The sequence below is a fragment of the Collinsella aerofaciens genome (assembly GCF_040926405.1).
Classification (GTDB): Bacteria; Actinomycetota; Coriobacteriia; order Coriobacteriales; family Coriobacteriaceae; genus Collinsella.
This window is the reverse complement of the sequence record NZ_JBCOIG010000012.1, coordinates 1-57,448: the sequence shown is the minus strand read 5'-3', so window position 1 is coordinate 57,448 and position 57,448 is coordinate 1. Positions and strand designations below refer to the sequence as shown.

The following is a 57,448-nucleotide window of genomic DNA, read 5'->3' as shown; positions in this document are numbered from 1 at the left end:
TATTATACCGTGCGGCGCGGACGCAAATCGCCGCAGCACGCCGCGGTTTCGGTAAACGATGCCGGTAATAGCCTCGAAATAATCGAGCGTTTCAGCCGCACGGACGCATACGAGCGTCTAGCATATCCATACAAACGAGTTCGCGGATAAAGGGAGTCACGGGACATATGAAGCAATGGACTGGACTGGGAAAGTTCCTCGCGGGGCATATGCAGGCCATCGTTCCGATTTGCGTGGCGCTCGGCGTGCTCTTTCCCCAGCAGATTGGCGTGCTCAAGCCCATTGTTCCCGCCCTCTTCGCCTTTATGACGTTTCAGGGTGCGCTCAGCAACACCTTCCACCAGGTAGCCGAGGTGTTCCGCCGTCCCCTGCACCTGATTTTGGCACTGCTCGTCTCGGCGGCGCTTATTCCCATCGCGGCCTATGCCATGGGATCGTTATTCTTTGGCTCCAATCCCAACCTTGTCTGCGGCATCGTGCTCGAGTACAGCGTACCCGTGGCGGTCACTGCCTTTATGTGGATTAGCATGTTCGGCGGCAACGGCCCGCTCGCGCTCACCATCATCCTGACGTCCTCGGTTATCTCCCCTATGACGATTCCGCTCACGCTCAAGCTCCTGCTGGGCGCCACCGTCTCGATCGATGTGCCGAGCATGATGCAAGACATGGCCTTTATGATCGCCATCCCCGCCGTGCTCGGCATCGTGATCAACGAGCTCACGCGCGGATGGGGGCACGAAAAACTCTCCCCCGTGCTCTCGCCCGCCTGCAAATTCATGATGATGGGCGTTATCGCCTCCAACTCCACCGCCATGAGCGAGTACGTGCTGCACATGAACGCGGTGCGCTTGGAAGTCGCCCTCTTTATTTTGGTCTTCGCCATCAGTGGCTTTGTCGTCGGTTTTCTGGTCGCCCATACGCTGCATCTGCCATATAGCGAGACGACCACCATGTGCTTTACCTGCGGCATGCGTAACATCTCTTCGGGCGCCGTCATCGCCACGCAGTACTTTCCGGGCGAAGTCGTGTTTCCCGTCATGTGCGGAACGCTGTTTCAGCAGGTACTCGCCTCGCTTATCGGGCATCTCTTTGAGCGTCTGACCGGCGAGGAGCGCGCCGCCCAGCGCAAGCGCGTCGAAGCCGGCCGCAGCGTAATGGCGAAATAGCCAGCCACAGGCGCGAGGCCGAGCCCTTGGCTATGCAAGCGCCTCCAGGCGTGCGCGCAGGCGCTCAGCATCGATATCGAGCGTCGTCTCGGCATTGACCTGGGCCAAACGATAGCCCACAAAGTAGGGCGAAACCACCCAACGTGGAAGCGCCTTGGCAATGGTCCGACCGCCCAAGTGATAGAAAAACAAGTTGTACGACTCTGCGCGACCACCATGGTGCTCGTTCAGGATATAGCGCAGGGCCACCTGAATCGCATCGGCGAAGAGGTCCGTCTCGGCTTGGTCTCTCGTGTCATCGCTGGCGGCGATTCCCTGCGGAGCCGAGACGTTGACCTCGAAGAATCCCATGATTGGCTCGGTTGAGATGTTGACCGAGATTCTCCCCTGTTGCCAGACATTGATGCCTTCAAAGTTGGCTGAGGTCAACGCCGCATAGCCGTCCTCCTGTTCCAAGCCCACAATCTGCATGTGTGGATGGACGAGGCTGCCGCCCGAAAGCGGGCCTTTGTTCTTGTACATGAGCACACTGCGGTACTGTTGGGAATCGATCATCTGCTGCCAACAGCCCAGGGCAAACCGCATCACATGATGCAGCTCATCCGGTTCATAGGTCACCAGGTCGGCGTCGTGATTGGCCGACTCGATCAATACGGTCTGACGGGTGGCCCGCAAGGTCTTGAACTTATTCTCGAGCCAGATGCAGTCACCATCGCGCTGGATGATGTTGGCGAGCCCCTCCGTGTCGCAAAAGGGGCACGCGGTGCCAGGGCGACGGTTATCGTCGGGCTTGCCGTTCGCCTGCTGAACGTCAAATACCAGCGCCACGGACTACGCCTCCAGCGGCACGATCTTGGTTCCATGGAGCTCGGAGACGCCTAGCGCCGCCGCGACCGCGTCGCGATTTGCCGTGGTAATGCCGCCGCCTGGAAGGATGGTCAAACGATCGCCCGCGTACTCAATCAAGCGGGCCAGGTTTTCGAAGTTGTCCTCGATCGACGTACCGGCAGCACCACCGTGCGTCAGAATGCGCGTAACGCCGCAATCGGCAAGTGTATCAATCGCATCGAGCTGAGCCTCGGGCGAGAGCTGGTCAAATGCCATGTGGAAGGTGATGTCAAGGGGCTCGCGCTTGCACTCCTCGGTCGCGCAGCCCGTAGCCATAACGAAGGCGCCGAGGGTGAGCTCGTCGAGCGCCCAGCCGCCGGCACAGGGCTTGCAGCAGCCAAAGACCAGGCCGTCAACGCCGGCACTCACAGCAAGGCCCAGGTCCATCTCCATCATGCGCAGCTCATCCTGGTTGTAGTGAAAGTCGCCGCCACGCGGACGGATCATGCACATCACCCGTGCATCGTGTTCGTGGGCATAGTTGGTCGTAGCGCTGATAACGCCGGCCGAGGGCGTGGTACCACCGACGGCAAGGTTATCGCACAGCTCGATGCGCCCCGCACCGGCCTCGATAGCCGCCGGCACCCGCTCAAAGTTCTCGGCACAAAACTCGTACAGCATAGATAGGCCCCCAAAGACAGCAGATGTTTTCCGACGGGCATTGTCACACATCCCCATGAAGTTGCGGTGGAATAGGGACTGTTTTGGCGTCTAGCGCCCCCATTTAGTCCCTATTTCACCGCAACTTAAAAGGGGGCGCTGACCGGGTTGGTCAGCGCCCCCTTTGTTGAATGGATTAACCGCCCAGATAGGCCTTGCGGACGTTATCGTCGTGCAGCAGCTCTTGACCGGTGCCGGTCATGGTGATCTTGCCGGTCTCGAGTACATAGCCGCGTGTAGCGATGGAAAGTGCCATCTGCGCGTTCTGCTCGACCAGAAGCACCGTGGTGCCGGCCTTGTGCAGGTCCTCGACGATCTGGAAGATCTGCTCAATCAGAATCGGCGCCAGACCCATGGAGGGCTCATCGAGCATGAGCAGCTTAGGGTTGCTCATAAGGGCGCGGCCCATAACGAGCATCTGCTGCTCGCCGCCCGAAAGGGTGCCGGCGACCTGGCGACGGCGCTCCTTTAGGCGCGGGAACTGCTCGTAGACGCGCTCGAGGCCCGGAGCCACCGTGGACTTGGGCTGCGTATAGGCACCCATTTCCAGGTTCTCCTCGACCGTCATCTGCAAAAAGGCGCGACGGCCCTCGGGAACCTGAGCCAGGCCCTTGCCCACCAGCTTGTCGGCAGGCGTATGGGTAATGTCCTCGCCCATAAACTTGATGGAGCCGGTCTTGGAACGCAGCAGGCCCGAGACGGTCTTAAGCGTCGTGGACTTGCCGGCGCCGTTGGCACCAATCAAGGCCACGATCTCGCCCTCGTTGACGTTAAAGGAGATGTCCTTGATGGCGTGGATGGCGCCGTACCAGACGTTGATGTTGTAGACGGAAAGCATCGGCTCTGCCATTTAGTTCTCCCCCTTATCCTGCTTGCCCAGATATGCCTCGATAACGGCGTCGTTGTTCTGGATCTCCTCGGCCGTACCCTTGGCAATGACCTTGCCAAAGTTGAGCACGCAGATGCCCTCGCAGATGTTCATAACGAGCGACATATCATGCTCGATAAGCATGATGGCGATGCCGAAGGTGTCACGAATCTTGACGATGTTCTCCATAAGCTCCGCGGTCTCGGACGGGTTCATGCCGGCGGCAGGCTCATCGAGCAGCAGCAGCTTGGGGTTGGTGGCAAGCGCGCGGACGATCTCCAGACGACGCTGTGCGCCGTAAGGCAGCGATCCGGCCTGCTCGTTTGCCAGATGCTCCATATCAAAGATGGACAGCAGCTCCATGGCGCGCTCGTGAGCAGCCTTCTCGTGCTTCCAATACGTCGGCAGGCGCAGCACGCCCTCAAAGCCGGAGTAACGCTCCTGGTTATGCAGGCCGACCTTGACGTTATCCTCCACCGTCATGGTGTTGAATAGGCGAATGTTCTGGAAGGTACGGGCAATACCCATGCGGTTGACCTGGTAGACCGACTTGCCCGAGGTGTCCTCGCCGTCGAGCAGGATGGTGCCATGCGTGGGCTGGTACACCTTGGTGAGCAGGTTGAAGACCGTGGTCTTGCCGGCGCCGTTGGGACCGATCAGACCGGCGATCTCGGTCTTGCCGATAGTCAGGCTAAAGTCGTCGACTGCCTTAAGGCCACCGAACTCAATGCCCAGGTGGATGCACTCGAGTGCAGGGCGCTCGCCCAGGTCACGATCGGGAACGATGGCGCCAGAAGGATACGGGACCATCTTGCCCTTCTTGAACTCAAATTTACTGGGCATCGGCTGCCACCTCCTTCTTGGAAGCAAAGCGGTCCTTAATGCGTGCGAAGAACGCCTTGAGCTGTGGGTTGTTAGTAAAGACCATGACCAGAATCAACACGATGGCGTAGATGAGCATGCGGTAATCCGAGAACTGACGGAGCAGCTCGGGGAGCACCGTGAGCAGCGCCGCGGCGATAACGGAGCCGCGCATATTGCCCAGGCCGCCGAGGACCACGAACACCAGAATGAGGATGGACGTATTGAAGTCGAACTTAGTGGCGGAAAGCTGCGAGAAGTTACCGCCGAACAGGGCTCCGGCAGCGCCGGCGAGGGCAGCGGAAACCACGAAGGCGATCATGCGGTACTGGGTGACGGAGATGCCCACAGACTCGGCAGCGATCTTGTTGTCGCGCACGGCAATAATGGCACGACCGGTACGGCTGCGAACCAGGTTGAGCACAATCACGAGCGCGACCATAACCAGGATTGCGCCGGCAAGGAAGGTCGAATAGGTCGACACGCCCGATGCGCCCTGCGCGCCCTTGATGATGGCGGTGCCGTCCTCGAGCAGGTGCAGGTCGTCGATCGTGGAGTTACCCGTGATGTTAAAGATCACATGCAGGCCGCGGGAATCGACGCCCACAATGAGGCAGGTGACGACCTCTTTGATGATCTCGCCAAAAGCCAGGGTCACGATGGCCAGATAGTCGCCGCTCAGGCGCAGGACCGGGATGCCGATCAAGAAGCCCAAGATGCCAGCGGCGATAGCGCCGACCACAATGCTGATGATCAGACGCATCGGATCGGACGGAACGGTGCTCTCCAGCGCGACGGCAGTGACGATGCCCGTATAGGCACCGACGCTCATAAAGCCCGCGTGGCCCAGCGACAAGTCGCCCGCGATGCCGACGACGAGGTTAAGGGAGATGGCCATGACGATATAGGCCGTGATGGGAACCAGCTGACCGGCGATCATGCGCGGGATCATGTGGTTGGACTGCATAAAGAACACGATGGCGAACGCCACAACGCACATGGCGTACGTGACAAAGTCGTGACGCGTCTGCTTGTCTTTAAGAAACTTCATAACGCTCACCTACACCTTCTCGGGGACGTACTTGCCCAAGAGGCCGGCAGGCTTGACGAGCAGGACGATGATCAAAACACCAAAGACGATGGAGTTGGCAAGGCTCGTGGAAATGTAAGCCTGCGCCATCGCCTCGATGATGCCGATGAGAATACCGCCGACAAAGGCACCGGGGATGGAGCCGATGCCGCCGAAAACGGCAGCGTCGAAGGCCTTGATGCCAGGCATGGCGCCCGTGGTGGGCTGCAACACCGGCGAGTAGGAGCACAGGAGCACGCCGGCGATGGCGGCAAGGGCGGAGCCGATGGCGAACGTCATCGAGATGGTGCGGTTGACGTTGATGCCCATGAGCTGAGCGGCGGCCTTGTCCTCGGACACAGCGCGCATGGCCTTGCCCATCTTGGTCTTACCTGTAAAGAACATCAGGCCGGCCATGATAACCAGGCAGGCGACGATAGTGACGAGCGAGACGGCGCTTACGTTAAACTTGGCCAAGAACTCCGGCACCGGGAAGGTGACGAGCGAAGTGAAGTTCTTGGGCGTGGCGCCCCACAGAAGCTGCGCGGCGTTCTGCAGGAAGTAAGACACGCCGATGGCCGTGATCAGAACGGCCAGCGGGCCTGCTTGGCGCAGCGGCTTATAGGCCAGACCCTCAATGAGAACACCGAGAACCGTGCAGACCACACAAGAGAGAACTACAGATGCCCAGCCCGGGAGGCCGAGATACGACGTGGCGCAGAACGAGACATAGGCACCGACCATGATGACATCGCCGTGAGCGAAGTTGAGCATCTTGGCGATACCGTAGACCATGGTGTAGCCCAACGCGATGATGGCGTAGACGCTGCCCATGGACAGGCCGTTGACCAGGTATTGGATAAAGACCGTCATGTTCCACATCCCCCTTTCGAATAGGTTTCCAGTTGATGTATGAAACAGGGACGTTACACTGTCCCTAGATACCAAGCAAGCAGGGAAGGCCAAAACCTCCCCTGCTTGGGATCAAAACCGCTCTATGTAAGGCGGCCAATTAGGCCTGTACGTACTTGCCGTCGGTGATGACGTACGCCGTGGGCTCCTTCTGGACCTGGCCCTTATCGTTCCAGGTGAGCTTGCCGGTCAGACCATCAACGGTAATCTTGAGCATAGCCTTGGACAGCTTCTCGGCGACCTCGGTCGGGTCGGCGTCGACACCAAGACCGGCCTCCTTGACGGCCTCGGCCACCGCGTGCACGCCGTCGTAGGCGTCGGCGGCAAACTGGTCGGGGGTATCGCCGTACTTATCCTTGTAAGCGTTGACGAAGTCGGCGTTCTTCTCGTCGTCGGCGGAGAACGGAGTCATGAGCAGCAGACCCTCGGCAAGAGAGGTATCGAAGCCCTCAACGCCCAGGATGCCGTCCATGCCATCGCAGCCCATCATCTTGACGTCGTAGCCCATGTCCTTGGCGTTCTTGAGCAGGACGGACGCCGGCGTGTAGTAGATCGGCGCAAAGATCATGGTGGCGCCGGCCTGCTTGGCCTTGGTCAGCTGGTTGGTAAAGCTCGTGGCGGAGTCGTCCTTAAAGGTCTCCTCGTCAACAATCTCGAGCTTGGACTCAGCGGCCTGGGCCTTAAAGGAATCTGCGATGCCCGAAGAATAGGCGTCGCCGGAGTTATAGAACAGCACGAACTTCTCGTCCGCATACTTCTGCGCCAGGAACTTGGCAGCGTTGACACCCTGGTTGGGGTCGGTGAAGCAAACCTGGAAGACGCAATCCTTGCCGTCGGTAACGTCCTCGGAGGACGCGGACGGGGTGATCATGAACGTCTTGGGGTCGTTACCACACTCTGCGGCAACGGCAACCGACGCACCCGTGGTGGTCGGGCCGACGAGGGCCTGCATGCCCCAGTCGAGCAGGGTGTTGAAGGCGTTGACGGCCTTCTCGCCATCGGCCTGGTCATCCTCGGCCTTGTTGGCAAGCGGCAGCTCCTTGGTCGAGAAATCCTTGCAGCCAAGCTCGACACCCTGGGTAACGGACTTGCCGTAGGACGCGTTGGCGCCGGTCAGCGGGCCGATGGTACCGATCTTAAACGAAGCGTCGCCCGACGCGGAACCGCTATCGCCGCCGTTGGAGGAGCAGCCAGCTAGAATGGACATCGCCCCCAGACCTGCTGCGCTCGCGATAACGCTCCTGCGATTCATAACAGGGTTCAATGACTTACCGGTGAGGCTCGACATGCGGCTCTCCTCTCAAATCTCGTCGGGTTTCGGTTACCCGACAGGCCATCCTTCGCCGTGTTCGGCGTTCGCAAAATAGTAGACGCTTTAGTTGAGAAAAGTGGCGATTATTTCGACTTTTCTTTGGATTTGTTCATTTATCCATGAATATGCGTATTTCTATCGGTTTATACAGTTTAGCCACTTTATTGTGTGAAAGTAATGTTTCCGTTCTGTTACAAGCATCCTTGCCCTGAATAAAACGGCCCCACCGGTCGCGTTATATGCACTCAGGCGGCGATGTACTTGCCGTCCTGAATCACATAGGCCGTAGCGGACTTTTCGACCTGGCCCTCGTCGTTCCACGTGAGCTCGCCTGTCAGGCCCTCGATCTTGATCTTGCGCATGGCCTTGGCAAGGTCGCCGGCGATGTCGGCACCATCGGCCGTAATATCGATGCCCGCCTTGTCGATGGCCTCGGCGATGGCGTGGACGCAATCGTAGGCGTCGGCGGCAAACTGGTTAGGCGTCTCGTCGTAGGCATCCTTATAGGCCTTGACGAAGTCGGTATTCTTCTCGTCGTCGGCGGAGAACGGGGTCATGAGCATATCGTCGGCGATCTCACCCGAGACGGCGACGGCAGCACCGGTCGTGACGGGGCCGACGAGCGCCTGCATGCCCCAGTCGCACAGGGCAAACCTTATGGTGCAAACGTTGACAGTTTGTTACGGAAGTTCGTTTGTAGCGAGCATGTTTCCAATGTTTCCGCAGCGTTTCGAGGGTGCCGTTTTGTGCGACTCCTGTTGCCTAGCGAGCACGCGCCCTCGGTTCACGCTAGAATGCACTCAACCTTTAAGCGGTTAATCCATCCATAAGATGCACGAAGGAGCTATCTATGAGCGAACCCCTGCGCACCGTGAACGTCGGCCTCATCGGTCTGGGAACCGTCGGCGGCGGCGTGGCCCGTCTGATCAAGAGCCACCACGATGAGTACCTGGCCGCCTACGGCATCGACCTTAAGCTGGCCCGCGCCTGCGCGCTTGCCTGGGAGCAGGCCGAAGCCGCCGGTATTGAGCGCGAGGCCTTTACGAGCGACTGGCACGATGTCGTCACCGACCCCGCCGTCGACATCGTCGTCGAGCTCATCGGCGGCGAGCACCCCGCAACCGAGATCTTCACCACTGCCTTCGAGAACGGCAAGCATGTCGTCTCTGCCAACAAGGCCCTGCTGGGCCGTCATGTCGAGACGCTCGCCGAGAAGGCGCGCGCGTGCGGCGTGCAGATTAAGTGCGAGGCCAGCTGCGGCGGTGGCATTCCCATTGTCAGCACGCTCGAGCACGACCTGGTGGGCAACAAGATCCTGACCATCGCTGGCATTCTCAACGGCACCACCAACTACATCCTGTCGCGCATGGACGCCGAGGGCGCCGATTACGCTGACGTGCTCGCCGACGCCCAGGCAAAGGGCTATGCCGAGGCCGACCCGTCCGCCGACGTCGACGGCTTCGACGCCGCCAGCAAGACGGCAATCCTCGCTTCCATCGGCTTTGGCACCCGCGTGACCACCGACGATGTCTACCAGCAGGGTATCCGTACCATCGGCGCCGAGGACATTGCCCAGGCCCGCGAGCTCGGCTACACCATCAAGCTGCTGGGGATCGCACGCAACACCGACGCCGGCGTCGACGTCCGCGTGCATCCCACGCTCATCCCGGCAGACCATATGCTCGCCAAGGTCAACGGCGCCATGAACGCCGTCTACGTGGTGGGTGACGCCGTGGGCGAAACCATGTTCTACGGTGCCGGCGCAGGCTCCTTCCCCACCGCGAGCGCCGTCGTGGGCGATATCCTGTCGCTCTCCGAGCAGATCAGCCGCGGCGTGGCTCCGCTGCCCGAGATTGAGCCCTATGGTCACAACCTCGCCTTTAAGCCCATGGACGAGCTCCAGACCAAGTACTATGTGCGCCTGAAGGTCGCCGACCGCGTGGGTGCCCTGTCCGAGACGGTCGACATCTTTGCCAAGCACAACATCTCGATCTCGCTCATCAACCAGGTCGAGGACGGCAAGTCGGGCGCCAGCGATACTTGCTCGGTCATCTTCCTGACGCACCGCGCGCTCGAGAAGGACGTCCAGGCTGCCACCGCCGAGCTTGCCAGCGTCGACTGTGTAGCCGAGGTCGCCAACGTCCTGCGCATCGAGGACGTTGAGGCCTGGACCGAAGGCGTCATGGCCAACTAGTCCACTACTTCGAACCTCAATGAGGCCCAACGCAAAAGGCGCGCTGTCTGCATCAACCGCAGGCAGCGCGCCTTGTTCTGCTTGCAGGGGAAGCTGCGTCCCGGTATTTCAGCTCAGAACGGGGCGAAGCTTCCCTCAGGGCCTTCTTTCGGAAACTATGTCCCATTCTGGGCGCGCATTCTGGGACACGCTTTCCGCAACGGGCTTCTCGCGGAAAGCGCATCCCACTCTGGACGCCAATTCCGGGATGCATTTTCCGCGGCGGTGTCGGCTACTTGCCGTCGTCGTCCTCGGCTTCTTCTCTTGCATAGAGCTCCAGCATGCGGCGGCGGTATTCGCGCACGGCGAGCTTGGCGCGCTCCAGGCGGCGACGCTCGCGCGGGGTCAGCTCGGACGGGTCGACCTCATCACCATAGGTCTTATCGGCAAGAAGATGCGCCGCGTCCACGATGCGGGCATCGATGTGGCCGCTCGCCGCCTCGGCGGAAAGACGCTCGGCAATCGTATCGAGCGTAGGCAAGCCCTCGAATACGCGACCATGGCCATGCGAAGTCAGCAGCTCGTGCTCACGTGCGAGCAGGCTCGCCAAATCGTGATGGGCGCGCAGGATGTCGAGCGCATCGGATGGATGCTCGGCAACTTCTGCCACGGCGGCGACCGGCGCGGCGTCGACCACGCGGTAGAAGAGCTGCGCGAGCAACGGCATCAAGAACACCGTGATGGCACCGGCAGCAACCATGACCGACGCAATATCTTGCGACAGCGCGCCCGCGTTGACGGCAACGCTTGTCACGGCAACGATGATCGGCAGGGCCGTGGTGCAGTACAGGGCCACGGTAATGCGACCATACGCCGACACATCACGCGTCGCAGGACAAATGCTCATAGAAATAAGAATGGGCACGGCACGAATAATCAGCAACGCCACGATAAAGCCCACGAGCAGACCCGGGCGCGACGCCACGGCCGTCAGATCGATCTTTGCGCCCGATACGGTAAAGAACACCGGAATCAAAAAACCGTAGGCCAGGCCGTCGAGCTTGGTCTCGAGCGTATGGTTGCCCTCGGGGATGATGTAGCGCAAGACAAAGCCAGCGGCAAAAGAACCCAACACGATGTCGAGATCAAAGACGGCCGAGAACGCCACGAGCGTGACCAGGATGAGCACCGTCAGGCGCACGAAGGTCTGCGACGTGGTATCGGCGCGTTCCTCGACAAACGCAAAGAAGCGGCTGCCGACGCGCTTGGAGCGGCTCGGGACCACGGCCAGCAACACGCAGACCACCGCAAACAAGCCAAGGATTACAAGCGTTTGGATGCCGGTGCGGGCAGACAGCAGCACCGACATGGCAAGCACAGGGCCGAGCTCACCCCAGGTGCCATACGCGAGAATCGAGTCGCCCACGCGCGTGCCGGTGAGCGAGCGCTCACGCATGATGGGCACGAGCGTACCGAGCGCCGTCGAAGTGAGGGCAAGCGTCACGGCGATACCGTCGAAATGACTTACCGAGAACCACGGGGTAAAGCGCACGGCAAGCCAGGCGATACCAAACGTGACGGCCCACGTCGCCAAGCCGTAGCGCCCCTCGACGCCCGTGATGCTCTTGGGGTCGATCTCAAAGCCGGCAAGCAGGAACAAAAAGGCCAGGCCCAGCTCGGACACAAGCGAGACCTCAGCATCTACATGGATGACGCCGAGCATATGGGGTCCCAGCACCGCGCCGAGCACGAGCAAAAAGACCGTCTCGGGAACAGGTTTTCCGGGAATCGCCGAGGCGATGAAGGGACTCGCAAAGGCCACGAGTGCGATGATGGCGAGCGAAACGAATGCCATGTGATGCCTTTCTCTTGTTTGCGCTTCACTGTAGCACCCTCGCCGTCCTCAACGCGCCGCGAGCTGTCGTATCATAGTGAGGTTTACAAACATGTGGCTCAAGGCGACCGCAGGGCAGACCCCGCAAACCGACCGCTGCCGCATACCGTACCGTACGCCCAACCGATCAGGAAGGCAGGAACCAATGGTCTCTCGTATCTACGTGGAGAAGAAACCCGGGTTCGACGTCGAGGCTCAGCAGCTCAAGGGCGAGCTGACCGAAATTCTCGGCATCAAGGGCATCGAGGCCCTGAGGATCATCAACCGCTACGACGTCGAGGGCATCGACGAGGAGCTTTTCCGCTCCTGCGTGCCGACCGTCTTTAGCGAGCCCCAGGTCGATGTGACCTACGACGAACTCCCCGCAAGCGATGGCGCCGTCTTTGCCGTCGAGTTCCTGCCTGGCCAGTTTGACCAGCGCGCCGACTCCGCCAGCGAGTGCGTGCAGCTCATCAGCCAGGGTGAGCGCCCCGCCGTGCGCTCCGCCAAGGTCTATATGATCTCGGGCGCTCTGGACGAGGCCGCCATCGATGCCATCAAGCACTACGTGGTGAACCCCGTCGAGGCTCGCATCGCCTCGCTCGACCTGCCCGAGACGCTGTACATGGAGACCCCCGAGCCCCAGCCCGTCGAGGTGCTCGACGGCTTCCGCGAGCTCGACGAGGCCGGCCTTGCCGCCTTTATCGCCGATCGCGGCCTTGCCATGGACGAGGCAGACATCGCCTTCTGCCAGCAGTACTTCCGCGATGAGGACCGCGACCCCACCATCACCGAGATCCGCGTAATCGACACCTATTGGTCCGACCACTGCCGCCACACCACTTTCGGCACCGTCCTGGACGACGTGACGATCGACGACGCCGTGGTGCAGCAGGCCTTCGACCGCTACATGGAGATGCGCCATGAGCTCGGTCGCGACGCCAAGCCCGTCTGCCTCATGGACATGGGCACCATCGGCGCCAAGTACCTTAAGAAGACCGGCGTCATGACCGATGTCGATGAGTCCGAGGAGATCAACGCCTGCACCGTCAAGGTGAAGGTCGATGTCGATGGCGAGGACCAGGACTGGCTATTCCTCTTTAAGAACGAGACCCACAACCACCCGACCGAGATCGAGCCCTTCGGCGGTGCCGCCACCTGCGTGGGCGGCGCTATCCGTGACCCGCTCTCGGGCCGCAGCTATGTGTACCAGGCCATGCGCGTCACCGGCGCCGGCGACCCCACCGTCCCGGTTTCCGAGACGCTCGAGGGCAAGCTGCCGCAGCGCAAGCTCGTGACTACTGCCGCCGCCGGCTACTCCAGCTACGGTAACCAGATCGGCCTTGCCACCGGTCAGGTCAACGAGCTCTATCACCCCGGCTACGTGGCCAAGCGCATGGAGGTCGGCGCCGTCGTGGGCGCTACCCCGGCAAACCACGTGCGCCGCGAGTGCCCCGCCCCCACCGACAAGATCATCCTGCTGGGCGGCCGCACCGGCCGTGACGGCATCGGCGGTGCCACCGGCTCCTCCAAGACCCAGAACACCGAGTCCATCGAGACCTCGGGCGCCGAGGTCCAGAAGGGCAACGCCCCGGTCGAGCGCAAGCTGCAGCGCCTCTTCCGCCGCGGCGACGCCTGCCGCCTGATCAAGCGCTGCAACGACTTTGGCGCCGGCGGCGTCTCGGTCGCCGTGGGCGAGCTTGCCGACGGCCTGTATGTCGACCTGGACACCGTGACCAAGAAGTACGACGGCCTGGACGGCACCGAGCTCGCTATCTCTGAGTCCCAGGAGCGCATGGCCTGCGCCGTCGCCGACGGTGACGTCGAGGAGTTCATGGGCTACGCCGCCGAGGAGAACCTGGAGGCGACCGTTATCGCCGAGGTTACCGCCGAGCCGCGCATGCGCATGGCCTGGAACGGCGTCGCCATCGTCGACCTGTCCCGCGAGTTCCTCAACTCCAACGGCGCACCCAAGCACCAGGTCGCCCACGTGTGCGCCCGTAGCGTGTGGCAGCCCAGCTGGGCCGGCACCACGCTCGGCGAGCGCATGACCTCGCTTGTCACCGATCTTAACGTCGCCTCCAACAAGGGCCTTTCCGAGCGCTTCGACTCCACCATCGGTGCCGCGACCGTGCTCATGCCCTTTGGTGGCAAGACGCAGCTCACTCCGAGCTCTGCCATGGTCGCCAAGTTCCCCGTGGACGGCGAGACCACCACGGCGAGCGCTATGGCATGGGGCTTCAACCCCTACCTGATGGAGGCCGACCAGTTTGCGGGCGCCTACCTGTCCGTGGTCGAGTCCATCGCCAAGCTCGTTGCCGCCGGCTTTGAGCACAAGCGCGCCTACCTCTCCTTCCAAGAGTACTTCGAGCGTCTGCGCACCGAGGCCGAGCGTTGGGGCAAGCCCATGGCAGCCGTCCTGGGCGCCCTTATGGCCCAGGTCGACCTGGGTGCCGGCGCCATCGGCGGTAAGGATTCCATGAGCGGCTCGTTTGAGGACGAAGCCGGCGAGCTCAACGTTCCGCCGACCCTGATCAGCTTCGCTGTCGCCGTGGGCCGCGCGGCGCGCGCCGTCTCCCCCGAGTTCAAGGGCCTGACGCACCGCGTTGTCCGTATCGCCCCCGCCACCTATGGCGAGGACTACCGTCCCGATGCTCAGCAGCTTCTCGCCGCATTTGACGCCGTCGAGGCGCTCACCGCCACCGGCGACGCCCTGGCCGTCTCCACGCCCGGCTACGGCTGCGGCGCCGAGAGCCTCTTTAAGATGTGCGTCGGTAACCAGATCGGCATCGAGCTTGGCGATGATGTAGACGTAGAGAGCCTCTTCACCCCGCTCTACGGCAGCTTTATCGTCGAGCTCGCCGAGGATGCCGAGCTGCCCGAGGTCGCCGACGGCGTTGTCGTCGAGCCCCTGGGCACCACCGTCGAGGGCTATGTCATCGACACCGGCTCCGAGGTCATCGAGCTCTCCGAGCTCCAGGAGGCCTGGGAGAGCGGCATCGAGGGCGTCTTTGCCTACCGCAGCGCCGACGAGACCCCCGAGGTCGAGACCATCGACTTCCGTGCCAAGGACATCCACGTGTACAGCGGCGCCAAGATCGCCCGTCCGCGCGTGATCATCCCCGTGTTCCCCGGCAACAACTGTGAGTACGACAGCGCACGTGCCTTCCGCGCAGCCGGTGCCGAAGCCGACACCTTCGTGATCAACAACCTCACGCCCGAGGCCGTCGCCGAGAGCACCCACGAGCTTGCCCGCCGCATCCGTGCAAGCCAGATCGTCATGATCCCCGGCGGCTTCTCGGGCGGCGACGAGCCCGACGGCTCTGCCAAGTTCATCACGGCGTTCTTCCGCGCTCCCGAGGTCACCGAGGCAGTTCGCGACCTGCTCAAGGCCCGCGACGGCCTGATGCTAGGCATCTGCAACGGCTTCCAGGCCCTGGTCAAGCTCGGTCTGGTGCCCTATGGCGACATCGTCGACGCCACGCCCGATGCGCCCACGCTTACGTTCAACACCATCGGTCGCCATCAGAGCCGTCTGGTGCGCACCCGCATCTCGTCCAACCTGTCCCCGTGGCTGTCGCAGTGCAGCCTGGACGACCCCTACACCGTCGCCATCAGCCACGGCGAGGGCCGCTTTGTCGCCAATGACGAAGTGCTCACCCAGCTGATCGCCAACGGCCAGGTCGCCACGCAGTACGTGGGCGAGAACGGCAAGCCCAGCATGGATCTCTCCGTCAACCCCAACGGCTCCGCACTCGCCATCGAGGGCATCACGAGCCCCGACGGCCGCGTCCTGGGCAAGATGGGCCATGCCGAGCGTCGCGGCGACAACCTGTACCGCAACGTGCCCGAGCATGTCCCCGGCGATAAGTTCATGCCGATCTTTGAGAGCGGCGTGGCCTACTTCGCTTAAACCTTTCCCATCAGGTACAATCCCTTCGGGTAACAACACCCGCCACCGACACATCCGGTGGCGGGTTCTTTTTTACTTCGCGCATGTAGGAAGGACATCATGGAAAGCCGCAAGCCGTATCTCGCCACCCTGCCCGGACTCATCCTGGGCTGTCTTGTTTGCTGTGCACTCTGGGGATCGGCCTTTCCCTGCATCAAGATCGGCTACGCACTCTTTAGCATCCCAGCGCACGATAGCGCTTCGCAGCTGCTCTTTGCAGGTTTACGCTTTACGCTTGCCGGCGCCCTGGTTATCGTTGGGATGAGCGCGGCCCAACGCCGCCCCCTCATACCGCAAGCGCGCGACATCAAGCCCATCTTTGTCTTGTCGCTCTTCCAGACTATCGGGCAGTACTTCTTTTTCTATCTGGGCCTCTCGCGCGCCAGCGCCATGTCGAGCTCCATCATCGAGGCCAGCGCCAACTTCCTCGCAATCCTCTTTGCCGCCCTGGCATTTCACACCGAGAAGCTCAATACGGCCAAGGTGCTTGGCTGTGCGCTGGGCTTTGCCGGCGTCGCGCTCGTCAACCTTTCGGGCGCGGACGGCACCTTTGGCTTTACGCTCGACGGCGAGGGCTTTATCTTGGCTTCCACTGTTGCAGGCGCCCTATCGACCTGCCTGATCGGCATCTTCTCGCGCGAGCACGACGGCGTCTTGCTTGCCGGGTGGCAGTTTTTAGTCGGTGGCGTGGTCCTTACCGCCATCGGGTTTTTGATGGGCGGCACGTTGTCCCCCACCGAAATCGCCCCCGCCATCGCGCTCATCATTTATATGGCACTCATTTCCGCCGTCGCGTACTCGCTGTGGTCGCGCCTGCTTGCCGTCAACCCCGTCAGCCGCGTCTCGGTCTTTGGGTTTATGAACCCCGTCTTTGGTGTGGTGCTGAGCGCGCTGCTGCTCGGCGAGGGCGCTGGCACGAGCCCCGTTACCGTCATCGTTGCCCTGCTGTTGGTCTGCGGCGGCATCATCATCGTCAACAAACCCAAAAAAGCCTAGCGAGTTCACCTTTTTAGAGAGGATGTTCGCAAACTTTAGCTTAATGGAGCACACTGGTTCTCGTTGATTTCGTACCGAGTCGCGGCTGCAGACGCCCGTCTTGCCGCACCGCGCCTGGGCATTATGGCCGGTGGCCCCCACAAACGCAAAAAGGGGCGCACGACCATCGCAACGGTCGTGCGCCCCTTTTTCTAGCGAACCTTGATGCCGGATTTCTTTTTGGCATCCTTGATGCGATAGAGCTCCGCATCGGCAGCGCGCAGAAGCTCTTGCCACGTGTTGATCCCATCGCCGTAGCGCGCGTAGCCGATAGACATTCGAAGCGAGTAGGGTGTCTCGGCGCGCGAGAGCTCGTTATTGATCGCCGAACACAGGCGGATAATGTCGTGCTCCGTCACCCCCTTCTGCAGTACGACGAACTCATCACCGCCATAGCGCGCAATAAAGCCGCCGGACGGCGAACAGACGTCCTTGAGTACTGCGGAAACAACCTGAAGAGCATGGTCGCCCTCCACATGTCCATACTGATCGTTAATCTGCTTAAAGCCGTCGGCGTCCATCATGAGCAGATACACATCTTCGGCCTGATCCACATTTGAGAAGAGCGACAGCATATAGGTCTCAAAACGGTTGCGATTGTTGAGGCCAGTCAACGGGTCGGTCGAGATGAGCTGCTCCTGGCAGATGATATAGAGCAGCAACATGCTAATCATTATGCCGACACAAAGGCCAGGCACCGAGTATACGATCTGAAAGGTACCGCCCACCAGGGCCGGAATGGCGAAAAATGCCAAGGTTCGATAGACAGCCTTCGTCTGCAGGCTCTCGACCCTGCGAGATTGCACAAACGCATGCAGGGACGTATGTATAACGTAACAGTAGCTGACAATGGGCTGGATCATATAGGCAAAGCCGCGACGATACACGCCCTGCGAATCGATATAGAACAGGGCGTGCGTCCAGTAACTGGTAAAAGCCAGCACGACCACCAGAGCCGTAGGCAACGTTACAAGCACCACCCTATAGCGCGAGGTCACAAGGTGAGAGCCTTGCATCGTCTCGGAATAGATAAACCAAATGAGACACGCGATGGCGAAGAGCGAAAACGAAACCGCGTTGGAAATCCAGTTGGCTGCAATGCCCAACGTGCCGTCCGCACCATCCGAAAGCGTCCAGATCATATCGAAGAAAATGTAGGCAGCAGACGTGTAGCCCAGCATGCTAAACAAAAGCTGCTGGGTGCTCGAGAACAGGGAGCGACGGCTTCGTACGGCAAGCCCGATAAGAACAATCATGCATAGCAGGAATATCTCAATCTTGAGTGCCTTAACCACTAGACGCCCTCCCTTCAATATCCAAGTGGTCAGAATCGCCCGATTCGTGTCTGGGCAATAAACGCCCCTTTCTCCGCAGGGGTAAGGGGAATAATAGCAGAGCGCCCGAACGTCACTGCAAGACAGCTCTCGTTCGGGCGCTCAAACGGCGCGAGTTGCACGCCGGAATCATTGATGGGTATCGATTGCTACTCGCCATCGATGTCGGTCGCGACAGCCTCTTCGATGGCCTCGACACCGGCAGGCGACAGGTCTTCCTTGCCCTGGCAGAACTTCTTATCGACCCAGCCGGTCAGAATCGGGGCCATGATTGCCGTGATGATGACGGCAGTGGCGATCTGCGCATACGCGGTGGGCGCAAGCTCGGCATAGCGCGGAGCGACCTCGGCGAGGGCGACCGGCGTGGTCATGGCCGTGCCGGCAATGGTGGAACATGCCACAGCCGCCTTACCATTGCCGCCACACAGGCGCTCGAAGGCAAAGGTAATGGGACCGACGATAAAGAGTGTGATGAGGCCCAGCAGGATGCCCGAAATGCCACCGGCGATGAAGCTCGAAAGGCTCATGGACGCACCGAGCTGAAAACCAATTACAGCGATCGCGGGATTGGCGCCGGGAACCAACAGGTTCTTGATAAACGGGAACAAGTTGCCCAGGACCATGCCGATAACAAGCGGCAGGATGGATCCGATGATGGTGCCGACGGGGATGTTGGCGAGACCCGAAACACCAAGGATGATCATCGTGACGGCGGGGCCGGCCGTAAAGAACAGGATACCGACAGCGCCCTGCTCGGACTCGTCGCCGAACTCGCCCATGATACCCGTGTAGAGCGCCATGTTGCAAAACGTAATGCCGCCGATGATTGAGACCGAGCTCAGGCCCAAAAGGTTGTCGTTAAAGAAATACGCAACGCCCAGGCCCAGCGCGGCTGCCACCACAAGCTTAGGAATCAGCACGACGATGCCGGTCTTGATGGCACCCGGTGTGGACTTAAAGCTGATGCCGGCGCCCACAAACAGCAAGATCGCGGCAACGATGGTGTTGGAGCCGCCGCGGCAGGCTGCCGTAAAGAAGCCGCCGATCTCAAAGACCTGTGGGCAGAAGGTATTGAGCAAAAGGCCGACGATCATCGGGTAGATCATGATGTCACCCGGGGTGCGCGGTACCTTGAATTTCTTTTGCTCGTTGGCGGTCGCTCCCTGTGCCATGAAACCCCCTTTTCCGCTGACGCAGAACAAAAGCCCACGTCACGCTTTGCTACAGTAAAGTTTGACCATGGTACCAGAAGAAGCAGACCGCCTCGGTGGGAAATTGGATTCGTTGGCCGGAATGAAAACGCGTCCTGCTCTTATACGAGGCTCAAAACGATATAGAGCACGATGCCCGAAACACAGCACCATAGCATCGACTTTGTCTTGATTGCCACCGCCACGACGCCGGCAGCCGCAATCCAGGGAATCAAGCCCTGCCACAAGCCGGCGTCAAAAGCGCCAGGGCTTATCAAATCGTTAGCAACCAGTGCCGCGAAGGCGGCGGGCGGGATATAACCCAAGGCCTCGGTAACGCGGGGCGACAGCGTTCTCCCGCGCAAAGCAAACGCCGGGGCAATGCGGAAAAATGCGATAGCCGCCCATGACGACAGCCACAGGACCAAAAACTCATTAACGGGCATCGCAAGCGCCCCTTCCTTCGGCGAGAGCATCGCACGCAAGCGCCGCGACAACGCCGACGAGCACGCTTACCGGCACGGCGATATTCGTCCACCCCAAGAGCTTGCATATGGCGACGGACACCGCAGCCAAAACGGCAGCTACGATATTGCCGCGCGACAGTCGCTGCGAAAAGAGCAGGCAGATAAAGAGCGATGTGCAGACAAAACCCGCAATAGCGGTGGGAACATCGACAACGGCGCCGACGATGGCGCCCATCGTACACGAAACGCCCCATGTTGCGATGAGGATCACGTTGAGCACAAAGGACTCGCGCGGGCCCCAATCCTCCCCTTCAACCAACTTGGCAAGCGAGATGCCATATGCCTCCTCGGTAAGTGTCGCGGCAACAGCCAGCGTCTGACGCTTCGAGGCACCCCTCAGATGCGGTGCGATCGATGCCGAGTAAAGCGCAAAACGCGAGGAGATGGCGGCAACGCTCGCGACGATCGATGCTGCAGGCACACCCGCCAGCCACAGGTTGCAGATCATAAACTGGCCGCTGCCCGTCACAAACGTACTGCTTAGAGCAAAGACCATCCAGGGCTCCATTCCCGTCTGCCCCATGATCATTCCGCACGGCGCGCCTATTGCAACATAGGTAAGCATCACCGGCCAGACGGTTCTAACGATTTTGAGCACCATACGTTTCTCATCCTGACAAGGTCTCCGAGCCGCATGTAGCGACACGGCAGAATCATCATCCGGCAGCAACCGAGTTCACCTACAATTGCCACCGGATCGAAAGACACAACTTTTTAGGAAGTCATTATGACAGCTATCGATCGAGACCGGGCGCGCGCGGCCTTCAAAAGCTACACCGATGCCTACGACGCCACCAACCCACGCATCGCGCTCAAAATCGAGCATACGTACCACGTGGCCGAGGCATGCGATGCCGTAGCGCGCGAGCAGGGCTGGTCGTCAGAAGATATTGACCTGGCATGGCTTTGCGGCCTGCTACACGATATGGGCCGCTTTGAGCAGCTGAGACGCTGGGACACCTTTAAGGACGCCGAGAGCATGAGCCATGCGGCGCTGGGCATCGAGGTCCTCTTTGGCGAGAATCCCGCCGATGCACCCGCCGTAACGAGCATCCGCGACTTTATCGATGACCCGGCAGAAGATGAGCTCATCCGAGCGAGCATTGCCTATCACAGCGATTTCCGTCTACCCGCGCAGCTCGACGTGCGCACGCGAAGCTTCTGCGATATCGTGCGCGATGGTGACAAGATCGACATTATGCGCACCATCGCCGACAGCACCGTCGACACCATCCTCAAGGTGGACGAGAAGACGTTTCTCGGCAGCCGTTTCTCGTCGCCGATACTTGCCGCCTTTGACGAGCACCGCTGCGTCGCACGCGATGAACGCAACGAGCCCGCCGACTTCTTGGTGGGACTCATCTGCTTTATGTTTGAGCTCGTCTATCCAGCAAGCCGCGCGCTGGCGCGCGAACAGGGCGATATCCACCGCCTGCTCGACGCGCCCTTTGGCATCACGCGGCCCTTTACCGACCCCGCCACGCAGGCAACCTGGAGCCGCCTAAAGGACGAGATGCGCGACTGGCTGGCGCGCGCCTAGCGCTCAAGCTGGGCCAGCAGCTCCTCGACGACCTCGACGGCATCCCCAACAACCTCGTACTGGGCAGCACCAAAAATGGGGGCATCCGGGTCCTCGTTGATGGCGATAATGCACTCCGCCCCACCGATGCCGGCAAGATGCTGGATGGCGCCCGAAACACCGATACTCACGAGAAGCTTGGGCGAAACCGATACGCCGGTCTGGCCAATCTGATGGCGATACTCCAACCAGCCGGCCTCCACGACAGGTCGCGTGCAACCAAGCTCGGCTCCCAGGGCCTCGGCAAGCCTTCGCATCAGTGGCAGGTTTTTCTTGGAACCAATGCCGCGACCCACCACGACCAGGCGCTCGGCATCGGCGATCGAAGCCTGCTGCCCCCACTCCTCGGCGGGAATCGAAATCTCGACACGAGCCCTGGCGTCTTCCGCAAGCATCACCTGGGTGATCGTGCCGGAACGGCCGTAGTCGAAGTCGGGAGCCTTAAAGATACCGGGGCGCACCGTTGCCATCTGGGGACGATGATTGGGGCAGACAATGGTGGCCATCAGGTTGCCGCCAAACGCCGGACGCGTCTGTTGCAGCAGTCCCGTCTCCGTATCCATCGAAAGTACGGTGCAGTCAGCCGTAAGGCCCGTCTGCAAACGCACGGCAACGCCGGGTGCCAGTTCGCGGCCAAAAGCGGTCGCACCGTATAGGATGGCCTCGGGTTTGCGTTCGGCTACCAAATCGCAGATCAAGCTGGCGTAGACCTCCGCATCGTTTTGGCGCAGGCGCTCGTCGCGACAGGCCAGGACTTCGTCGGCGCCCGCGCAAACCAGATGCTCCAGGTCACCGAGAGAACCCTCGGGGCCCATGCCGGCCAGTGCCACCAGACGGCAGCCACGAGCATCGGCAAGCTCGCGGCCCTTGCCCATAAGCTCATAGGCAACGGGAGTCACCGTATCGTGCTCGTCGGTCTGCACGAATACCCAAATGTCTCGATACGCATCGAGGTCAACCGCGCCGGCGGTCTCGTCACGCTCGATCGAGATAGCGTTGACAGGGCAGGCGTCGACGCACCCACCGCATAGGATGCAGCCGTCGGTTACGCGGGCGCATCGGCTGGGTCATTCGCCTTCCACTACGATGCCGCCCGAGGCACAGGCGCGAACGCAGCGACCGCAGCCGACACAGGCTTCGCTATCGATAATCAGTCCGCTCATCTATGCCATCCCCTCGATAATCTTGGCAAGTTTTACCGCCTGCTCGGACGCCGTTCCCTCAACGGCCTCGCACGTTTGGTCACGGTCGGGCACAAACGAGCGCACGACCTGTGTCGGCGACCCGGCAAGACCGCAACGCGCGGGGTCGGCGTTCACGTCGGCGGCACTGACCACGCGCACGTCCGCCTCCTCCGCCGCGCGAATACCGGCAATACTCGGCATACGCAACTGGCCAATCTCCTTGGCAGTCGTCATCGCGCACGGCATCTCAAGATACACCGTCTCCTCGCCGGCATCGCATCCGTGAATGAGCGCCAGCGAGCCACAGGTCGTAAAGCCCGCGCTCTGCACGCAACTCACGTCGGTCACGCAGGGAATCTCAAAGGCACCGGCAAGCTCGGGACCAATCTGGGCCGTATCGCCATCCACCGCCATCTTGCCGCAGATGAGCAGGTCGAAGTCCTCGTCGAGCGCCTCGATGCCGCATTTGAGAGCATAGGTGGTCGCCAGGGTATCGGCACCTGCAAAGGCGCGATCGGTCAGCAGCAGCGCGTCGTCGGCGCCTCGGGCGATGCAGTCGCGCAGCAGCGACTCGGTCGCGGGGATGCCCATCGACACCACCGTCACGCGCACATCCATGCCAAAGCCGATAAAGTCGTCCTTCAGCGCCAGCGCGCATTCCAAAGCGCTCGCATCAAAGGGATTAATGACCGCCTGCTTGCCATCGCGCACGATGGTATTGGTCTTGGGGTCCATCTTGACCTCGGTGCTGCCCGGCACGGCCTTGACGCACACCACCATATGGAAATCGCTCATCTTCACGCGCCCCCTTTCTGGACGAGCTCATCCAAGAGCTTCTCCGAAAACAGGTTGCCGCGACCCAGCTGCCCGTCGGGATCGAGCTGGAGCTTGAGCCGCGCCGACTCGACCATGGCCTCGTGACCGTACATCGTCTCTAAGAAGCCCGCCTTGATCTTGCCGACGCCGTGCTCGGCAGAAACGGCACCGCCCATAGCCGTTACCTCCGCAGCCCACTGGGCAAACAGCTCGCCACCGCGACGGTAGTCCTGCGCATCGCGCGGCAGGATGTTCACATGCAGATGGTTGTTACCGATGTGCCCCCAGGCAGCAGATTCAAGCCCGCTTTCGGCCAGTGTGCGGCGATAGAGGGCCACGACATCGGCAAGGCGTGCATTGGGCACCGACATGTCCGAACCCAGTTTGGTGATGGTGGGATCCGTGCGGCGACGCTCGTCGATAAGCATGTTGACGCTCTCGGGGACCGCATGGCGGAAGAACCGCTGGCACTCGCGATCAACCTCGGTGCGCGCGACCCATGTCGCATCGTCGCGGCCACCCGCAAACTCGAGCACCCATCCCAGGTGGTACAGTTCCTCGGTCGCCTGGGCCTCGTCATCGCAGTCGAGCTCCACGTAGACACAGACCTTGGCCTCTTTGTCGAGCGCCGGCAGCGAGGCAAACGCCGTCGACTGCTCGCGCTGGCGACGTAGAATATCCAGGGCGCCAGCGTCGAAGTACTCGATGGCAGCCGCATGGGACAGGACGGGACGCATGGAATCGGTAAAGGACACGGCCTTGTCTTCGCTATTGAAAAAGCAGCTCACACCCCAAACGACCGCAGGCGCCGCCTGCAGGGCAATCTCGAGCTCGGTGATAACGCCGAGCGTGCCGCAAGCACCGATAAAGAGGTCGATGGCGTCCATTTCGTCCGCAACGAAATAGCCTGAGGCATTTTTTGTCTTGGGCATGGTATAGCCGGGAAGATCGAGCTCGAGCGTACGGCCCACTGCCGTCACGAGCGACAGGTGGCGGCCCTGGGCAAAAGCCTCGCCGCGCTGAAGCTCAAGCAAATCGCCATCAGCCAGCGCGACGTGGAGTCCCGTGATATGTGGGCGCATGGGACCGTAGGCGTAGCTGCGGGCACCAGAGGCGTTACATGCCGCCATGCCGCCCAGACAGGCAGATGCCTCGGTGGGATCGGTGGGAAAGAACTGCTCGGGGGCCTCTTGGAACTCCTCGTAGGCCTCAAGCGATGCCTGGTCCCAACCAGCAGTCGGCAGCACCTTCTTGCTCAGCTGCTTGCGCAGCTCCGAGAGCACAACGCCCGGCTCCACGCGCAGCAGAAATTGGCCTTGTTCATCGCGGCGAAGGCCCAAGTAGCGATTCATACGGGAAGTATTGAGGATATGCCCGCCGTGGGGCACGGCACCGGCGGCAAGGCCGGTTCGGGCGCCCTGAACCGTTACCGGGACACGCTCGGCATGGAGCTTTTCCAAAATGGCACGGACCTCGTCTTCCGTTGTCGGAAACGAGATGCTCGAGGCCTCGCCCGATGCGCGAGACTCATCGCGACCATACTCTTCGAACTCGTCGGTGAAGGGTTTGATGGTTGCAGACACGCGAACTCCCCCTTTAGCTAACTACAGTGTTTGCAGGGAGATGTTACCGCATCGTTTCGTCGACGTGTTCGAGACCGTCTCCATAATTGGCGATTTTTACGTTCGTGCAATTCGGCGAGCGGCTTGATTTCCTCGGCAGACGATGCTTTTGACACATATGGCCCCGCCGTCGCCGACCGCGCGATTGTCGCTTGAAAAAAGTTGGAGTATTTTTTGCCGCCTTTTACCTGCGGAGACACCAATCCGTCAAGCATTTGGTCAGCAATTGGTCAAGTAGTGGCTGATACCGTCGGCATCGACAGCCAAAACCGACAGAAGTTTTGGCCCCAGAAGCAGGGAGGTTCCCATGGCATATTACTGGCCCCAGTACGGCATCGTCATCGAAGTCGACGACGATCCCCATCTCCTGCCTTTCGACGAAGAGGCATTCCCCGATACGACGGTCTACCACGTTACCACCGATGTGATCTGCGACCCCGAGTCGTTCTCGGCGCTCGCCCACCGCATCGCGCATATCCACGACATCGAGCTCCCTCCCGACTTCGACGAGCTTGTCTACTCACGCCGCCTGATGCTTCACATGCTCTTTGGAGCGAACCCGTCCACCTTTGCGCGCATCTATACCGCCAAGGATGCCGCATGAGCGCGAAGAAGCCACCCCACTTTGCAGGCCTGGGTCGTCACAAGAAGCTCATCCTTGCCTGTTTGGCCATCGTCTGTGCCCTTGTCGCCGTAGGACTATACGCTTGGCAGTCGCAGCCCGTACCCGAGGCGGGCGCTTCGGTTACGACGGCCGAGGGCAAAACGCGTCAGGAAATCCAAGATGAGCTCGACGCCATCGTCCGCGACAACATGATGACGATTTCGGTCGCACCGGTCGCTCAGCTGCAGGAGGACGGCAAGCTGCGCGTCAACGTGCAAAACGTCCAAGACAATAAATTTCCCCAGCGATTCCGCGTCATCCAAAACGACGAGACCATGTACGAATCCGGTGTGGTCGAGACCGGCAAGACAATCGAAACGTGCCCCGCCGGCGACATCAAAGAAGGCGAGGCGTACATCGAGATCCAGGCACTCGATGCCAAGACCCTCGACAGCCACGGCAATCCGACACGTGTCAAGGTGCGGGTTGAGCAAGCCGAGAACTAGCTTTTCCGGCCGACGCGGCACCGCACGCAATTCACCAGCATTCGTCCAATCATCGCGGGGACGGCCCGCGGCGAATAGAAAGGAACGACCATGGACATCACCAGGAACATGAACGGAGCCAGAGCGCTCGTCGTGGGCGCAGGGCTCGCGCTCGCGCTCGCAATGGGCGCCGCCCCGACGCCAGCTATGGCAGCCGGGCGCGTTGGAACCACGAAAGTAATGGTCAGGACCGAGATCGACAACGTTGAGTTCAAAGTTCCGACGGTTATTCCCTTCGTCGCCAAGGCCGACGGCACGCTTCAGGGCCCCTCAGAAGACGCGACCACCATCGACAATCATTCGGCCTACGGCATCCATGTCACCAACATGAAGATCGACGCCATGAACACCTGGACCATTGCTGCCGACGCCAAAGCCGGAACCGCACAGAACTCCATCGACTTTAAGGTTGGCCCCGACGGCGCGCTCCAGAACGCCAGCGCCGCAATGCAGGGGACGGGCCTCGATCTTTCCAAGAATGCAGCCTTCGACATGGGCTACCAGGGCATTGCCGGCGGCAAGGACAAAATTAAGCTCAAGACAAGCGGAAACGTCGCCCGCGTCACGCGCGACATCTTCCGCGTAACCGGCGAAGGCGATCAGGTTGCAACGATCACCTGGACGGTCGAGCCCGGTGCGCACACGGCATAAGGCTGTCGCCCTGGCCGCCGCCGTCAGCATCCTAGCGTTTGGGCCAGCCATGGCCTTTGCCCAGCAAGAACAGGCGCAGGCCGCCACGCAAGTGACGGTCGACCTCTCGGAGCTCGACCGCGGCGACCGCGAGGAACCGTTGGCGCAGACAGGCGACAGACGATGGCTCTTGGCAGCAGGCGCCACAGCAGCAGGCGCGGGGACCGCCGGCCTCGGTCTGCACATCAAACGCAGCCAGAAACAAAACACGGACAGGCCGCACTAAATTAGCTAAGGAGACCCCATGGCATCAAAGAACCTTTTGCCCGTCGTCGCACTCTGCGGCGCGCTCGCAACCGGAACGCCCGTCGCCGCTTGGGCGACTCCCGTCATGGCAGACTCCTTACCAGCAGCTCTAAGCTCCGCACCAAATCCGTCGAGCGCCATTGCGTGTAAGCGTTTTTCGATCGCACAAGCCGCAATCTCAACCTCGGGATGCCTTCGTCGTAATACGGACGGCTCGATAGTCGTGGATATCAAGCGTTCGAACAAGGCAAACGGCTCCCAGGCGGGGTGCGCCGTCTGCACGTGGCGCTCGGTTGTGCTCGATGCGGATGGCGATCCATGCAATTTAGAGCTGCGCATCGACATCGCTTCGGTCGATGACTCGGCGAACGGAGCGAAGGTCGCCTTCGACGGTACGTTTTTTGAGAAAGGAGGCGGTATATGTCTGGGCTGCGCCGCCGCGAATGCAGATGATGCGCAGCCCACCCTCTCATTCACGGCATCGTTGCGGCTGACCAAAGCCGGTACCGATGCCATCGCGGCGGGAGAAGCGTCCCTGCTGTTCTACGCCGTCAGCACCAAAGACACAGACGCTCATTTCGAGAAGCCAGCCGGATCACTCAGCCTTACACGAGGGATAGAGGCAGGCCCTATTGAAATCGATGCCCACGCGCAAAGCAGGCAACGCATTCTTGCCGACCCGGCGCTTCTCGAAATGGAGTGGAACGGATCCGGAGCCATCGGAATTCTTCCTTCCGCGCTTGACGCCAAGACGCTCCCCTCAAACGACGAACCCATCAACGCAACCATACAAGAAGAGAGCGCGGACAAAGAAGCAGGTGCGGGCGACACGCCGTCGCCGACAAACAGCGTCCCAGCTTCTTTCGAAGCACCGAATGGGCCCGCTGCCGATCCAAACGATCCCGAGTTCGCGGACAGTCTGGGGCTTGCTGATCCTCAAGAGATCGATGAAGGTAACTGCTGCGTGCTTGCCGCGCTCGACCACACGGAGGTCATCGACGCTGCGAACATCGAAGTTGCCGCCGCCAATCAGCCCGTCCGCAAGTCGGCTATCATCGCATTTCCTGAATCCATCGAAGTCGTCTTTTTGCCATCGGGCGAGGTCGTGGCCCCAACACTGCTCACCTTGTTGGGCGCCAAGAATACTCGAAACGAAATTAAAAAGGTCACGGTTGTCGACCCTGCAACCACCGCCAAGCTGCGTCTATACGCCGTTGCTCCAGACGGAGGCAAGACCTTGGAATTCGATGGTGACACACTCCTAGCTTGGCGACGTCTGGACATTATGCAAGACGTCTCGTATCAGATCGAACTCGAAGGGTTTGATCGTGCCCGCGATGCCAATATCATCGCCGCGGCTATTGAATCCCCGCAGCGGCTTATGACACTGCGCTTTGAATACTATCCCTATGTCCCGACAACCACCTGAGGCTTAAATGCTGCACATCATTCCTAACACCACTTATATAACGTATTAGATGAGTCGCGATGTGCCTCGCATTTCGTTCTGCTACGATTGCCACGTTGGCATCAATACAGGAGGGCTCATGCCGGGCTTGGGAACAATCATCAACGTTGTGCTTTTAGTTGCGGGCGGTCTTTTGGGATTAGCGGGCGGCCGCTTCATCACACCGCGCATCCAAGACACGCTCATGAAAGCATCGGGGCTGTGCGTCCTGTTTATCGGCCTTGGCGGCACCATGCAAAAGATGCTCCTTATCGATGGGAAGGCGCTAGCGACCACCGGCACCACCATGCTCATCGTCTCATTTGCGCTCGGTTCGCTCATCGGCGAGGCCGTCAACTTGGAAGCCGCCATCGAGAACCTTGGCGAATGGCTCAAGCGAAAAACCGGCAGCGAGGGTGACAACGAGTTCACCAACGCCTTTGTCTCGACATCGCTCACGGTGTGCATCGGCGCCATGGCCATCGTGGGCTCGATTCAGGACGGTCTGCTCGGTGACTGGTCAACGCTTGCCTTGAAAGGCGCATTGGACTGCATCATCGTCTGCACCATGACGGCGTCGCTTGGCCGCGGCTGCATTTTCTCCGCCCTGCCCGTCGCCGTGTTCCAGGGGACGATCACGTTGTTTGCCGGCGCGCTCTCCCCCATCATGACCACGGCAGCCCTCGACAGCCTTTCGCTCGTAGGCTCCATGCTCATCTTCTGCGTCGGCGTCAACCTCATCCGTCCTCAGACCTTCCGCACGGCCAATATGCTCCCCTCCGTCGTCATCGCCGTCATCTACGCCCTCCTGTTCTAAATCTATCAACGCAGCGGTATCTCGAACATCTGTTTGATGCTGTGCTATGATATGAGGTCACCGTAGCTGCGTTAGGAGAGGAGAAGCGGTGGCCGACCAGGACATCAAGATGCTCATCGAGCGCATTATGGCCGAGGCCCGGACCCATCAGTCCACCCGCTTCTCAAACGAAATCTACGCAGACGAGCCGATTCTCAAAACCGGCCGACAGATGCAGAATTTCCTCCCCGACCAGTACCGTAAAATGCGCGAGATATCGCGTTGGCAGGATGACCCCAAGGGCGGTGCGGGCCGCTGGCTTTCGGAAGCCGAGCTTTTTTACCGCCAGGGCCTGCTGATGGCCGACTTTGAGGACGACTGTCCCTACAACGGCACCTTTAAGTCGTACTTTCCCACCTACAACGCCATGAGCGACCGACAGCTGCGCGGCTACTTTACCTGGCGCGCCCAAGTGCGCCGCGGGACCGTCGAGGAAACGTCTACGTCCTTTGCCTTTCTGTATCTCTATGAGCTGATTTGCGGCATCGGCGTAGATAATCCGCTCGATGGTTTTAACAAGATCAAGGCCTTTTGGGATGCCTACCGCGCCTTTGAGCCCGGCATCGACCGGTTTGCACGCGTGTGGTTGCAGGACTACGCCGTGTTCCACGGGCTCGACCCCAAGCTGCTTCGTGATTCTAAAACCGTCATGTTCGATAACGCCCTTATCGAGCTGCGGCGCGCGGCACGAGACCTTGTACCGGCACCGGCACCGTCCGACCAGACCCCCAAACGTCGCAAAACCTCCGAGCCCACGCTCCCCCTTCCGCCCGATGAGGTGCGCGAGGAGCGACTCATGGCCGCCATCAACGCCCTCTCCACGTACAACCTAAGTAACTCGCGGCTCGACCGCAGCCACCACCGCGATCTGCGCCACGTGGCATGCGCCGTGTATGTCCGCATGTCGCGCTACTATGACACGCACCGAAAGACCGGCATCGTAGCGAGCTTGTTTGGGGAGGAGACGGCCATGCCCTACACCATGTTTGCCTCGGCCGTATTCTTTGCGCCCGAGCGCCACGAGGACTGCGAATACCGCCTGGATCCCATCCATATCTACCGTTGCCAAAACGGCTTTTGGGAATGTATGCGTATCCATGGTAGTAGGCAAAAGAGCAGCAAGCTCGGTGAAATGATGCGCGCCTGCGACCAACGCCTGCGCCTGGCGCTGGACCCCGCCCATCCCCTTAAGGAAGAAAAGGTCCCCAAATATCTGGCCAAGATTATCGATGACGAGATTGTGGCATGGCTTTCGTGGGACGCCGCACACCAGCCCGTCAAGATCGATATCGACCTGACTCAGCTGGGGCACATTCGGAGCGCCGCTGCGCAAACGCGCGAAGCACTTTTAATCGACGAAGAGCGCGAGGACGATGTGCCCACAGAGGTCGATACGGCGGAATCCGAGCAACCGGAAGCCAAGCCTGCGACCGACGTGATGGCCGAGCCGATCGCGGCGCCTACGGAGCGCAACAAAGCCGACGAGCCAACCATTTCCACCGAACAGTTTGGCGTCGTGGCACCGCTCCTCGCACCGACGCCAGCGGTCGTATCGACTGCACCCGCTGGCACCGCAACCGAACTCGCGCCCGCCGCAGATGCCTTCCTTCGCGCGCTGCTCGAGCAAAACGCAGCGCAAGCGACATTGGCGGTAGTGCAATCGGAGCAGAGCGAGGACATGCTCGTCGACAGCATCAACGAGGCGCTCTTTGACCTGGTGGGCGACACCGTTATTGAATTTGGCTCAGCAGGACCGCAAATTATTGAGGACTACGAAGCAGACGTGAGAGGATACCTAGACCATGAGTGATACCGCATCCGCAGCACCCCGCGTGCCCAAGCGCGTCGCCGCCGTCATTCTCAACTCGCTCAAGGGCGGCGTTGTCCCGCGCATCGGCCTTCCCTATATCACCGTGGGGCGAGAGGTCGAGATCCGTGCTCTGCTCACCGACCTGAGCCTCATCGCCGATGGCGGCGCAAGCTTCCGTTTCCTAGTCGGTCGCTACGGCGCCGGCAAGAGCTTTTTGCTCCAGACCATCCGAACGCATGCCATGGGCGAGGGCTTTGTGGTCGCCGATGCCGACCTTTCCCCTGAGCGCCGCCTACAGGGCGGCCAGGGCCAGGGCCTCGCTACCTATCGCGAGCTCATCCGCAACATATCGACCAAGACGCGCCCCGAGGGCGGCGCGCTCAACCTTATCCTGGATCGCTGGGTCGCCTCGTGTGCCGACGCCGACGAGACTGCCGTTAATGCCCAACTCGCTCCACTCGAAGAGATGGTCCACGGCTTCGACTTCGTCCGCATGCTCCGCCGCTACCGCACGGCAGTATCCGAGGGCGACGAAGAAGCTATGAGTCGGGTGACCAAATGGATTCGCGGCGAATACCGCACCAAGAGCGAAGCGCGAGCCGAGCTAGGCTCCTCGACCATCATCAGCGATGACGACTGGTACGACTACGTTAAGCTCATTGCGCGCTTTTTGGTCTGCAGCGGCTACAAGGGCATGCTGGTGCTCATCGACGAGCTCGTGAATCTGTACAAGATTCCCAACGCGATCACGCGCCAATATAACTACGAGAAGATCCTGACCATGTACAACGACACGCTCCAGGGCAAAGCGCAGTACCTGGGCATGATCATGGGCGGCACGCCAACCTCCATCGAAGACCGCCGCCGCGGCGTCTTTTCCTACGAGGCCCTTCGGAGCCGTCTCGCTCAGGGCCGTTTTGCGCGCGATGACCTCAAAGACATGCTCGCGCCCATCATCCGCCTGCAGCCGCTCACCTACGAGGAGCTGCTGGTGCTCATCGAAAAGCTCATGCAGATCCATGCCGGCTACTTTGGCTGGACGCCCACGCTTACCGAGAACGACTTGGTGGACTTCCTCAAGATTGAGTTTGGCCGCGTGGGAGCCGATACGCACTTGACGCCGCGTGAGGTCATCCGTGACTTTATCGAGCTGCTCGATATCCTGTGTCAAAACCCCGATGCCAACGTGGCCGAGTTGCTGCAAAGCGTCGGCGGCGACGCGTTGGCACCGGCAGCCGCAACAGGCGACACCGGCACCGCAGACGGCGACCGCAACTTCGCCGAATTCACCATCTAGCCTGCCAAAAAGGGACAGGTTTATTTTGGTAGGTTTTATCTGGGCAAACGCCGATGTTGCAAGATATCGAGCCGTTGCCCGTTGCGTTGATCGACCCGTTGATGAGAGGAGGTCCCATGAACGCTTTTGACCGATATGCCCCGTTTATCCAGGATTTCATTTACTCCCACGATTGGGAGAGTCTGCGCTCCATCCAGGTTGCGGCGGCAGATGCCATCTTCAACACGCAAGACAATGTGCTCCTGACGGCATCCACGGCATCAGGCAAAACTGAGGCGGCCTTCTTTCCCATCCTGACCGAGTTTTGGGAGAACCCGCCCGCGAGCGTGGGCGCCCTCTATATTGGCCCCCTCAAGGCACTCATCAACGACCAGTTCGTTCGTCTCAACGATCTGTGCGAAGAGGCCGATATCCCCGTCTGGCACTGGCACGGCGATGTCTCGCAGTCGCACAAGGCAAAGCTCATCAAAAAGCCGAGCGGTATCCTACAGATTACGCCCGAATCACTCGAGGCACTCCTGATCCACAAGCACATGGCAATCCCGCGTATGTTCTGCGACCTGCGCTATGTGGTCATCGACGAGGTCCACTCGCTCATGCGCGGTGACCGCGGCGGGCAGACGCTCTGCCTTATCGAGCGTCTCTCACGCATGGCAGGCGTGCAGCCCCGTCGCATTGGCCTTTCGGCCACCATCGGCGACCCCGAACGCACGGGTGCCTTTCTCTCACAGGGAACGGGACGCGACTGCGTTATCCCCCGTTTTGAGGAACCGCGCCGCGTGTGGCGCATCTCCATGGAGCACTTCTACAACTCGGGTCCCCAGGCACAGCAGCGAGGATTCGAGAGCACAGGTCCGCAGGAAGCTGAGGTGCTCGCATGCGAGCGCATTGAGACGGCACCACCCGCGGCACTGCCCGTCAGCACCCAAGGCATGCGCCCTAGCGGGCAACTCCCACAGGAGGAACGCCGCCAACGTCGCGAGCAGGCACGGGGCAAGGCTGCCCCCAAGGACAGTCGCACTTCCTCAGCCCCCGAGGGCGAAGTCGACATCCCGCAGGCAACCGAACAGGCACTGCTCAACCCCACCGACACCGCACCCGACAACGCCGACCCCGGCATGAGCTACATCTTTGAACATACCCGCGGCCGCAAGTGCCTGGTCTTTGCCAACTCGCGCGAGGAGGCAGAGGCCGTATGCTCCATGCTGCGCAGCTACTGCGAAAGCCGGCACGAGCCCGACCGCTTCCTTATCCATCATGGCAACCTCTCGGCATCGCTACGCGAGACCGCCGAGGAGCTCATGCGCGACGAGGAACAGGCACAGACAACCGTCACCACCTCCACGCTGGAGCTCGGCATTGACATCGGTCGCCTGGAGCGCGCGTTCCAGATCGATGCACCGTTTACCGTCAGCTCCTTTTTGCAGCGCATGGGGCGCACGGGACGCCGCGATCTTCCGCCCGAGATGTGGTTTGTCATGCGCGAGGAAGAGCCCGAGCCGCGCACGATGATGCCCGAGACCATTCCGTGGAAGCTCCTGCAGGGCATCGCGCTCGTACAACTCTATCGCGAGGAGAAGTGGGTCGAGCCGCCCGAGCTCGATCGACTCCCCTACAGTCTGCTCTATCACCAGACCATGTCGACGCTTGCCAGCACCGGAGAGCTCACGCCGGCCGAACTTGCCCAACGCGTGCTCACGCTCAGTTATTTCCACCGCGTCTCAGCCGATGACTATCGCGTACTGCTGCGCCACCTCATCAAGATCGACCACATCCAGGTCACCGAGGGCGGCGGGCTGATCGTGGGCCTCGCGGGCGAGCGCATCATTAACAACTTTAAGTTCTACGCTGTGTTCCAGGAAAACGAGGAGTTTACCGTTCGCAGTGAATCGGCCGAGCTGGGCACGATTGTCAACCCGCCACCGCCCGGTGAGCGCATCGCCATCGCCGGACATTGCTGGATTGTCGAAGAAGTGGACTGGAAGCGTCACACCGTCTTTGCCACGCAGGTCAAGGGCCGTGTGCCGGCCTACTTTGGCGACTGCCCCGGTGACATCAACACACATGTACTCGAGCGCATGCGCCAAGCGCTCACTGAGCACGCAGCATATCCGTACCTTATGGGTAACGCACGGGCTCGCTTGGCGCAGGCTCGTCATACCGCCGAGATTTCGGGCGCGGGAACTAAGCCGCTCATCAACCTGGGTGGCGACACCTGGGTGCTCTTCCCCTGGTTGGGCAGCTACGCCTTTTTGGCGCTCGAGCGCATGCTCAAGATTAAATGCGCCGCGGAGCTTGGCCTTCGCGGACTCGATCCGTCGCGCCCGTACTTTATGCAGTTTAAGATGAAGGCCGACGAGGAGACGTTCTTTGAGGTGCTCGCCGCCGAGGCCGAGAAGGACTTCGATCCCATCGAGCTCGTCTATCCCGGCGAGGTGCCTTACTTTGATCGTTACGATGAGTTCGTTCCCGAAGAGCTCGTGCGCAAGGGCTTTGCCGAAGGCGTGCTCGACATCGAGGGTATGAAGCAGCGCGTCCTCAGCTGGCGCGACCACGCCTAAGACCAGTCTTTTTGGGACGGGGAGATTTACTTGTCGTGAAGGACGGTGCCGAGGAACTCAGCGTCGAAGGGCACGGCTTCGGCAAAGGCGTAGTCGCCGTCGCTGGCGATGAGCAGGTAGTTCTCCTCGCCGCCGAACTCCATATCGCCACATGGGACCACCCAGGCGTGGGCGAACACCTCGAGCGCCGTGGCGGCGCAATCGCGCAGGAACGTCACGTCGCTCCCCTCGTTCGCGCTCACGATATTGGCAACGTAGATACCCCCAGGGTTCAGGCTGCCTCGCACCAAACGCAACGCCTCAACCGTCGCCAGCTCGCGTACGGGCTCGGCACCGCCAAAGCAATCACTCACGACCACATCGTAGCGACGATGGCCCACGCTCGTCACACCCAGATACGAGCGAGCCTCAGCGGTAATCACCCGCAAGCGGTCGCCCACCGCGCGCTCCAGCTCGTCCAGGTAGAACCAGCGGCGCGCCAGGCGCGTAATCTCTCCGTCATACTCGATGACGTCCATGCGCAAGCCCGCGTGTGACATCAGGGCGAACTTAGGATAAGCAAACCCGCCGCCGCCCAGCATAAGCATGCGGTCGATACCATGCCCGCAAGCATCACGCATTGCGTCCTCGGCCTCAAACACATCGTCAAATGCGCGATAGTACGCAAAGACCGGCTCCGCCCAACGCTCGCCAACGTAGCTTGCGCTTTGGTAGACGCCGCCTTGCACCAAGACGCGAATCTCATCGTCGCTCTCATTGTGCACGCGTTTCACACGCGCCAACCCATTGCGGGTTCGCGCAACCTGCAGACAGGCAGCACGAACAGCGACAGCAGCCGCACCAAGCGCCGCGGCTCCCAGAGCAACGCCGGCAACGACGCCGGCAGAAACACTCGGCTTGTTCATCTAGAGCTCCTTTTGCAGATAAAGGCCATGGTCATAAAATCCAAGATGGCGATAGTACTCGCGTGTGCCAATCGCGCTAATCACGTTGATGCGCGCATAGCCCGCGTCCCGAGCAATATGGCACGCACGCTCCACCAGCGACCGTCCCAATCCATGGTGCTGGGCCGCCTGGCCTTGATCCCCCACGCGCGCCGCCATGCCATACACGTGTACCTCGCGAATCATCGCCTCGTCCGGCATCGTCGGCAACTCGTCCGCATGTGCGGCAACAAAAGCGCGATCGGGCAGCGACAACCGCAAAAAGCCCGCGATCTTGCCCTGCGGCGTCACCCACTGCAAAAAGCGCTCGCGCGTCACCGGCGTCTCGTACGCCACTTCTTCGTCAAGGGTCAACTCGTCCAGGTCGGCACCCGCCGTGCTGATCTCGCGATAGCGAATCTCACGCACCGTCGCACCATCACCCCGAGCAGCCAGGCGGTTCTCAACGAGCTGGCGCAGGTTGGGCTTCTTGTTGCCCACCATGATGTCGTCGGAGCTAAAGTCGCGGATCATGCGACTGATGCGGCAGAACGCCGGTGTCACCACGATGTCGTCGGCCAGCACATCGAGCAGCTCTTCCTCGGTATAGGGACGCCACTCGCCGCGCTCATAGCAACCCACCAGACGCGAGCCCTCGATGAGCGCACACGGGTAGACCTTGACCTCGTCGGGCATAAAGGCCCCCTCGGTCATAAAGCACTCGTAGTCACGCTTGTCCCCCTCGGGCGTGGCGCCCAGCAAGTTGAGCATAAAATGCGCGTGGATCTTAAAGCCAAACAGGCGTGCAAGCGAAAACGCCCGCTCAATCTGCGCCACCGAAATGCGACGCTCGTTGATATCGAGCAGGTGCTGGTCGAGGCTCTGGATGCCCATCTGGATCTTGGTGCAGCCCAGGCGGCGGATGAGCGTGAGGGCCTGTGGCGTCACGGCATCGGGACGCGTCTCGATAACGAGGCCCACCACGCGATGCTTCGCCGTCTCGTTGATGCGCTGCTGACGTTCAAGCTCCTCCATCGTGGCCGTCTGCCACTCGGCGACCTGGCCCCACGGCGTACCGGGACCGTACAGACGACGCATCGCGCGGTTATAGCCACCCACGGCAGCATCCACACGCCCTTGCTCGTCGGCAACGCCGGTAGCGAGCTCGGCCTCGTCGGTCGCAATACCGGCAGCCCGATAGCGCTCGCGGCGCTCCGCTACCACCGGCGGCAGCGCATCGGCGGGCGCGTCATCGAGCAGGCGCCCCGCCTCGGCACGGCTGATGCCCGGACGCGCCAACATGGGATTAGCCGCCACACCAGCCACGGCATCGTCATTGAGCGCACGGAAGAGCTCCGACATAAACCATGCCTGATACCCTTGCGGATAGTCGCTCCAGGTACCGCCAAGCACAATGAGCTCGATCTTATCGGTCGCATGCCCCATTTGAGAAAGCGCCGTCAAACGGGCACTCACCTGCAGATACGGGTCGAAGCAGTTTTGCTCCGCACGGGCGCACGCCGGCTCGGCATGCAGATAGCTTTTAGGCATGCGCAGATCGTTGGGGCAAAACAGGCAATCGCCCGAGCACGGCCAGGGCTTGGTGATGACGGTAATGGTCGCCACGCCCGAGGCCGTGCGACGAGGCTTCATACGCAGCACCTGCAGCAGTCGACGTTCCAGCTCGGCATCGACATTCCACCCAGCCCAACGAGCCGGCTCCTCACGTTTTACCCGCTGGTAAAACGGCAGCAGACGGCGCTTGGCCAAATCGCGTTTGTCGGCACCCTCACGGCGCGCCTCGGCATGTATCAGTTTGACGAGCGCTTTGTCGTCCACGTTCTCGCCATGACGCAGGGCCTCGAGTATGTTCAAGATAATCTGTTCCATGCCCCCATTGTAAAGGCAAAGGCGCCGGAGCCGTTCTCGGCTTCGGTGCCTTCATCAAACAGCGCGTCTATATCTTCGCCTAGGCTTTCGTCTGCCTCACTACTCCGAATCAAACGACATGTCGCCCGAACCGACCTCAAAACGATACGTAGCAGACTTATCCCCGTTATCGAATTCAAGATTCAAAATGGTCTCGCCATCGTAGCCAAGCGGAAGGAAATCGCTCTCGAAGTCGCCGCTGCCCAAGGTGAGGCTCGCCTTAAAGCCCGTAGAGTTCGGAACCGTCATCTCCACATCGCCCGAGCCCACACTCACGTCCATCGACTTCGCGGGGGCCTGATAGAGCTCGAACGTCACATCGCCCGAACCGACCTCAGCGCTGAGCGCATCAGTCACGCTGCCCGTAAACTCTACATCTCCCGCACCCAGGAAAAGGTCGAAACCATCACAGATGACACCGACAATCTGCAGATCACCCGAGCCCACGTGCGCGTTGACTCCCTTCAGATGTTCGGCAACACGGCGCGGCAGCTCGACCGTAACCGAGCGGTCAATTGCCTTACCGTCATCACTTCCAAACTGGGAAACCTTGAGCGTCGAGTCCTCGACGGATGCGATGTTTTGCGTCGCGGCCTTGGAGGCATCCATACCCTTGGCAACGCGCCCCCGCTCGATAACGCGAGCCTTGTTGCCATCAACAACCTTGACGTCCACCGAAGCCGCATTGATATCGAAATCGAGGTAGCGGAACTCATCGGCATCAAAAGTCATGCTCGAAAGTTGCTGAGGCCGAGCGGAATAGCTGCCGTCGTCCAAGAGATCGTCATCGTCAAACATATCGCCAAAATCAGACAAATGGCCAGATAGAATACCGGTCGTACGCACCATATCGGAATGAGCCAATAGCCGCGAAGTGCCAAAGACAAGTCCGATGATGAGCGCAAACGCTCCTATGCCAATGCCCAAGCGCACCTTGGATTCATGCGAAAGCTTCATCATTCACCACCCTCTTTGGCAATCGGCTCAGCGGTAGTCGCGGTAGCCACGTCAGTATCAACCGGAGCGGAAACATTCTGAGCCCTAGCGACCGCCGGTGCCGGACCAACCTGAATATCCCCGCGCGCCCAATCACCATCGAGCGCACGCGCTACCCAGTGATAGATGGGAATCGTAAAGAAGATCAGCGCGGCAAAGGGGCCGGCACCAAACAGGAACATCAGCAAAAAGAACAGCAGCCAGCATACGGCCCAATACGGGAACGACTGGAACGGGCCCTTCACCGGAGTCGAGCCAACCGCGGTGCCACTCGTCGCCTGCGCCGTAGCGGCATTGGCGGCCTGCGCACTCCAGCTTGCCGCTTGCGCCGCCTTGGCCGCAGCATCACTCGCCTGCGTTGCCGCCTCGGTAGCGCGCGCCGCCGCCTCATGGGTGCGTGCGCGCTCTGCCGCCTCGGCCTCGCGCTGACGAGCGCGGTCCTCGTTCTCAAACTCGATATCGTCCTCAATCTCATCGCTCGGATTGAGCAGCTCGTCCAGACTCACACCATAGAGCTTGGCGAGCGAGATCAGGTTCTCGGTATCGGGCGAGCTCTCCGCACGCTCCCATTTACTGACCGCCTGGCGCGACAGCCCCAGCTTTCGCGCCAGCCCTTCTTGGCTAAAGCCCTTGCTGCGGCGAAGGTCGGCGAGCCGCTGCGCAGTTTCTACATTCATGGTTCCTCCTTTGTGATGCCAGCCGTGCCGCCGGACCGTTTTTGTTCTTAAGGCGCCTTGCACAGTTAAAAATCTATCCGCCACCGCCAAAAGCATGCCACCTATTCTAGTGAGATTTTTGACAACCGGCGGTTGCGGGCACATATGAGCTGCGGAAATGTGTCCAAACAAAGCAATGACCCACGGCTCGGTTGTCCCCGTTGCGGCGTTAACGGTAGTATGGTCGTACTGTTTATTCCGCACCGCCAACGGAGGGAGTTCCGCGCCGTGAACCGCGATTTCGCCTCATCGCTCATCCAGCTCAACAATACGTTCTATCGCGAGCACTCCGCTTCCTTTTCCGATACGCGCCAGGCCCCGTGGCCCGGCTGGGTGCGCACCATGGATATCGCGCTCGAACAGCTCGACGTCGCCACGATCGAGCATCCCGTCCGCGTCTTCGATCTTGCCTGCGGCAATATGCGATTCGAGAACTTTGCCGCCGGCGGCGCACTTGCCGCCAAGGGCGTCGACGGCGCAAACCCCTCGGCAGATGCCAGCTGCCCGTTTGAGTTCTATGGTGTTGACTCGTGTCAGGATTTGGCTATCGATGCGCACGGTCACGCCCTGCGCATTCCCAACCTGCACTTCCAGGAACTCGACGTGCTCGACGCCCTCATGAAGCTCAACCCCGCCGAGACGCCCAACGTGCTTTTCGACGCCCCGCTCGCCGATATCTCGGTCTGCTTTGGCTTTATGCACCACGTGCCGTCGTGCGAGTACCGCGTACGCGTGCTCGACGCCCTGGTGCGGCAAACGCGCCCAGGCGGCATCATCGCCATCAGCTTTTGGGAGTTTATGAACGACGAGCGCATGGCGCGCAAGGCCGTTCGAGCCGAAGCCCGCGCCGAGCTCACCCCGCCGTTTGAGGGTTACGATTCCGTGCAGTTTGAAGCCGGCGACCACCTCATTGGCTGGCAAAACGACCGCCACGCCTACCGCTATTGTCATCACTTTGACGATCAGCAGATCACCGACCTGGTGCGCGGCGTGCGTACGTTCTACAAGAGCGGCGAGGTCCCCGTGCGCGAGCTTGAGCGTTTCCATGCTGACGGTCGTAGCGGCGAGCTCAACCGCTATGTGATTCTCAAGCGTCTGTAGGCACCGACGACTCGCCGCCGAGCCGCACCGCATCTTTCGGGCAAACTATGCCCACCTTTTTTCAACCCATTGACGGAACGCGCAGTTATGCGTTCCATACTTATGACCAAGGAGCCTCATGGGAGCCGTCCACGTTCGCACGCCTAAGAACTTTGTGCTCGAGGAGCGCTTGGAGCGCTACGCCGATGCGATTGAGACGAACCCCGAGGCATATGCCGGGGATTGGCGCGAGGCCTGCGCGCCAGTTGGCAGCAAGCCCTTCGAACACCTTCACCTGGATCTTGGCTGTGGCAAGGGAACGTACCTGGTAGAGCGCGCCACCCGCGAGCCGAACACGCTCTTTGTCGGTATGGACCAGGAGCCCATCTGCATCGCCTATGCCGCACAGAAAATCTGCGAGCAGGAACTGACCAACGCACTCGTCCTGCCCCGAGGCGCCACATCGCTGCCGCAGCTGTTTGCCGCAGGCGAGCTCGATGCCATCACCGTTAACTTTCCCACGCCGCAGCCCAAGGCCAAGTACGCCAAAAAACGACTCGTCCATGTCGACCATCTGATGCTCTATCGCCCGCTCTTTTCAGCCGGCGCCACCGTCACGCTGCGAACCGACAGCAAGCCATTGCGCGACTACGCCCTGGGGCAGTTTGCCGCGGCCGGCTACGGCACGCTTTGGGTTAGTGACGACGTCCGCCGCGACCATCCCGAGCATCCCGAGACCGAGTACGAGTGCCGCACGCGCGAGATGGGTGCTGTCGCCTACGGCATTTGTGCCACACCCGGCGAGAAGCCTACCGAAGAGCAACTCGCAGCAGGCCGAGCGCAGGAGCAAAGCCTTGCCTGCTACCTGCCCGATAACCTCGATGAGCTTACCTATGTGCCCCTCGGCATGGAAGAGGCCGTCGAGAACTTTAAAAACCGCGCCCGCAAGGGCAAGAAGCGTCTGCCGCAAGAGTCCTAGGGGCTTCTGATGGTCGCGACGTCGGCAAACAAGCGCGAATAGGCGCCGGCGAACGACCCTCAAGCCTAAGTGAGTAGACTTTTTTGCAATAGCCAAGCACAACCCGCGTAGCGAAAAATAAAACCGCAGGTAGAGCCCTTGTGCAAAAGCCATGTGCTCGCGACATCGCAAAAAGTCTACTCACTTAGCTGGCAACCGCACCAAACGGCCGGGCAGAACGCCCATTTCCTGCATTTTCTCGCGCGCTGGCACCCCGCGCCGCTGCTACGCCATAATAGTTGGCGGACAAACGGCGAGAGAAAGCAACCACATGGCACAGACCACGACAGATACTTCCGCCAGCACCGTTTCTGGCGCCGGCGCCGCCAGCTCGTTCTCGGGCGGCACGGGAACCGAAGCCGAATTCGGCTCGCTCGGCGCGCTCTCCCCCACCTGGTGGGAGCCCGAGGATGGTAGCGAGCCCGAACCATGGCTCACGCCCGATCAGGCCTTCGAACGCTTCTTTGAATGGACAAGCGACCGCGGTATTGAGCTGTGGGACCACCAGGAAGAGGCCCTCATGGATCTAGCCGCCGGTGACCATGTCATTTTGGGAACACCGACCGGATCGGGCAAGTCGCTTGTCGCGCTAGGCATGCTCTTTATGGGCATGGCACAGGGCAAGCGCTGTTATTACACGGCCCCCATCAAGGCTCTGGTCAGCGAAAAGTTTTTCGACCTTGTGCAGGTGCTCGGCCGCGATAACGTCGGCATGATCACCGGCGACACGCATATCAACACCAAGGCGCCCGTCATCTGCTGCACGGCAGAAATCCTTGCCAACGATGCACTGCGCGAGGGCGAGGGCGCCGACGTGGGCTGCGTCGCCATGGACGAGTTCCACTATTTTGCCGACCCCGACCGCGGCTGGGCCTGGCAGGTGCCACTGCTCACCCTGCCTCACACGCAATTCATGCTCATGAGCGCCACGCTCGGCGATGTCACTGCCATCGCCGCCTCACTCGAGGAACACACCGGCGCTACCTGCGACCTGGTCGTCGATGCCCCACGCCCCGTGCCGCTGAGCTACGACTACGTGACGACCTCCCTCGAGGGCACCGTCGAGCTCGCGATGCGCGGCGGAGAGGCCCCGCTCTATATCGTGCACTTTAGCCAGGATGCCGCCCTTGCGACGGCACAGTCGCTCGCCAACTTTGGCATTGCCAGCAAGGAGCAGCGCGAGGCCATCAAGGAGGCGGCCAAGGGCACGAGCTTCTCGACGGCCTTCGGCAAGATCCTCAAGCGTTTGCTTGGCTGCGGCGTCGGCGTGCACCACGCCGGTATGCTGCCGCGCTATCGCCTACTGGTCGAACGCCTGGCGCAGCAGGGCCTACTGCCCGTCATTTGCGGCACCGACACACTCGGCGTCGGTATCAACGTGCCCATCCACACCGTGGTGCTCACCGCGCTCACCAAGTTCGATGGCTACAAGATGCGTCGCCTGCGCGCCCGCGAGTTCCATCAGATTGCCGGTCGCGCCGGCCGCTCGGGCTTCGATACCGAGGGCATGGTCATCGCCGAGGCACCCGAGCACGAGATCGAGAATGCCAAGCTTATGGCCAAAGCGGGCGACGACCCCAAAAAGCTCCGTAAGATTAAAAAGAAGAAGGCCCCCGAGGGCTTTGTCACCTGGAACAAGCAGACCTTTGAGCGCCTGATCGAGACGCAGCCCGAAACGCTCAAGCCGCGCCTTCGCATCACACACTCCATGGTGATTAGCGTGGTCGAGCAGGGCGGCGATGCCCGTGCCCGCGTACACGACCTCATCGAGACAAGCCTGCAGACCCCCGAGGAAAAGACCAAGCTCGAGGTTCGCGCCGACGAAATCTTCGCCACGCTCATCGACTCCGGCGTCGTCGTGCGCACCGAGGTGCCGCCCGCGCCCGACGCCCCGACTGACGCCGCGCCGGACATCGACTATGCACTGACGGTCGATCTGCCCGAGGACTTTGCGCTCGACCAGCCGCTCTCGCCGTTCTTGCTTGCCGCATTGGAGCTGCTCGATCCCGAGAGCGAGACCTATACCATGGACCTGATCTCGATGGTCGAGGCAACGCTCGAGGATCCCAAGCAGGTGCTGCGCGCACAGGAGCGCGCCGCACGCGATCGCGCTATGGCCGAGATGAAGGCCGACGGCATTGAATATGAGGAGCGTCTGGAGCGCATTCAAGACGTCACGCACGAAAAGCCGCTCGAGGATTTGCTCGACGCCGCTTTTGACAAGTACTGCCAGGAGGTACCCTGGGCAAACGACTACCAGCTCTCTCCCAAGAGCGTCCTGCGCGATATGCTGGAGAGCGCGAGCGACTTTAAGGGCTATATCCAAAAGCTCGGCATCGCCCGCTCCGAGGGCATTTTGCTACGCTACCTGGCAGAGGCTTACCGTTCGCTTGACCGCACCGTACCCATTGAGAAGCGCGACGAGCGCCTGCGCGACATTATCTCGTGGCTGGGCTTTGTGGTGCGCTCGGTGGACTCGAGCCTGGTGGACGAGTGGGAGAACGCCGGCAATCCGGCTGCCCTCGACGCCGCGCCGCCGCAGGGCATCGACGAGGTCGTGGCGGACCGCCGCGGCTGCACGCTGCTGGTGCGTAATGCGCTCTTCCGCCGCGTAACCCTTGCCGCTCGCGAGCACGTTCGCGACCTGGGCGAACTCGACGACGACTGGGGCATGAGCGAGATCCGCTGGCAAAAGGCGCTCGATGCCTACCACGAACAGCACGAGGAGATCCTCACCGACGGAGATGCCCGCAGTGCCGCGATGTTTTCCATCGATGAGTCCGATGAGAAGACCGCGCACGTGTGGCACGTGCATCAGATCTTTGCCGACGAGGAAGGCGACCACGACTTTGGCATCATGGGCGATGTCGATCTGGACGCCACGCAAGACGGCGGCGAGGTCATCTTCAAAAACTACCGCGTCGGTTTTATCGAGGACCTGCTCGAGGACTAACCGAACATACTGGAACGAAACGAAGCGGGGCCGTTGGCAATATCGCCAGCGGCCCCGCTTTTGCACTAAACGCTATGCCTTACTCGGCATCCTCGACCTCATACGAATCCGCCTCGGCTGGTTCATCACCTGTCTCCGGCGCAGCCTCACGTGCCTCGTCAAAGGCAGCCTTCATGGTCTTGTTGCCCCACGTGAGCTTTCGAATGGTGAGTTCATCGGCTTTGTTGTGGGCCAGACGCAGATTCTCGGTACTGCGACGCAGGTCGTCCTTGGTCTTCTCGAGCTGCTTAATGGCGGCATCGATCTCCTTAATCGCCGACTCGAACTGCTTACTCGCCAGGTTGTAGTTGCGCGAGAAGCCGTCCTTGAACTTCTCCATCTTGGCTTCGAAGTTCGTAACATCGATATTCTGCTGTTTGTACTCCGCCAGCTCCTGCTTATAGCGCAGCGAACCCATGGCGGCGTTGCGCAGCAGCGTGATCATGGGAATGAAGAATTGCGGGCGGATCACGTACATCTTCTCATAGCGGTAACTCACGTCGACAATACCCGCGTTATAGAGCTCGCTCTCGGGCTCCAGCAGGGTGCAGAGCACTGCATACTCACAGCCCTTCTGTCGGCGATCGTGGTCGAGCTTCTTAAAGAAGTCCTCGTTCTTGTGCTTGGTCGCGGTCTCGTCGTTCTCGTTTTTCATCTCGAACATGATCGAGATGATCTCGTTGCCGCTCGCGTCGCACTCGCGGAAGATAAAGTCGCCCTTGGTACCCTCGGACGCATCGTTATCTTTCTCGAAGTACGCGTTAGGAAACGCCGTCATGCGCAGACGGTTAAACTCGGTCTCGCAGTGCTGCTCGAGCGACTCGCCCACCATCTTGGTGGACAGGCGGACCTTCATGTCCTTAAGGCGCTCAATCTCTTCATCCTTGTAGCGGATCAGCTCATCGCTCGCACGCTTGGCTTGAGCAAGCTCGAGCTCATGTGCCGCCTTTGCCTGTTCCTCGCGCGAATCGCGCACTGCCAGCTCACTCGTCAGTTTCGCACGTGCCTCGTCGCGCTCTCGCTCCGCCGCGGCGACTGCCTCCGACAGGTTCATTTTTGCCATCAGCTCCTGCTCGCGCAGCTGGGCACGCAGACCCTCAGCCTCTTGCTCAGATTGTACCTTTGCGGCGGAAAACTTCTCCTGTACCGTCGCGCGGTAGTCAGCAAGTGCACGTTCGGCCTCGCTGCGAGCGGCATCGAGATCACGCTGCGACTCTGCCGCGGCAGCGGCAAGCGCCATCTCCTGAGCCTTGTCCGCTGCGGCAAGCCTGGCCTGCAGCTCGGCAATCTGGGCATCACGTGCAGCTAAATCGTTTTGAGCAGCGTTGCGCGCCGCCGACTCGGCAAGCTTGGCTTCGTCATCTTTGCGCCCCAGCTGCGCACGCAAATTGTCGATCTCGCGCTGAAGCTCAGCATTCTCCTTCTGAGCATCGGCACGGGCCTCAACCGCCGCACGCTGGCTTGCGCTCTCGCGCTCTGCGGCAGCGCCCTCGAGCTTGGCGCGCAGCTCGACAAGCTCGGCATCGCGCTTGGCGACCTCTTGTGCCAACTCCCGAGCCGCAGCATTCTTCTGCTCAACGAGTTGTGCATCGCGCTGAGACTCCGCCTCCTGCAGGGCAGCCGTCGAACGCGAGCGCTCAAGCTCCAGCGCCTGCTCGCCCTCGCGCTGGACCGCCTTCACACGCTCGTCCAGGTCGCGCGAGAACTCAGCATCGCGCACCTGTTTGACGATGTCCGCATAGCCGGACGCATCGACCTTAAAAACTTCGCCGCAATGCGGGCACTTGATCTCGTTCATAACAGCTCCTCGATGGACGCAAATTTCAACCGCCTACACTCTACCGCGCCGCACGGACAAAAAAGGCGCCGCCACCATAATGGCAACGGCGCCAGAACCACCGCAAAGGTGCCTGTTCCCCTTGTGTTGGCTTGAGCTCTTACAGGTCGCGATAGTCGATCAGGCGAAGATCGGGTTGAGACTCGAGCCAAGCGCGCAGCTCAGGATCGATCAGCGCATCGACTTCCTTGGTACGATCAGTCGTAAGCGAGCTGTTCTCGAGGATAAAGCGATCAAGATAGCCCGGGTGACACACAAAAACGACCGTCTCGCCGTCGGATATCTCGCGAACCGTCTGCATAATCGAGTCCTTGGGTTCGTAGCCCGGCTCCATCGAATGCATCACCATGCGCAGGTCGGTATCTCCGCAATGCACCACCGCCGTGGGGTCGAAGCTTGCCTTTTGCTCCTTAAGGCCCAGCTCCTGGGCAACCGCCGAGATCGCTCGGTTAAGGTTTTCGCTCATGACGGCATGGGCCTCAAAGTAATCGGGCTCGCGGCCCACAATCTCGACAAAACGGTCGTGCTGTGCGCGGATCTCGATGCAGGCCTCGTCGAAGTCTATCAGCTCCTCACCGCGCTTAAAATGCTCACGGAAGGTACGGCTGCTATGGAACTCGCCGCTCTCGTTGAGCATGCTCGGGATGAGCGCCGGATCGGCGCACGGCTTGCCCAGGCACACGTTGGTATGCTGGCCCACTGCAATATCGGCATCCGCCACGAGCGACCACCCACGCTCGGCCTCGGGCATATTTGGCATAAGGCCCGCCGAGCGCACCAAGCCCTCGTTGACGCTGCGAGCAATCCCTAAGTCAACGGCATACGAATACCCGATATCATCGGCACGAATAAGCAATTGCTTCATAACGACTCCAATCTATGTGAAAACCACCACAAAAGTTCACTGTCCCCTTTGTGGTGGTTCTGGCACCCTATAGCCCAAAGAAGCTAAGAATCTGGTCGCGGCTTACGGGCTTGTACTCGTTGGCGTCGAGGCCCACATCGTAGCGGTAAATGGGGCGCTCGCGATCGCGGTTGCGCGCGTTGGTGCGGTCTCCCCTGCTGTGGATATGCCCGTGCAGCATGATGGCGCCACGCGCCTTGCCATTCCAGCTAAGCATGGGGTAGTGGCTCATAACCAGACGATGGCCCTTGGCATAGCCGGGGGCAATCTCCAGATAATCACGCACGTCTTCCCAAATTTGCGGCACGTCGGGATCTTCCCAATCGCCGTCATGGTTACCACGGATGAGCGTCACGTTTTGGCAGGCAATACGCTCGCGCAGGCGCACCGCCTCCGCCAGGGGCAAACGATAGGTAAAGTCACCCAGAATGTAGAGACGGTCATCCACAGCCACGCACTCATTGATGGCATCGATGACCTTGCGATTCATCTCCTCGACCGAGCCAAACGGCCGGTCCATGTCGTGCAAGATATTCGTATCGCCCAGGTGCAGATCGGCGGTAAACCACATCATCGTCTCTGTCCTCATTTCGCAACGTGTTCAACTCGTGCTAAGTATACAGACGCAGCGATGCGGCGGTTATCCAAAGAACCCGCCGAACAGTCCGCGGCGGCGCTTGTCTTGCTTTTTCGAAGCGTCACCCTGGGTATTCTTATCCTGCCGCTTCTTACAATCCCGCTCCAACTCATCGTCATCGAGTAGCATATCCCACTCAAACGGATCGTCTGTCAGATCGAACTGGTCGTCGTCATCAAACATGGCAGTCTCCCTTACCGATTAGCGTGCATCCACCACGTAGAGTCCAACACGCACCTGATGCCACGGGCTGCGCTCGGGAGCAACCTGTTGCACGCGGGCCTCAAATACGTCCTCATGGCCGTAATACATCATCAAGGACAGCGGGCCGACCTCGTTTCCCGGAACATAGCCAAGCTTGGTGTTGCCACAGTAAATCGCAACCGCCTCGGGATCATGGGGATTATCGCGCTCGGCGCACAGCGTCAGTTTATCGCCCACTTTAAGATCGCCTAGGACCAAAGCGCCGTCGGCATATTGAAATCCTGCGATATGAAATGACAGAAGAACACGTGAAGGCTCGTACATGGCAACTCCTCTAACGGCCGGATAAACCAACGCTTAACCTCACTGAGAAGTTTACGGGCCCGTGCGGACACGAATTCACCCGCTCGCGCCTTTCACCCAGTTGCCGCAACGCTTGCGAGACAGAGCGCTTGCAGATAAGATAGGGGTACGGATGGCACCCGTGGCAGCGGGTCTTGCCAACTCCGATACACGTTTTCATCGTGAGAAGTGGCCGTCTTCGCTTACGCGGGGGCGGCTATTTCATTCGGCCGATAAACAGGCCGAGTTCGATAGCCGCGATTAACAACGCCAGTAACGAAATAACATCGCTTACGTTCATACCAATTCCCTTCTAAAGGGAGTTGGCCCATCCGTACCCCATAGCAGTAGTCTAACGTTAATGACAGGTAATAGGAACACTTGTTCGTATTACCTGCCATTTCCTAATGCACAAACATGCGCACAAATTTGTGCTTCCAGCTTGCGTAGGGCGCATACCGAAACGGCACGTCCAGCCACGTTGCCTTGTTCACGATGCTCTTCTTATGGCTAAACGTATCGAAGCTCTCGCGGCCATGGTACTGCCCCATGCCGCTCGCGCCCATGCCGCCAAAGCCCATATGGCTCGTAGCCAGATGCATGATCGTGTCGTTGACGCAGCCGCCGCCAAAGGGCACGTAGCGCACAAAGCGCTGCTGAACCGCGCGATCCTGACTAAAGATATACAGGGCCAGCGGCGTCGGACGATCCGTAATAAACGCTTCGGCCTCGTCTAGGCTCTCAAACGTCAGCACCGGCAAGATGGGGCCGAAAATCTCCTCCTGCATCACGGCGTCCTCAGGCGCCACGCCGTCTAGGATCGTCGGCTCAATTTTGAGCGACGACTCGCGCGCCGTTCCTCCCAGCACAACCTTATCGGGGTCGATCAGCCCGCGCACGCGCGCAAAATGCTTGGCGTTGACAATATGACCGTAGTCCTCGTTGTCGAGCGGGTGCTCGCCAAACATGCGACGGACCTCCTCCTTGATGAGACCCAACAGCTCATCGTGCACGCGCACGTCGACCAGCAGGTAGTCGGGCGCCACGCAGGTCTGGCCCACGTTGAGCCATTTACCAAATGCGATACGCCGCGCCGCGACCTTCAGGTTTGCCGTCGCATCCACGACACAGGGGCTCTTTCCGCCCAGCTCAAGCGTCACGGGCGTAAGGTTTTTACTCGCGCGCTCCATGACGAGCTTGCCAACCGGAACACTACCGGTAAAGAAGATCTTGTCCCAGCACTCATCGAGCAGCGCTTGGTTTTCGGCGCGCCCGCCCTCGACAACCGTCACCAGGCGCGGATCAAATGCCTCTTCACAGATTTGCTTGAGCACCGCACTCGATGCCGGAGCATAGGCACTCGGCTTGATGACCACGGTATTGCCCGCGGCAAGAGCCCCGGCGAGTGGCTCGAGCGTCAGCAAAAACGGATAGTTCCAGGGCGCCATGATAAGCGTGACGCCATAGGGCACGGCTTGCGTTTTGCACACGCTCACGGCGTTAGCGAGGTCACACGGACGCAGGCGCGGACGACTCCATCGAGCCACATGAGCGATGTGATGACGAATCTCGGAAAGCGACGTGCCGATCTCGCACATATAGGCCTCGTCATGCGACTTTCCCAAATCGGTCTTGAGCGCATGGGCAATATCGGCCTCGTGGGCCCGCACCGCATCGCGCAGGCGCACCAGTGCGCGGCGGCGAGCATCGACATCAAACGTAGCGTGCGTCTTAAAGTAGGTGCGCTGATCGCCGACGATGCGCGCAATTTCCTCGGTGTTCATGGACCCTCCTAGTTCTCGTCCTCAAACATACCACCTGCAACAACTTCGTACATATGCTCGAGCTCCAGGCGGTCCATCAAAAGCGGAACGGGGTACAGCGGATTGGCCTCGGCATCGGCATGTGCCGCCATTTGCGGAATATCGGAGCGGCGAATACCCGTCACATACTTGGGAATGTCCAAGGCGGCGTTCATTCGATCGACCCAATCGATAAAGGCCTCGGCCGCCAGGCTGTCCTGCGCGTTAACCGGCGCGATGCCGGCCATGCGGGCGAGATCGGCGAGCTTGGGAGCAGCAGCTTCGCCATAGGCGCGAAGCATATGCGGCAGGATAATGGCGTTAGCCAAGCCGTGCGGAATCCCGTAACGCCCGCCCAAGCTGTGTGCGATGGCATGAACGTATCCAACATAGGAGCGCGTAAAGGCAACACCCGCCTTATACGCCGCCGCAAGCATATTGCGACGTGCGTGCATGTTGTCGCCATGCTCATAGGCCTCGAGCAAATTGTCGTGGATGAGCTGAACCGCCTGTCGCGCCATCTTGCGCGTATAGGGCGTGGTGCTTCGCCCGATAAAGGCCTCGACGGCATGCGTCAGGGCGTCCATCCCCGTCTGCCCCGTAATGGAGGCGGGCAGGCCGCGCGTAAACTCGGGGTCGCGCACCGCAAGGCGCGGGATAAGCACAAAGTCGTTAATGGGGTATTTATAGTGCGTCTCGTCATCGGTGATAACCGCCGCGAGCGTGACTTCGCTTCCCGTACCGGCGGTAGTGGGAACCGCAATAAGCAGCGGCAGGAGACGGTGGACGCGCAACAGGCCACGCATCTTGTTGATGGGCTTGTTTGGCTGCGCGATACGTGCCCCCACGCCCTTGGCACAGTCCATGGCCGATCCTCCGCCAAAGCCGATAATGGCCTGGCAGTCGTTCTCTCGATACAGGGACGCCGCTTCCTCCACGTTTGAGACCGTAGGGTTCGCACGCGTTTCGGCATAGACCGTAACACCAATCCCCTGAGCCGTAACCGCACGCTCGAGTGATGCCGTGAGCCCCAGACGGGCAATGCCGGGATCCGTCACGATAAGGACCTTCTGGATCGAGCGCTTTTGAAGCACTGTGGGCACATCCTCGGCATGCTCTAAAATGTGCGGCTCGGTATAGGGCAGGATCGGCAATGCAATGCGAAAAACCGTCTGATATGTTCGGCACCAGGCACGACGGGCTAGATGCATAAAGGAAACTCCCTCATTTGTTGATTGGTCAACATTTGCTCGACCGATTGTACTCAGCGACGGTCAAAGACGGCCTGCCAATCGTTAATCAATCAACATCTTCATATCTCAAAATTGTTTTATTAAAAATCATTCCTAATAGGCTTCACATTTGGTTGCATTTATGGATAATAGAACTCGTCAAGACGCACGTCCGGAGAGGGCCCTTACGGGACCGGACGAGCGCGCAATCGCCATCGATCGAAAGGATCGAATCATGAAGTTTGTTTGCCCCGTTTGCGGTTATGTGGAAGAGTTCGACGGCGACCAGCTGCCCGAGGATTTTAAGTGCCCCCAGTGCGGCGTTCCCGGTTCTCGTTTCCTGAAGCAGGAGGAGGGCCAGCTCGAGTGGGCCGCCGAGCACGTCGTGGGCGTCGCCAAGATGGAGGGTGTCTCTGAGGACATCGTTGCCGACCTGCGCGCCAACTTTGAGGGCGAGTGCTCTGAGGTCGGTATGTACCTGGCCATGGCTCGCGTCGCTCATCGCGAGGGCTATCCCGAGATCGGCCTGTACTGGGAAAAGGCTGCCCACGAGGAGGCCGAGCATGCCGCCAAGTTCGCCGAGCTCCTGGGCGAGGTCGTGACCGACTCCACCAAGAAGAACCTCGAGATGCGCGTTGAGGCCGAGAACGGCGCCACCGCCGGCAAGACCGATCTTGCCAAGCGTGCCAAGGCCGCCGGCCTCGATGCCATCCACGACACCGTGCACGAGATGGCTCGCGACGAGGCCCGCCACGGCAAGGCTTTCGCCGGCCTGCTCAAGCGCTACTTTGGCTAAGCCAACCGCCTGAGACATAACCTCAAGCTCGATGAGGCCCGGACCGTATTGGTTCGGGCCTTTTTCGTGCCTCACGAACTTGTTAACGCCCTGAAATAGGACCGCCTTCGGCATCGGCTTCTCGTCAAAAACTAAGTGAGTAGACTTTTTGGAACTTGCCGAGCACACCACCCATATTGCTTTATAAAGCCGCAGGTAAATGACTTGTTGCAAAACGGCCTGGTCGCCAAAGTGCTAAAAGCCTACTCACTTAGAACCGCAGCCGTCCACGATCGAGCCATTTTGTGTCTAGCGGGCATCTTTCCGTCGATTACTCCCAATTTTGTCCAGTCAACGAATAGTTCAGACCGGAGTAATGCCTCAGCCCTTTGCTCATCTGAGCTTTTATCACGATATTCAGCATCGAGCATCCTGCATACGGCCTTAACGATCGCGCGGAATCTATCCTCATCCGATATCTGTCTGTATGTCAGGAGAAGCACATCGTAGCCCATGGCCTGAAGGGCCGTCATGCGGTCAGCGTCACGCAAGCCATCCCCTGCGCGTCCGTGCGAGGCCTTTCCCTGACATTCAATGGCCACCTGTCGCCTACCGTCCGGTGAAGAAAGAAGTAGGTCGATATATACACGGGACTTTCCCACAATCGCTCGAGCACTTGTGCCTAGCATCACTTCAACATTAAGCTCTATGTCGCAAAAACCTTCGCCTCCCAGGGATCGCGGCAGTGCAAGTAGCAAATACGCCTCGACCTCAAAAGGCGACGCGGCACCCAATGGAACGAATTGCGATACCGCCATAAATCTATTGCCGTAACGCATCCCGCAAACATCTGAACAAAAACGGTCAAGGTCTCTGCCCAAAACCAAAGCGTCTCGACGCCATAAATTTGAAGCGGTGCCGTCCTCGGACGGGCAGCGCACCCAACCCAACGTCGTCGAAATCGCGCCCGAATCAATTGCACGCGTAAGCTCCGCCTCAAGTGCCGCCGGCAGAGCACACACCGCAAACAGGCCGCACATCTCCGCCAACACAAAAAGAAGCTGAAGATCCGTCAGATGCCGCGACATGATGAATGCCGTCAGTAGAGGAGACGTAATCAAAAATCCATGCTCCGTTTCCAGCACGGATTCCCTGGGGGGCTCACCAAGGAACAGCCGCTGCCTAATGCTGGTAGGACAAGTCCGTTTGTTTCTCGTCTGAACCAATGTATACAACGGAAAACCGAGCGCGACCGCAGCCGTCGGGTTGCGGGCGAGATCATATCGCTGCCGGTCTTCTTCCGGTCGTGGAAGCGGCGGACACAGAGCGCGGACCTGAGGGGGCAAACGCCAGTACCTAAAAGCCGATATGTCACAAAGTAGATCTTTCATAGGCACAGGAAAACACGAATTTCAACCCAGTCAGTCACGCATTGGCGCGAACGCGCCAAAAATGGTGCCGAACGGACTGCCAAGTTTTCAACAGCCCTCCCCAACTGGCCAAAAGCTTGCCGAGAGCTGGACGAAGTTCTGTTGAAAACCCCATTTTTTTCTCATGCAGAAACTTTGCGCGACAAGTGAGTAGACTTTTTTGAACATCCCGAGCAGCCCGGTCATCCTGCTTTTCAAAACCGCAGGTAGATAGCTTGTTACAAAACTGCCTGGTCGCCAAAGTTCCAAAAGCCTACTCACTTAGGTTGCAGAGTGCTCCCATTAGCTGCGATTCCAAGGTATTTAGCGCTTTTGGACTCAAATCGTCATACTGAACAAGAATTTGACTTGAGTTTTCAGGGACAGATGCGCCATCGGCACACCAATAACAGTCACTGATATCGACAAAAGGGATACTCGAGCGCGTGAGGGCCCGCACAAAAGAGCTTCCGCCCGCTCCACGCTCCGCAACCACGATACAGTAAAGGCCCGCGTCTGCATGCTCGATCGAGACCTCTCCTGCCGGAAATACCTTCCGCACAAGCGCCATCAGGCCATCACGCGCCTCGCGAGCACGAACGCGCACGCGGTTCACATGTCGCTCGTAATCACCCGATTCCAGCAAACGCGCCAAAGCGACCTGATCAACAGAGCTCACCGACGAGGCGTAGAAACCAAGGTTGCGCCTAAACCGCTCCATTAACTCATCGGGCAACACCATGTACGCCAAACGCAACGCCGATGAAAGGCTCTTCGAAAACGTGTTGGTGTAGATAACCGACTGGGCGGCATCGATCGACGCGAGCGCGGGAATCGGCTTCCCGGCAAGGCGAAACTCACAATCAAAGTCATCTTCGATGAGATACCGACCTGGTCGCTCGGCGGCCCAGCTCAGAAGCGCATAGCGCCGCGCAATGCTCGTCACAAGGCCGGTCGGATACTGATGGGACGGCATCAGATGAAGTACATCGGTCCCGGTTTTCTGCAGAGCGCTCAAGTCCACGCCCTCATCATCCAACGGGATATGTCGAACTTTGCAGCCCATAGCCTGATAGATGCGCGTCAGACGTAAATAGCCCGGGTCCTCAACGGCATACACCTTGTCAGCGCCAAGCAACTGAACCAACATGGTATCGAGCAGCTGGGCGCCCGCGCCGATAACAATGTTATTGGGATCGACATTCATGCCCCTTGTCCCACGCAGGTGGTGAGCAATTGCGCGTCGCAGCCGAGCGGTGCCCTGCGCCGGTGCGGGCGAAAAGATTTCGCGCTCATCTTCGGATGCCAGCGTCGCCCGTAGTGCGCTTTGCCAAAGCCGCGCCGCCTCCAAAGCGGAAGGAGAAAGTGCATCGAATCGCTCGACCTGTCCGTTGACATCATGCGCGCTGGGACCCGCAGAGGCGGCATCTCGGTCGATGCCCTCCGCAGCCGAAGCCAAAACCGGTGCATCCGGAAGCTCGCAAGCGTAGTAGCCACGACGCGGCATTGAGCAAATATAGCCCTCGGCAAGTAACTGGCTATATGCATTCTCGATGGTAATGACACTGATTCCCAGATGACTGGCAAAGGCGCGCTTAGACGGAAGATGCTCCCCCGCCGCAATACGTCCAGCAACAATATCATCTCGAATTTTCTGGTAAACATACTCATAAAGCGATGCTTCGCCGCGTTTTTCCAAATTGTAGTCAAGCATGAGCCTATCACCTGACCTTATTAAGCCATTCAATCTGGTATTAGTCTGACCTTGTTATTATCTTGAAAACTGAGTATTTCGCCATACCCAGCTCCCCGATAGGATGTTCCGTCAAGCAATGCACATGCCAACCAAGGGAGCAACCATGGCAGAACAGACCAGCAAGGCCGATCGCGTCAAACTCAATCGCGAGCTCGCGCAGATGCTCAAGGGCGGCGTCATCATGGACGTCACCACACCCGAGCAGGCGCGCATCGCCGAGGAGGCAGGCGCCTGCGCCGTCATGGCACTCGAGCGCATTCCGGCCGATATCCGTGCCGCGGGCGGCGTCTCGCGCATGAGCGACCCCAAGATGATCAAGGGCATCCAGGAGGCCGTCTCCATCCCTGTTATGGCCAAGTGCCGCATCGGGCACATTGTCGAGGCGCAGGTCCTGCAGGCCATCGAGATCGATTACATCGACGAATCCGAGGTTCTCTCCCCCGCCGACGATGTCTACCACATCGACAAGACCCAGTTTGACGTCCCGTTTGTCTGCGGTGCCCGCGACCTGGGCGAGGCGCTGCGCCGTGTTGCCGAGGGCGCCACGATGATCCGCACCAAGGGCGAGCCGGGCACGGGCGACGTGGTCCAGGCCGTGCGCCACATGCGCAAGATCCAAAAGCAGATCCGCGACGTTGTTGCCCTGCGCGATGATGAGCTCTTTGAGGCAGCCAAGCAGCTGCAGGTTCCGGTCGAGCTGGTGCGCGAGGTCCATGCCACGGGCAAGCTTCCCGTCGTGAACTTTGCCGCCGGCGGCGTAGCGACCCCCGCCGACGCCGCGCTGATGATGCAGCTGGGCGCCGAAGGCGTCTTTGTGGGCTCGGGCATCTTTAAGAGCGGCGACCCGGCCAAGCGCGCCGCCGCCATCGTCAAGGCCGTGGCCAACTTCACCGACGCCAAGCTCATCGCTGAGCTTTCGGAGGACCTGGGCGAGGCCATGGTGGGCATCAACGCCGACGAAATTGAGATCATCATGGAGGAGCGCGGGCGCTAGTCCAGCAGAAAGGATCGCACATGAGCGATTACGCAGACCAGACGGTCGCCGTGCTGGCGGTCCAAGGTGCTTTTGCCGAGCACGAAGCGAGGCTGTCCGAGCTGGGCGCACACTGTATTGAGCTGAGGCAGGCGGCTGATTTGAAGCAGGACTTTGACCGTCTGGTACTTCCCGGCGGCGAGTCTACCGTTCAAGGGAAGCTGCTTGATGAGTTGGGCATGCTCGAGGAGCTTCGTGCCCGTATCGCTGAAGGCATGCCCGTCCTGGGCACCTGCGCCGGCCTGATTCTACTGGCTCACGACCTTGCAGCCCACGACGATAAGGGGACGCCGCGCCTGGCAACCATGGATGTACTTGTCGAGCGCAATGCCTACGGCAGGCAGCTCGGCAGCTTTCGAACCAAGGGGCAGGTAGCCGGCATCGACGGTGAAGTGCCGCTGACGTTTATCCGCGCGCCCCGCATCGTCGAGGTCCACGGCGACGCCAAGGCCTTAGCGAAAGTCGACGAGCGCATCGTCGCCGCCCGCCAGGGCAACCAGCTCGGCGTAACCTTCCACCCCGAACTCGACGAAGACACCCGCCTCCACGAACTGTTCCTACAAATGTAGGCAGAAAACAAACGAGCGTGGATTTTCGGACGCATAGCAAATGAGAGTGGATAATCTCCCACTTTGAGCTTGAATGCAGGCTCAAACCGGGAGATTATCCACTCTCATGCTATGCAGTCATTTAAGAACGTCCCCAATGAGGCTTATAGGACAAAATGTGTGTCCCGATAGAACATCCGTTTCTATCCATTAATCAAGCCAGAACGGGTACGGGTCC

The 57,448-nt window shown here is 60.2% G+C and carries 50 protein-coding genes; 20 read left to right on the top strand and 30 right to left on the bottom strand.

Translation table 11 applies throughout. From position 1 onward, the window contains the following. The first annotated feature begins 167 nt into the window (after positions 1 to 167). Positions 168 to 1,166 (top strand): bile acid:sodium symporter family protein, encoded by a 999-nt coding sequence (locus AB5758_RS05890; RefSeq protein WP_368141097.1) that lies wholly within the window; start codon positions 168 to 170, stop codon positions 1,164 to 1,166. A gap of 30 nt (positions 1,167 to 1,196) precedes the next feature. Here the strand turns inward: AB5758_RS05890 and AB5758_RS05885 are convergent, their stop codons facing one another. The 8 genes from AB5758_RS05885 to AB5758_RS05850 form a co-directional block, all read right to left on the bottom strand. Beyond that, on the bottom strand, positions 1,197 to 1,994 hold the full coding sequence (locus AB5758_RS05885; protein WP_368141096.1) for a DUF4931 domain-containing protein: 798 nt from the start codon (positions 1,992 to 1,994) through the stop codon (positions 1,197 to 1,199). 3 nt (positions 1,995 to 1,997) lie between these two features. Then, positions 1,998 to 2,675, bottom strand: coding sequence for a copper homeostasis protein CutC (locus AB5758_RS05880; protein ID WP_349074597.1), 678 nt, complete (start codon positions 2,673 to 2,675; stop codon positions 1,998 to 2,000). A 175-nt stretch (positions 2,676 to 2,850) separates the two neighbouring features. Continuing rightward, complete coding sequence (locus AB5758_RS05875; RefSeq protein WP_006234438.1) at positions 2,851 to 3,564, bottom strand: ABC transporter ATP-binding protein; 714 nt, start codon at positions 3,562 to 3,564, stop codon at positions 2,851 to 2,853. Continuing rightward, the gene (locus AB5758_RS05870; RefSeq protein WP_055310550.1) at positions 3,565 to 4,425 is read right to left on the bottom strand and encodes an ABC transporter ATP-binding protein; all 861 of its coding nucleotides are present in this window, start codon (positions 4,423 to 4,425) and stop codon (positions 3,565 to 3,567) included. Next, the gene (locus AB5758_RS05865) at positions 4,415 to 5,494 is read right to left on the bottom strand and encodes a branched-chain amino acid ABC transporter permease (protein ID WP_349074593.1); all 1,080 of its coding nucleotides are present in this window, start codon (positions 5,492 to 5,494) and stop codon (positions 4,415 to 4,417) included. The genes AB5758_RS05870 and AB5758_RS05865 overlap by 11 nt, the downstream gene beginning before the upstream one ends. A 9-nt stretch (positions 5,495 to 5,503) precedes the next feature. Then, entirely contained in the window at positions 5,504 to 6,385 is an 882-nt protein-coding gene (locus AB5758_RS05860; RefSeq protein WP_040358647.1) for a branched-chain amino acid ABC transporter permease, read from the bottom strand. 139 nt (positions 6,386 to 6,524) lie between these two features. Beyond that, positions 6,525 to 7,712 (bottom strand): ABC transporter substrate-binding protein, encoded by a 1,188-nt coding sequence (locus AB5758_RS05855; protein ID WP_368141095.1) that lies wholly within the window; start codon positions 7,710 to 7,712, stop codon positions 6,525 to 6,527. 269 nt (positions 7,713 to 7,981) lie between these two features. Further along, on the bottom strand, positions 7,982 to 8,368 hold the full coding sequence (locus AB5758_RS05850; RefSeq protein ID WP_368141094.1) for an ABC transporter substrate-binding protein: 387 nt from the start codon (positions 8,366 to 8,368) through the stop codon (positions 7,982 to 7,984). Between the two features lie 218 nt (positions 8,369 to 8,586). Here AB5758_RS05850 and AB5758_RS05845 point away from each other — a divergent pair, with 218 nt between their 5' ends. After that, positions 8,587 to 9,930: a homoserine dehydrogenase gene (locus AB5758_RS05845; protein WP_368141093.1), complete on the top strand. Its 1,344-nt coding sequence runs from the start codon at positions 8,587 to 8,589 to the stop codon at positions 9,928 to 9,930. A gap of 271 nt (positions 9,931 to 10,201) precedes the next feature. Here AB5758_RS05845 and AB5758_RS05840 read toward each other — a convergent pair whose 3' ends face one another. Continuing rightward, entirely contained in the window at positions 10,202 to 11,764 is a 1,563-nt protein-coding gene (locus tag AB5758_RS05840) for a cation:proton antiporter domain-containing protein (RefSeq protein WP_196026051.1), read from the bottom strand. Positions 11,765 to 11,948: 184 nt separating this feature from the next. Here AB5758_RS05840 and AB5758_RS05835 point away from each other — a divergent pair, with 184 nt between their 5' ends. After that, positions 11,949 to 15,695, top strand: coding sequence for a phosphoribosylformylglycinamidine synthase (locus tag AB5758_RS05835; protein ID WP_368141092.1), 3,747 nt, complete (start codon positions 11,949 to 11,951; stop codon positions 15,693 to 15,695). 99 nt (positions 15,696 to 15,794) lie between these two features. Further along, complete coding sequence (locus AB5758_RS05830) at positions 15,795 to 16,730, top strand: DMT family transporter (RefSeq protein ID WP_271747521.1); 936 nt, start codon at positions 15,795 to 15,797, stop codon at positions 16,728 to 16,730. Positions 16,731 to 16,921: 191 nt separating this feature from the next. On the opposite strand, the gene AB5758_RS05825 is transcribed toward AB5758_RS05830, so the two are convergent. The 4 genes from AB5758_RS05825 to AB5758_RS05810 all read right to left on the bottom strand — a co-directional run bounded on the left by AB5758_RS05825 (position 16,922) and on the right by AB5758_RS05810 (position 20,385). Further along, entirely contained in the window at positions 16,922 to 18,064 is a 1,143-nt protein-coding gene (locus tag AB5758_RS05825) for a GGDEF domain-containing protein (RefSeq protein WP_225093341.1), read from the bottom strand. 188 nt (positions 18,065 to 18,252) lie between these two features. Further along, complete coding sequence (locus AB5758_RS05820) at positions 18,253 to 19,275, bottom strand: 2-keto-3-deoxygluconate permease (RefSeq protein WP_225093340.1); 1,023 nt, start codon at positions 19,273 to 19,275, stop codon at positions 18,253 to 18,255. 140 nt (positions 19,276 to 19,415) lie between these two features. Further along, the gene (locus AB5758_RS05815) at positions 19,416 to 19,769 is read right to left on the bottom strand and encodes an AzlD domain-containing protein (RefSeq protein WP_368155432.1); all 354 of its coding nucleotides are present in this window, start codon (positions 19,767 to 19,769) and stop codon (positions 19,416 to 19,418) included. Further along, positions 19,729 to 20,385, bottom strand: a complete 657-nt coding sequence (locus AB5758_RS05810) for an AzlC family ABC transporter permease (protein ID WP_368141123.1) — start codon at positions 20,383 to 20,385, stop codon at positions 19,729 to 19,731. Before AB5758_RS05810 ends, AB5758_RS05815 begins: the two co-directional genes overlap by 41 nt. A 162-nt stretch (positions 20,386 to 20,547) precedes the next feature. On the opposite strand from AB5758_RS05810, the gene AB5758_RS05805 reads away from it, so the two are divergent. Then, positions 20,548 to 21,360, top strand: coding sequence for an HD domain-containing protein (locus tag AB5758_RS05805; RefSeq protein ID WP_368141091.1), 813 nt, complete (start codon positions 20,548 to 20,550; stop codon positions 21,358 to 21,360). On the opposite strand, the gene AB5758_RS05800 is transcribed toward AB5758_RS05805, so the two are convergent. From AB5758_RS05800 to AB5758_RS05780, 4 genes are all read right to left on the bottom strand, one after another. Then, positions 21,357 to 22,322: an electron transfer flavoprotein subunit alpha/FixB family protein gene (locus AB5758_RS05800; protein ID WP_368141090.1), complete on the bottom strand. Its 966-nt coding sequence runs from the start codon at positions 22,320 to 22,322 to the stop codon at positions 21,357 to 21,359. The two genes, AB5758_RS05805 and AB5758_RS05800, sit on opposite strands and share 4 nt — an antisense overlap. A gap of 144 nt (positions 22,323 to 22,466) precedes the next feature. Further along, a complete protein-coding gene (locus AB5758_RS05790) occupies positions 22,467 to 22,562 on the bottom strand; it encodes a 4Fe-4S binding protein (protein WP_368141089.1) in 96 nt (31 codons plus the stop codon). Beyond that, complete coding sequence (locus AB5758_RS05785; RefSeq protein ID WP_055310559.1) at positions 22,563 to 23,378, bottom strand: electron transfer flavoprotein subunit beta/FixA family protein; 816 nt, start codon at positions 23,376 to 23,378, stop codon at positions 22,563 to 22,565. It abuts the gene before it with no gap. A gap of 2 nt (positions 23,379 to 23,380) precedes the next feature. After that, positions 23,381 to 24,982, bottom strand: a complete 1,602-nt coding sequence (locus AB5758_RS05780) for an FAD-binding oxidoreductase (protein ID WP_161115343.1) — start codon at positions 24,980 to 24,982, stop codon at positions 23,381 to 23,383. A 346-nt stretch (positions 24,983 to 25,328) separates the two neighbouring features. Here AB5758_RS05780 and AB5758_RS05775 point away from each other — a divergent pair, with 346 nt between their 5' ends. The 9 genes from AB5758_RS05775 to AB5758_RS05735 all read left to right on the top strand — a co-directional run bounded on the left by AB5758_RS05775 (position 25,329) and on the right by AB5758_RS05735 (position 35,077). Beyond that, on the top strand, positions 25,329 to 25,625 hold the full coding sequence (locus AB5758_RS05775) for a hypothetical protein (protein ID WP_148332566.1): 297 nt from the start codon (positions 25,329 to 25,331) through the stop codon (positions 25,623 to 25,625). Further along, entirely contained in the window at positions 25,622 to 26,131 is a 510-nt protein-coding gene (locus AB5758_RS05770) for a hypothetical protein (protein ID WP_148332564.1), read from the top strand. Before AB5758_RS05775 ends, AB5758_RS05770 begins: the two co-directional genes overlap by 4 nt. A 90-nt stretch (positions 26,132 to 26,221) precedes the next feature. Then, a complete protein-coding gene (locus AB5758_RS05765) occupies positions 26,222 to 26,821 on the top strand; it encodes a hypothetical protein (protein WP_148332562.1) in 600 nt (199 codons plus the stop codon). 49 nt (positions 26,822 to 26,870) lie between these two features. Continuing rightward, the gene (locus tag AB5758_RS05760; protein ID WP_006234463.1) at positions 26,871 to 27,086 is read left to right on the top strand and encodes a hypothetical protein; all 216 of its coding nucleotides are present in this window, start codon (positions 26,871 to 26,873) and stop codon (positions 27,084 to 27,086) included. An 18-nt stretch (positions 27,087 to 27,104) separates the two neighbouring features. Further along, on the top strand, positions 27,105 to 28,535 hold the full coding sequence (locus AB5758_RS05755) for a hypothetical protein (RefSeq protein WP_368141088.1): 1,431 nt from the start codon (positions 27,105 to 27,107) through the stop codon (positions 28,533 to 28,535). A gap of 49 nt (positions 28,536 to 28,584) precedes the next feature. Continuing rightward, positions 28,585 to 29,370: a DUF554 domain-containing protein gene (locus tag AB5758_RS05750; protein ID WP_346973581.1), complete on the top strand. Its 786-nt coding sequence runs from the start codon at positions 28,585 to 28,587 to the stop codon at positions 29,368 to 29,370. 88 nt (positions 29,371 to 29,458) lie between these two features. After that, entirely contained in the window at positions 29,459 to 31,219 is a 1,761-nt protein-coding gene (locus AB5758_RS05745; RefSeq protein WP_368141087.1) for a TerB N-terminal domain-containing protein, read from the top strand. Further along, positions 31,212 to 32,516: an ATP-binding protein gene (locus AB5758_RS05740; RefSeq protein WP_368141086.1), complete on the top strand. Its 1,305-nt coding sequence runs from the start codon at positions 31,212 to 31,214 to the stop codon at positions 32,514 to 32,516. Before AB5758_RS05745 ends, AB5758_RS05740 begins: the two co-directional genes overlap by 8 nt. A 116-nt stretch (positions 32,517 to 32,632) precedes the next feature. Beyond that, positions 32,633 to 35,077, top strand: a complete 2,445-nt coding sequence (locus AB5758_RS05735) for a DEAD/DEAH box helicase (protein ID WP_368141085.1) — start codon at positions 32,633 to 32,635, stop codon at positions 35,075 to 35,077. 26 nt (positions 35,078 to 35,103) lie between these two features. Here AB5758_RS05735 and AB5758_RS05730 read toward each other — a convergent pair whose 3' ends face one another. The 4 genes from AB5758_RS05730 to AB5758_RS05715 all read right to left on the bottom strand — a co-directional run bounded on the left by AB5758_RS05730 (position 35,104) and on the right by AB5758_RS05715 (position 39,602). Then, positions 35,104 to 35,982 carry a spermidine synthase gene (locus AB5758_RS05730; protein ID WP_368152546.1) on the bottom strand — a complete coding sequence of 293 codons (879 nt, stop codon included), beginning with the start codon at positions 35,980 to 35,982 and terminating at the stop codon, positions 35,104 to 35,106. Next, complete coding sequence (locus tag AB5758_RS05725; RefSeq protein WP_368141083.1) at positions 35,983 to 37,890, bottom strand: elongator complex protein 3; 1,908 nt, start codon at positions 37,888 to 37,890, stop codon at positions 35,983 to 35,985. Between the two features lie 99 nt (positions 37,891 to 37,989). Then, positions 37,990 to 38,886, bottom strand: a complete 897-nt coding sequence (locus AB5758_RS05720; RefSeq protein ID WP_368141082.1) for a DUF4097 family beta strand repeat-containing protein — start codon at positions 38,884 to 38,886, stop codon at positions 37,990 to 37,992. Continuing rightward, on the bottom strand, positions 38,886 to 39,602 hold the full coding sequence (locus tag AB5758_RS05715; protein ID WP_196032178.1) for a helix-turn-helix domain-containing protein: 717 nt from the start codon (positions 39,600 to 39,602) through the stop codon (positions 38,886 to 38,888). The genes AB5758_RS05720 and AB5758_RS05715 overlap by 1 nt, the downstream gene beginning before the upstream one ends. Positions 39,603 to 39,821: 219 nt before the next feature. Here AB5758_RS05715 and AB5758_RS05710 point away from each other — a divergent pair, with 219 nt between their 5' ends. The 3 genes from AB5758_RS05710 to AB5758_RS05700 all read left to right on the top strand — a co-directional run bounded on the left by AB5758_RS05710 (position 39,822) and on the right by AB5758_RS05700 (position 44,692). Continuing rightward, positions 39,822 to 40,742 (top strand): class I SAM-dependent methyltransferase, encoded by a 921-nt coding sequence (locus AB5758_RS05710; RefSeq protein ID WP_368155431.1) that lies wholly within the window; start codon positions 39,822 to 39,824, stop codon positions 40,740 to 40,742. Between the two features lie 118 nt (positions 40,743 to 40,860). After that, on the top strand, positions 40,861 to 41,700 hold the full coding sequence (gene trmB, locus AB5758_RS05705) for a tRNA (guanine(46)-N(7))-methyltransferase TrmB (RefSeq protein WP_368141080.1): 840 nt from the start codon (positions 40,861 to 40,863) through the stop codon (positions 41,698 to 41,700). A gap of 310 nt (positions 41,701 to 42,010) precedes the next feature. Continuing rightward, entirely contained in the window at positions 42,011 to 44,692 is a 2,682-nt protein-coding gene (locus AB5758_RS05700) for a DEAD/DEAH box helicase (protein WP_368141079.1), read from the top strand. Between the two features lie 79 nt (positions 44,693 to 44,771). Here the strand turns inward: AB5758_RS05700 and AB5758_RS05695 are convergent, their stop codons facing one another. From AB5758_RS05695 to AB5758_RS05665, 7 genes are all read right to left on the bottom strand, one after another. Next, a complete protein-coding gene (locus tag AB5758_RS05695; RefSeq protein WP_225093324.1) occupies positions 44,772 to 46,529 on the bottom strand; it encodes a DUF2130 domain-containing protein in 1,758 nt (585 codons plus the stop codon). A 139-nt stretch (positions 46,530 to 46,668) separates the two neighbouring features. Continuing rightward, positions 46,669 to 47,433 (bottom strand): ChbG/HpnK family deacetylase, encoded by a 765-nt coding sequence (locus AB5758_RS05690; protein WP_225093323.1) that lies wholly within the window; start codon positions 47,431 to 47,433, stop codon positions 46,669 to 46,671. 67 nt (positions 47,434 to 47,500) lie between these two features. After that, positions 47,501 to 48,061, bottom strand: a complete 561-nt coding sequence (locus tag AB5758_RS05685) for a metallophosphoesterase (protein WP_368155430.1) — start codon at positions 48,059 to 48,061, stop codon at positions 47,501 to 47,503. Positions 48,062 to 48,112: 51 nt separating this feature from the next. Further along, positions 48,113 to 48,292 (bottom strand): hypothetical protein, encoded by a 180-nt coding sequence (locus AB5758_RS05680; protein ID WP_225093321.1) that lies wholly within the window; start codon positions 48,290 to 48,292, stop codon positions 48,113 to 48,115. Between the two features lie 18 nt (positions 48,293 to 48,310). Further along, positions 48,311 to 48,637, bottom strand: a complete 327-nt coding sequence (locus AB5758_RS05675) for an HIRAN domain-containing protein (RefSeq protein ID WP_128620442.1) — start codon at positions 48,635 to 48,637, stop codon at positions 48,311 to 48,313. Between the two features lie 422 nt (positions 48,638 to 49,059). Beyond that, the gene (locus AB5758_RS05670; RefSeq protein WP_368141078.1) at positions 49,060 to 50,439 is read right to left on the bottom strand and encodes an aldehyde dehydrogenase; all 1,380 of its coding nucleotides are present in this window, start codon (positions 50,437 to 50,439) and stop codon (positions 49,060 to 49,062) included. An 8-nt stretch (positions 50,440 to 50,447) separates the two neighbouring features. Next, entirely contained in the window at positions 50,448 to 51,668 is a 1,221-nt protein-coding gene (locus AB5758_RS05665) for an iron-containing alcohol dehydrogenase (RefSeq protein WP_225093319.1), read from the bottom strand. Positions 51,669 to 51,924: 256 nt separating this feature from the next. On the opposite strand from AB5758_RS05665, the gene AB5758_RS05660 reads away from it, so the two are divergent. Next, positions 51,925 to 52,485: a ferritin family protein gene (locus AB5758_RS05660; RefSeq protein ID WP_022094328.1), complete on the top strand. Its 561-nt coding sequence runs from the start codon at positions 51,925 to 51,927 to the stop codon at positions 52,483 to 52,485. Positions 52,486 to 52,727: 242 nt separating this feature from the next. On the opposite strand, the gene AB5758_RS05655 is transcribed toward AB5758_RS05660, so the two are convergent. Together AB5758_RS05655 and pdxR are read right to left on the bottom strand one after the other, a co-directional pair. Further along, complete coding sequence (locus tag AB5758_RS05655; RefSeq protein WP_225093318.1) at positions 52,728 to 53,609, bottom strand: putative endonuclease domain-containing protein; 882 nt, start codon at positions 53,607 to 53,609, stop codon at positions 52,728 to 52,730. Between the two features lie 538 nt (positions 53,610 to 54,147). Continuing rightward, positions 54,148 to 55,587: a MocR-like pyridoxine biosynthesis transcription factor PdxR gene (gene pdxR / locus AB5758_RS05650; protein WP_006234492.1), complete on the bottom strand. Its 1,440-nt coding sequence runs from the start codon at positions 55,585 to 55,587 to the stop codon at positions 54,148 to 54,150. A gap of 145 nt (positions 55,588 to 55,732) precedes the next feature. Here pdxR and pdxS point away from each other — a divergent pair, with 145 nt between their 5' ends. After that, positions 55,733 to 56,623: a pyridoxal 5'-phosphate synthase lyase subunit PdxS gene (gene pdxS / locus AB5758_RS05645; protein ID WP_022094325.1), complete on the top strand. Its 891-nt coding sequence runs from the start codon at positions 55,733 to 55,735 to the stop codon at positions 56,621 to 56,623. Positions 56,624 to 56,643: 20 nt separating this feature from the next. Then, positions 56,644 to 57,231 (top strand): pyridoxal 5'-phosphate synthase glutaminase subunit PdxT, encoded by a 588-nt coding sequence (pdxT, locus tag AB5758_RS05640; RefSeq protein ID WP_225093316.1) that lies wholly within the window; start codon positions 56,644 to 56,646, stop codon positions 57,229 to 57,231. Positions 57,232 to 57,448 lie beyond the last annotated feature (217 nt).

Coding starts and splice junctions, on each gene's coding strand:
- AB5758_RS05890 (WP_368141097.1), top strand. CDS start 168: ATGAAGCAATGGACTGGACTGGGAAAGTTCCTCGCGGGGCATATGCAG.
- AB5758_RS05880 (WP_349074597.1), bottom strand. CDS start 2,675: ATGCTGTACGAGTTTTGTGCCGAGAACTTTGAGCGGGTGCCGGCGGCT.
- AB5758_RS05875 (WP_006234438.1), bottom strand. CDS start 3,564: ATGGCAGAGCCGATGCTTTCCGTCTACAACATCAACGTCTGGTACGGC.
- AB5758_RS05870 (WP_055310550.1), bottom strand. CDS start 4,425: ATGCCCAGTAAATTTGAGTTCAAGAAGGGCAAGATGGTCCCGTATCCT.
- AB5758_RS05865 (WP_349074593.1), bottom strand. CDS start 5,494: ATGAAGTTTCTTAAAGACAAGCAGACGCGTCACGACTTTGTCACGTAC.
- AB5758_RS05860 (WP_040358647.1), bottom strand. CDS start 6,385: ATGACGGTCTTTATCCAATACCTGGTCAACGGCCTGTCCATGGGCAGC.
- AB5758_RS05855 (WP_368141095.1), bottom strand. CDS start 7,712: ATGTCGAGCCTCACCGGTAAGTCATTGAACCCTGTTATGAATCGCAGG.
- AB5758_RS05850 (WP_368141094.1), bottom strand. CDS start 8,368: ATGCAGGCGCTCGTCGGCCCCGTCACGACCGGTGCTGCCGTCGCCGTC.
- AB5758_RS05845 (WP_368141093.1), top strand. CDS start 8,587: ATGAGCGAACCCCTGCGCACCGTGAACGTCGGCCTCATCGGTCTGGGA.
- AB5758_RS05840 (WP_196026051.1), bottom strand. CDS start 11,764: ATGGCATTCGTTTCGCTCGCCATCATCGCACTCGTGGCCTTTGCGAGT.
- AB5758_RS05835 (WP_368141092.1), top strand. CDS start 11,949: ATGGTCTCTCGTATCTACGTGGAGAAGAAACCCGGGTTCGACGTCGAG.
- AB5758_RS05830 (WP_271747521.1), top strand. CDS start 15,795: ATGGAAAGCCGCAAGCCGTATCTCGCCACCCTGCCCGGACTCATCCTG.
- AB5758_RS05820 (WP_225093340.1), bottom strand. CDS start 19,275: ATGGCACAGGGAGCGACCGCCAACGAGCAAAAGAAATTCAAGGTACCG.
- AB5758_RS05815 (WP_368155432.1), bottom strand. CDS start 19,769: ATGCTCTCGCCGAAGGAAGGGGCGCTTGCGATGCCCGTTAATGAGTTT.
- AB5758_RS05810 (WP_368141123.1), bottom strand. CDS start 20,385: ATGCTTACCTATGTTGCAATAGGCGCGCCGTGCGGAATGATCATGGGG.
- AB5758_RS05805 (WP_368141091.1), top strand. CDS start 20,548: ATGACAGCTATCGATCGAGACCGGGCGCGCGCGGCCTTCAAAAGCTAC.
- AB5758_RS05790 (WP_368141089.1), bottom strand. CDS start 22,562: ATGAGCGGACTGATTATCGATAGCGAAGCCTGTGTCGGCTGCGGTCGC.
- AB5758_RS05785 (WP_055310559.1), bottom strand. CDS start 23,378: ATGAGCGATTTCCATATGGTGGTGTGCGTCAAGGCCGTGCCGGGCAGC.
- AB5758_RS05775 (WP_148332566.1), top strand. CDS start 25,329: ATGGCATATTACTGGCCCCAGTACGGCATCGTCATCGAAGTCGACGAC.
- AB5758_RS05770 (WP_148332564.1), top strand. CDS start 25,622: ATGAGCGCGAAGAAGCCACCCCACTTTGCAGGCCTGGGTCGTCACAAG.
- AB5758_RS05765 (WP_148332562.1), top strand. CDS start 26,222: ATGGACATCACCAGGAACATGAACGGAGCCAGAGCGCTCGTCGTGGGC.
- AB5758_RS05760 (WP_006234463.1), top strand. CDS start 26,871: ATGGCCTTTGCCCAGCAAGAACAGGCGCAGGCCGCCACGCAAGTGACG.
- AB5758_RS05755 (WP_368141088.1), top strand. CDS start 27,105: ATGGCATCAAAGAACCTTTTGCCCGTCGTCGCACTCTGCGGCGCGCTC.
- AB5758_RS05750 (WP_346973581.1), top strand. CDS start 28,585: ATGAGTCGCGATGTGCCTCGCATTTCGTTCTGCTACGATTGCCACGTT.
- AB5758_RS05740 (WP_368141086.1), top strand. CDS start 31,212: ATGAGTGATACCGCATCCGCAGCACCCCGCGTGCCCAAGCGCGTCGCC.
- AB5758_RS05735 (WP_368141085.1), top strand. CDS start 32,633: ATGAACGCTTTTGACCGATATGCCCCGTTTATCCAGGATTTCATTTAC.
- AB5758_RS05730 (WP_368152546.1), bottom strand. CDS start 35,982: ATGAACAAGCCGAGTGTTTCTGCCGGCGTCGTTGCCGGCGTTGCTCTG.
- AB5758_RS05725 (WP_368141083.1), bottom strand. CDS start 37,890: ATGGAACAGATTATCTTGAACATACTCGAGGCCCTGCGTCATGGCGAG.
- AB5758_RS05720 (WP_368141082.1), bottom strand. CDS start 38,886: ATGAAGCTTTCGCATGAATCCAAGGTGCGCTTGGGCATTGGCATAGGA.
- AB5758_RS05715 (WP_196032178.1), bottom strand. CDS start 39,602: ATGAATGTAGAAACTGCGCAGCGGCTCGCCGACCTTCGCCGCAGCAAG.
- AB5758_RS05710 (WP_368155431.1), top strand. CDS start 39,822: ATGGTCGTACTGTTTATTCCGCACCGCCAACGGAGGGAGTTCCGCGCC.
- trmB (WP_368141080.1), top strand. CDS start 40,861: ATGGGAGCCGTCCACGTTCGCACGCCTAAGAACTTTGTGCTCGAGGAG.
- AB5758_RS05700 (WP_368141079.1), top strand. CDS start 42,011: ATGGCACAGACCACGACAGATACTTCCGCCAGCACCGTTTCTGGCGCC.
- AB5758_RS05695 (WP_225093324.1), bottom strand. CDS start 46,529: ATGAACGAGATCAAGTGCCCGCATTGCGGCGAAGTTTTTAAGGTCGAT.
- AB5758_RS05690 (WP_225093323.1), bottom strand. CDS start 47,433: ATGAAGCAATTGCTTATTCGTGCCGATGATATCGGGTATTCGTATGCC.
- AB5758_RS05685 (WP_368155430.1), bottom strand. CDS start 48,061: ATGAGGACAGAGACGATGATGTGGTTTACCGCCGATCTGCACCTGGGC.
- AB5758_RS05680 (WP_225093321.1), bottom strand. CDS start 48,292: ATGTTTGATGACGACGACCAGTTCGATCTGACAGACGATCCGTTTGAG.
- AB5758_RS05675 (WP_128620442.1), bottom strand. CDS start 48,637: ATGTACGAGCCTTCACGTGTTCTTCTGTCATTTCATATCGCAGGATTT.
- AB5758_RS05670 (WP_368141078.1), bottom strand. CDS start 50,439: ATGAACACCGAGGAAATTGCGCGCATCGTCGGCGATCAGCGCACCTAC.
- AB5758_RS05665 (WP_225093319.1), bottom strand. CDS start 51,668: ATGCATCTAGCCCGTCGTGCCTGGTGCCGAACATATCAGACGGTTTTT.
- AB5758_RS05660 (WP_022094328.1), top strand. CDS start 51,925: ATGAAGTTTGTTTGCCCCGTTTGCGGTTATGTGGAAGAGTTCGACGGC.
- pdxR (WP_006234492.1), bottom strand. CDS start 55,587: ATGCTTGACTACAATTTGGAAAAACGCGGCGAAGCATCGCTTTATGAG.
- pdxS (WP_022094325.1), top strand. CDS start 55,733: ATGGCAGAACAGACCAGCAAGGCCGATCGCGTCAAACTCAATCGCGAG.
- pdxT (WP_225093316.1), top strand. CDS start 56,644: ATGAGCGATTACGCAGACCAGACGGTCGCCGTGCTGGCGGTCCAAGGT.